Raw genomic sequence first — 57,671 nt, forward strand, 5'->3', positions numbered from 1 at the left:
GTGCTGCTGGCCGCCTCGTACGGCCTGATGCTCCATGGTTCGGGCAAAGCCCGGGTGTCATCGGGGCTGCATTACATCGCGATCAACCTGCTGGCCTCATCACTGTTTCTGATTGGCGCGGCGTTGATCTACGGCGTCACCGGCACGCTGAACATGGCCGACCTGGCGTTCAAGATCCCCATGGTTCCCGAAGCCGATCGCGGCCTGTTACACGCCGGTGCGGCCATTTTGGCCATCGCCTTCCTGGCCAAGGCCGGTATGTGGCCACTCAACTTCTGGCTGGTGCCCGCCTACTCCTCGGCCAGCGCCCCGGTGGCGGCGCTGTTCGCGATCATGACCAAGGTGGGGATCTACACCGTATTGCGCCTATGGACGCTACTGTTCTCGGGCCAGGCCGGAGCTTCGGCCTACTTCGGCAGTGACTGGCTCATCTACGGCGGCATGGCGACCATTGTCTGCGCGGCCATTGCCATACTCGCGGCCCAGCGTCTGGAGCGCATGGCCAGCCTGAGCATTCTGGTATCGGCCGGGATCCTGTTATCAGCCGTAGGCTTTGCCCAGCCAAATCTGATATCTGCCGCATTGTTTTATCTGGTCAGCTCCACCTTGGCGCTGAGTGCGTTGTTCTTGCTGGCCGAGTTGATTGAACGTTCGCGCTCCTCCAGTGAATCGCTGATCGAAGATGATGCCGACGCCCTGCCCGCCCTGGTTGAGCCACCGCCGCGCGGGACCAACCTGGACGACGAACAAAAAGTGGTGGTCGGGCAAATCATCCCGTGGGCGATGGCATTTTTGGGCTTGAGCTTTATCGGCTGTGCCCTGTTGATCATCGGCATGCCGCCGCTGTCGGGGTTTATTGGCAAATTGGGCCTGCTCAATGCCCTGCTCAATCCAGCCGGGCTGGGCAACGACATCCACACACCGGTTTCAACTGCAGCCTGGTGCCTCTTTGCCCTGCTGATCCTCTCGGGTCTGGCCTCCCTGATTGCCTTTTCGCGCATGGGCATCCAGCGTTTCTGGACACCACTGGAACGGCCATCACCGATCCTGCGGCGCCTCGAATGCGTGCCGATCGTGTTGCTGCTTGGCGTGTGTGTAGCGCTGACAGTCAAGGCCGAGCCGCTGTTGCGCTTCACCCAGGCAGCTGCCGATACCCTCAACAACCCTGAGCGCTATGTGCAGGCGGTGATGGAATCCCGTCCGGTGCCGGGCCCTGATGCCAAAGCCGCGTTGCAGGAGGTGCAGCCATGAAGCGTTTGTTTCCTGCCCCGTGGTTGTCCCTGGCGTTGTGGGTGCTGTGGTTGCTGCTCAATCTGTCACTGAGCGCGGGCAACCTGCTGCTCGGTGCGGCGCTGGGCTTTCTCGCCCCGATCATGTTCGCGCCACTGCGGCCACTGCCGATCAAGATTCATCGTCCGGGGGTGATCCTGAAGCTGTTCTTTCGGGTGGGGGGCGACGTCATCATGTCCAACATCGCCGTGGCGTGGGGCGTGCTCAACGCTGGCCGTCACCCGCCACGCTCCCGGTTCATCAAGGTGCCGCTGGACTTGCGCGATGCCAACGGCCTTGCGGCCTTGTCGATGATCACCACAGTGGTGCCGGGCACGGTCTGGTCCGAGCTGGCGCTGGACCGCAGCGTACTGTTGCTGCACGTCTTCGACCTGGATGACGAAGTGCAGTTTATCGAGCACTTCAAATCGGCTTACGAGCGCCCTTTGATGGAGATCTTCGAATGAGTGCCCTACTCTCCAATGCCATCCTGATCAGCCTGTTCTTCTTTAGCCTGGCGATGGTGCTGACCGTCGTCCGCCTGTTCAAAGGCCCTTCGGCCCAGGACCGGGTTCTGGCGCTGGACTACCTGTACATCGTGGCCATGCTGATGATGCTGGTACTGGGTATTCGCTATGCCAGTGACACCTACTTCGAAGCCGCCTTGCTGATAGCCCTGTTTGGTTTTGTCGGCTCGTTTGCGCTGGCCAAATTCCTGCTGCGTGGTGAGGTAATCGAATGAATTCCGTCAGCGAGCTGTCGCTCTGGATCGAAATACCGGTGGCCGTGCTACTGGTGCTCAGCAGCCTGTTTGCGTTCTGTGGTGCCCTGGGGATATTGCGCCTCAAAGACTTTTTCCAGCGCATGCACCCGCCAGCATTGGCCTCGACCATTGGCGCCTGGTGCGTGGCGCTGGCCTCGATTCTGTATTTCTCGGCGCTTAAATCGACGCCCATCATGCACGCCTGGCTGATCCCGATTCTGCTGGCGATCACCGTACCGGTAACCACCTTGCTGCTGGCCCGTACCTCGCTGTTCCGCAAGCGTATGGCAGGCGAAGACGTACCGGCTGAAGTCAGCAGCGGTGGCCGCAGCGAGGGTGGTAGCTGAAACCACTGCCTATGGGAGCGAGCTTGTCTCACGATCTTTGAACCGCCTAAAAGATCGCGAAGCAAGCTCGCTCCTACAGGTGCCAGTTACATCCAGCCCAGCCAGCTCCAGTACGTGGCGCCAAACAGCAGCATCAGCAAGTACCCGACCAGCGTGACGATCAACCCGACCTTGGCAAACTGTTTGGCCGTAAACGTTTGCGTGCCCAGGCACACCATGTTTTGCGGGGCGTTGATCGGCAGGATAAAACCGTAGCTCACCACAAAGCCCAGCAACATGGTCATGCCCAGGCGACTGAACTCACCCGGCAGGGTTTGCAGAACGGCAATCAGAATCGGCAACAGCGCCGAGGTCAACGCGGTGGCGCTGGCAAAGCCCAAGTGAATCAAAATCAAAAACGCCCCCAGAATCGCAAAGATCCCCAGCGGTCCGACCTGATCCAGCCCGGTGTTATGCACCACCTGACCGCCCAACCATTGACCGGCCTGGGTCGTCAGCAACGCCGTGCCGAGGCTGATTCCGACCCCGAACACAATCACCGTGCCCCACGGAATGCGCGACTGCACGTCTTTCCAGGTCATCACCCCAAACCGCGGGAGCAACAGCAGCACCAGCCCGGCGTAAGTGATCGAAGTGGTGTCAAAGCTGTGCAACTTGCCTTCTGTGGCCCAGCCCAACAACAGCGCGACGGAAACGCCCATCAAGCGCTTCTGCGGCCCGGTCATGGGGCCCAGTTCGGCCAGTGATTTTTCCACGGCTTCTTTACCGCCCGGGATACTGTCGCTTTCGGGTGGGAGCATTTTGAGCACCACAAACAGCAACACTGCCGACATGATGATCGCCCACGGTGCGCCGGCGACCAGCCAGTCGAGCCAGGTCACCCGTTCGCCGAGCATTTTGTCCATAAAGCCCACGGTCAGCAGGTTTTGCGCGGCGGCGGTTTGAATCCCGACGTTCCAGATACTGGTGCCTTGTGCCACCACAATCATGATCCCGGCCGCGATATTGGAGCGTTTGTCGACGCCGAACGCCAGAATCACCCCCATCATGATCGGTACCACACACGCACTGCGCGCGGTGGCGCTGGGCACCACCAGGCTGAGCAGAATCGTGACGGCAATCGCTCCGATGAGAATGCGCCGGGTGCTGGTGCCGATGCGTGATAGCGTGACCAGCGCGATACGTCGGTCCAGCCCGGTGTGGGTCATGGCGGCGGCGATAAACAGCGCCCCGGCCACCAGCGCCAGCGCGGCATTGGAGAACCCGGTCAGCGCCATGGTGATCCCGGCGTTGGTGCCGTAGATCTTCGACGGATCATCCAGAGTTGGCGCCATGCCAATCAAAAACGCCATCAACGAGGTAATCATGATGGCGCTGGCTTCGTATGAAACGGCTTCGGTGATCCACACCACTACTGCGAATACCAAAATTGCCAGCATCCGATGCCCGGCGACCGGCAAGTCGGCGGGCAACGGCATCAGCAAAACGCCCACCATCGCCAGCACGGCGATGATCAGACCTATGGGGATCTTAACTTTCGCCGTTGTCGGCGGGGTCGTAGCAGGCGCGTTCACGGCCATCTCCTTGTGCTTGAAAACGCATGCAGCATAGGTCAAGGACGGGATTTTCGCGTTGATGCTTGTCAGGGGTTATTGCATTGAAAGCCCCCTCACCTTCTCCCGGAGGTAGAGGGAACTATTTGGGGGATGCTCTGGATTTGGGCGGTCTCAAAAATCAACGTTGAATCTGAAAACACCACACTAAAGCCCCCTCTCCCTCCGGGAGAGGGCTGGGGTGAGAGTCGCTCTGTTTAATGGATTTTGTAGTGAAACGTATTGCGCACTGCCGGCACGGTCACCGCCTGACCATCGACGATCCGCGGCTGATAACGAAACGTTGCCGCCGCCACCAGCGACGGGCGGATAAACGCCGGATGACAATCACCCACCACTTTGGGGTTCTCGACCTTACCCTGCGGTGTCACCGAGTATTCAACCGTGCAATCGCCTTCAATGCCTTTGTCCAGCGCACGCTGAGGATAGTCCGGGGCCTGTTTGCTGATGGGTAAATATTGCCGCACATCCGCCGCCGCGGCTGCGGCCGCCTGTTGCGCACGCCGGGCATTGTCCGCAGCCACACGGGCTTGCTCCGCAAGCTCTTGCTGACGCTGCATCTCGGCCTGTTCAGCACGCTGCTGCAACCGTTGCTGCTCTTTAAGTTGCTTTTGCTCCTCGACACGCTTACGCGCCAACGCCGCCTGTTCCAGTTTGCGCGCCTGTATTTGCGGGTCGGGCTTGGTCACCTCGGGCTTGGGCTCCACTACCGGCGGCGGTGTCACCACTGGTTGGGGCGTGGGCTCAGGCGGCACCGCCACCGGCTCTGCCGGCATCATCACCAGCCGGGTTTTAAGCGTTGACGGTGCTGGCACGGCCATCTCGTGCTCCATGCTCCAGCCCAGCACCAAAAAAGCGATCACCGCACTGTGCAAGGCCACCGTGACCACCACCGCCTGGCTGTTATGCCACAACCGGGCCCAGGATAACGCTGGCGCCTGAGTGCGGGCATCACTCATCAGCGCGGTGCTCATTGCGGGGCCTCTGTGACCAGCCCCAGATTGCTCACGCCGCCTTGCTGCAAAGCGGCCATGGCCTTGACCACGCTGCCATAACCGGCGTCATTGTCAGCGCGGATATACACCTGGGTGTCGCCGTCCTGGGTCACTACGTGCCCGATTTTTGTCTGCAATTCCTCAAGGCTCACGGCGCTGTCGGTCTGGTTTTTGGTGTCCAGCTCAGTGCCCAGGTTCCAGTAGTAACCGCCATCCGCCTTGACCGACAGGGTGAGGATTTTCTGCTGGCTGTCATTGACCAACGCCTCGCTGGCAACCTTGGGCAGATCGATTTTCACGCCCTGGGTCAACATCGGCGCGGTCACCATAAAAATCACCAGCAGTACCAACATCACGTCGATGTAAGGCACTACGTTCATTTCGGCCTTGGGCCCGTGTTTGCGCTGTGGTCGAGCGAGCATCTTCAAACTCCCTGTTATGCGGCGGCAGCCATGTTCCGCGAACCCGGGTTAAAGCCACGGTACAAACGCATCTGCAGTTCGTTGCCGAGGCTGTAATAGCGGGTCAGCAAGGTTTGCCCACGGGCCGAAAAGCGGTTGTAGGCGATGACCGCCGGGATCGCGGCGAACAAACCAATGGCCGTTGCGATCAAGGCTTCAGCAATGCCCGGCGCCACGGTCGACAACGTGGCCTGTTGCACCTGAGACAAACCGATAAAGGAGTTCATGATCCCCCACACAGTGCCAAACAGGCCGATGTACGGGCTGACCGAGCCGACGGTGGCAAGAAACTGCAGGCCTTTTTCGAGGCGCATTTCCTGCTCGGTAATAGCCACGTACAGCGCGCGTTCGATACCTTGCATCAGCCCGTCGGCGTCCATGCCCGGCTGTTGCTTGAGTTGTGTGTACTCGCCGTAGGCGGCGGTAAATACCTGCTCGGCCCCGGCGTCCTCATTGCTCGCCTCACGGCTTTCGCGGTATAGCGCGTTCAGGTCACCCAGTGCCCGAAAACGCTGGATGAACGTCTCAATGTTGCGCTCGCTACGGCGCAGGATGGCGCTGCGACGCACAATCAGGAACCAGCTCAATACCGAAGCGGCGAGCAGCACCAGCATCACGCCTTTTACCAGCAGGCTGGCATCGTTGATCAGACCCCAGATGGTCATGTGTTCCATGGTTGCTTGCATGTTGTAACTCCTGATGACTGTTGATTTAAATACACTCCCCGTGTGAACAGGTCATGGCAGGCGCAAGGCCTTGGCCACTTCACTCCACGGGATGTATTTGAAGTTCTGTGCTTGCTCGGGCATGCGCTTGCGGCCGTCCTGCACCACCAGCATGCCTTGGCTCCAGGGCCCGCCAAGGTTGGCCGAGGTCACTTCCAGGCCATCGGTTTCAGAGGTGCCGTCAATCCCGGCCTCGGCATTCACGCCCACCCGGAACGCACCGCGCAGGGCATACGGCGGCTCGGCATCGACTACCACGTAGCTGTCATTGCCCTGGCTGGAAATCACCAGGTAGTTGTCTTTTTCAGTCTGATACAACGCCAGCCCTTCAATGTCGTCATGCACCGGGCCACCGACCTTGATCACGCTGGTCAACTCGGCCGGTTGGTCGGGGCGTGCATCCACGGCCCACACCGCAACATCTTCTTCACCCAAAAACAGGCGTTGGCGATGGTCGTCAGCAACACACCCTTCAGGCTGGGTCGCCACCTTGAACTGACGCACCAATTCGCCTTCCACCTTGTCGCCGTTGGCGAACAAGCGGTGCTGCAAAAAGGTCCCGTCCTTGTCATTGGCGAAGCTATAGATGTCGCCCGAGGGCGCCTTGAACAGGCACAGCCCGTAGATATCCTTGACCGGCGTGGCGATCTCGCCCACAGCTTTTAGCTCGCCCGAGTCGCGATCAATGCTGAACACGCTCAAGCTGTTGTGATCGCGATTAGTCGCAACCGCCAGGTCAACCGTACGCGAACCCAAGTTAAAGCCCTGACGCACATCGACGTTGTTCAAGCGCCCAACTGGCAAGTGCTGCACACGCTTGCCTTGCAAGTCGTACACCTCAAGCCCCTGCTGTTTGTTGGTGCCCAGCACGCGACTCAACGCCGGGGTGTTGGGGTGGACCCAAATGGCCGGGTCATCTGCCGCATCGCCCTGGCTCATGACCACTTCGGTCTGTACCACCGGCTTGACCACTGGCAACACCGGCGGCAACTTCACCGGTACGGCCTTCCAGTTCAGCGCACCTTGATACAACCGGTTAGTGGCGCCGTCCTGCACCAGCACGTCCAGGCCTTTGGGCGTTTCACGCAGCGCCAGATGCTCAGGCTCCGTCACGCCTTCAAGCGCCAGACTGGCTACCGGCGACCAGCGCTGGCCTTGCTGCTGATAAAGGTTCAACTGCGCGGCCTCAGGGTCCAGCCCGAGCACACCGCCAGGCACCACTGCCAGAGCCCCCGCGGCCTTTTTAACATGGCCGAATGGCTCGACGAGAGCCACCGGCAGGCGTTGCACATCAGACTCGGCATGCGCCGGGTACACCCACCACCCCACATGTTCTTCGTTGACGAACAGTTGCTGCGCCGCATCCTCCACCTGACAGAACTTGGCTTGCGGCGGCATTGGCAGGCTGCGTACCAACAGTGGCGTGGCCAGCTGTTGGCTGTCCGCCGCCACCAGCCATTGCTCGCCCTTGCCCTCTTCGCCCAGGGTAAACAGGTACAGATTGCTCGCCTGATCGCTATACAGGCACAGGCCATCCACCGCGTAATCGCGCTTGGGCAAGTACATCGGCGTCTGCCACGCGCGGGTTTTCGGGTCCAGGCTGAACAGCGCGACTTGCTGCTTACCCTTGTCTTGACTGGCCACCAGCACCTTATCGCCCAAGCGGCGGCTGTCCAGCCCGGCGAACGAGCCGGCGACCTGGCTGAGGGTTTTGCCTTGCGCATCGAGCAGCAACAAGCCATCGCGCTTGCTCACGGCCAGGCGATCGTCCCCCGTCGGCAAGTAACTCAGCACCTGGGCCTTGGTGGCGGTCCAGGGTTGCAGTATTGGCGCAGTGATGGGTGCAGCCTGCACACTGCCTGTGGCCAGACAGGCCAGCAAAGGTAAACGTTTAAACATAAAAGTCATGGTTATGCCGTCCGTTGAAGCAAGGTCTGTCGTCGCTGCCGCAGGCTGCGACTACAGAGCGTTCAATGCGTTAGAAATGGGTAAACGTCAGCCCTACTGAGTAGGTCGGACCGTACTCTTCGTACTGGTTGTTGTAGCGGCGGTTGCCGCTGTAGACGAAGTACGGCTGGTCCGTCAGGTTCTGCGCATCAAAGCTCACTTGCAGGTTATTGGTCAGCGAGTAACGCGCGCTGAAATCCACAAAGGTTTGTGCGTCGACGTGGGTGTCGTGGGCCTTGTCATTGATCCCGGCCAGCTCGTAGAGGTAGGCCGATTTGTAATTGGCCGAGAGGCGCACGCTGAGTTTGTCGTCTTCCCAACCCACCATCAGGTTGCCGACCGTGTTGGACTGGCTCGGCAAGTCGATATCGCGCTTGAGGGTGCGCCCCGACGCGGCGTCGTAGCCTTTAATGCTGGCGTTGGAGCGGCTGAAGGTGCTGTTCGCACCGACGATCACGCCATTCCATGGCGCAGGCAGCCAATCGAATTTCTGCGAGTACGCCAGTTCCAGGCCATACAACTTGGCACTGTCGCCGTTGGCGTAAGAATGCGCCTCGGTGAAGTCACGCCACATGCCAGTGCCGGCCAGGTCATTGTTGTAGACGAAGTTTTTGATGTCTTTGTAAAACAGGAACGCCGACACCGTACCGGCCTGCCCCATGAAGTGTTCAATGCCCAGGTCGAAGTTGCTCGACTCCAGCGGCTTGAGGTTCGGGTTGCCAAACTCGGCCTTGTCATCTTCGATCACAAAACCTGGGGCCAACTGGCCAAAGGTCGGTCGCACCACGGCGTTGGTCCAGGCCGCACGCACCTGGGTGTTTTTCGCCAACTGGTAGCGCGCATGCAAACCCGGCAACCAGTGGTGGTCATTGCGCCGGGTGTGTTGCGCTTCATACACACCATTGCGGATGCCCGTGCCCTTGGCGTCAAACTCGGTGCCCTCGTAGCGCAAGCCGGCAATGAAGCGCCAATCGTCAATGTCCACCGTGTTCATCACATAGGCTGCGTTAATGTCTTCATGCATCGTGAAGTCATTCACCCGCGAAGCCTGCTCGTTGTAAAACTTGTCGCGGTTCAAGCCGCCCAGCAGGTCTTTGATCGCCCCAGCGCTGATGCCTGGACCGTAACGGCCCAGCGAGTAATCCAGTTCGCCCTTGCTGAACTGGCCCAAATTCAACTGCTCATCGCTGAAGCCCAATTTAGAGAAGTTCTTGTAGGTCCAGGCTTCGGTGTCGTTGTCTTTGCTGCGGCGGCTGACCTTGCCGCCGAACTTGAACTGCGAGGCATAGCCATCAACGTCGTAATCGCGTGCCAGGTCCAGACGCAGGTTCTTTTCTTTGTCTTTGGTGAGTTCTTTTTTTACGTCGACTTTGTCGAGCGTGTAGTTGGCCGGGTCATAGAAACCGGCACCGATGATTGGCCGTGGTTTTTCCGAGTCGTACCAGCCGCTGCCGGGAAAGCTCGAATTGCTTTTGAACGTCGCCCCGGAAATGCCCGCCGGAGTATCTTCGCTGGACTCGCTGTAACCGGCCTGCCCGCTCAATGTCCAGAGGCCCAGCGTGCGTTCGCCACCCAACACGTAGGACTGGATTTCCTGGGTTTCATCACGCTGCTTGAGTTTGCGTTTGCCCTTGGCCTTGCCCAACTCGCCTTCGGCTTGCGGATTGGAGAACTCAATGGCATCCGAGTTGCGGATCTCGCTGTCTTTGAAGCGGCTGTACAGCGTGCGCAAGTAGAGCTTGGTGTCGTCGTCGGGCTTGTAGTCGAAATTCAGACCGCCACCGGCGCGCTCACGGGAGATGTCGTACACGCGCTGTTCGAAGCTGTTGAGCTTGGCACCGTCGTTAAAATCCCAGTCACCGGCCGTTTCAACGTTGTCGGAACCAAAATCACGTTTGTTCCAGCTCAGGGCAGCCGCGACACCGAAGTTGTCGATGCCGTCGCCTAGGCTAAAGCGATCACTGATGGCGCCCGACACTTTAGGGCTGGTCTGGTGAGTGTTCTTGTTGTAACCGGCCTGGGTGCTTGCGGTGTAGAACAGCCCGTCATGGTCGAAGGCCGAGAGGCTTTCTACGTCGACCGTGCCGCCCAGGGAATTGGCGTCCATATCCGGGGTCAGGGTTTTGATCACCGAGAGTGACTGCACCAGCTCGGAAGGCAACACGTCCAGCGCTACAGCGCGACGTTTGCTCTCGGGCGACGGCACCAGCGTGCCGTTGATGGTCACGCTATTCAGGTCCGGGCCCAGGCCACGCACACTGACGAAGCGGCCTTCGCCCTGATCGCGCTCGATGCTGATCCCCGGCAGGCGCTGTACGGCTTCGGCAACGTTGGCATCCGGCAACTGCGCGACGCCGTCGGCGTGCACCACGCTCTGGATCGTGTCCGAATTGCGTTGCTGCTTGAGCGCCTTGTCCAGGCTGACCGCCTGCCCAACCACCTCAACGTGCTCGGTGGCACCGGCGTCCGACGCCTCGGCGGCGCTCAGGCGTTCGCTGGAAATGGCCAAGGCCAATGCACTGAACGTAAAGCTCACCCACGGCGTCTTGCTCCGACCCTTGTACATGACTGCTCTCCCCGAATTCGCGTTTAAGGTCAGGCAAATGGCCCGACAACTTGGGAGCGAAAACTAGGGACGCTCAATGACAGTGCCGTGACAGTGTTCGGGCCAAACCCCGGAAATAGAGGCTTTTAAAGGGGTAATCAGCGCTGGATGAGCTGATTTGACCTTTTTCAGACCAAGATCCCGCACGAGCGCGCTTGCCTCGAGAGCTTTTAAAAGACCAAAAGATCGCGAGGCAGGCGCGATCCTGCACAATTCATATCAACGATTTTTGACAGGACACCTGAGCTGATTCGACCCTTGCCCCTCGTAACATCGCTGTCACAGAGCTCTGTTCTGCTGGCCAGCATTGCGTTTGGGAAGACCCGTCATGACTTGGCTCAACATCCTCAAGCACCATCGCTGGAAACTCGGATTGCTGGTACTGGCCGCCAATATCGGCGTGCTGCTGAACCTGGCGTTCGGCACGCCCAAGCACGTTCATGAGTGGCAGTGGCTGGACATTATCGGCGAAGGCGGCACCGCGCTGTTTGTCCTGCTGTGGCTGGTGCTGGTGCTTAAAAGCCGCCCGACTGGGCGGGTCACTGACTACCTGTCGATTGGCCTGTGCTGCATGTTCTTTTCCTGGTGGATGGACGTGCTCGACGAGTTTATCCGCTTGCCCAAACACCTGGGCTGGGACCATTGGCTGGAGTCGGGACCGATGCCGGTCGGGATGATTCTGCTGACCATCGGCCTGTACCACTGGCACCGCGAACAACAGGCCATCAACCAGCAGATGGAAAAGCGCGAGCGCATCTTTCGTGAACATCGCCTGTTCGACAAACTCACCCCGCTGGGCGGTGCCGATTACCTCAAGCGTCAAGTCAGGGATTGCATGGCGCAGAGCCTTGAGCAGCAACAACCGCTGTCATTGCTGGCGCTGGATATCGACAATTTTGCCGCACTGAATCAGCACTATGGTCACGCCGAAGGCGACGCGGTGCTGCAAGCCTTGAGTCAATTGTTACTGCTCAACCTGCGCCGTCACGACTTGCTCTGCCGACTGGCCGGTGACCGCTTTGTAGTGCTGCTGCCCAACACCGGCGAAAGCCAGGCCCGGCTGCTGGCACTGGAGCTGCAACAGGCGGTTCAGAGCCTTGCCCATAAAACACGCCAACATGGCGAACGGGTGTATTTGGCAGCCAGCACGGCGGTGGTCATGGCGCTCAACGAAGCCCCGGATGAATTGCTCAAACGCTTGAACCTCGCCCTGGCGCGGGCCAAGCCGGTCCGGAGTCTGCGGGCATGACGCTCGGCAGCCGTTGGTACGAAGTCGACACGCGCTTCATACCCGGGCATTACCAACCCGCGACCCTGATTGACCTGGCCTTGTCACGGGACATCGACAGCCATCGACTGCTACGCGGCACCGGCTTGTTCTACGACGATATTGTGGCTGGAACCACGCGCCTGAGCCCGCAGCAGTTTTTCGGTCTGATCGCTAATGCCCAGCGTTTGCTGGATGCCGACGACAGCAGCTTCCTGTTCGGCCAACGCTTGTTGCCCGGGCACTACGGCCCGGCCAGCCATGCGCTGCAACAGGCGCAGAACCTGCATCAGGCGCTGGAAACCGTGATCCACCATCGCGCCCTGCTCAGCCCTTTATTGACCCCACGGCTGTTGCTGGATGAGCGCTATGCGTATGTGTATTGGCTGGACAGTTGCGGAGCGCAGGAGCAGTTGCGTTTTGTGCAGGAGGCCAGCATGACCGCCTTCAAGGCCATGAGCCAGTGGCTAAGCGGCGAGCGGTTGCCGTGGGAATGCAGCTTCAGCTACCCGCAGCCGCGCTACGTGGAGCAATACTGGGTGCACTTGGGCGAAAACACCCAATTTGGTTGCCAGCTCGACATGATGCGCCTGCCCCGCGAATACCTGACCCGGGCCTGGCCGAATGCCTCAGCGATTGCCCGGCAGGTTGCCCATCAGCAAGCGCAAAATCAGCTCCACGAACTCGGCTTCGGCGCCAGCCTGCTTGATCGCTTGTACGTGCACTTGCGCGACCAGGCGCAACGCGCCCCCGGGCTGGAAGAAGTCGCCCAGCATTTTGCGATGAGCCAAGCCACCCTCAAGCGCAAGTTGAACAAACACGGCACGCATTTCCAGGCCCAGCAAGATCAGGCGCGCAAACACGTGGCGCTGTACCTGTACCAGATCAAAGGCTTTAGCAACGAAGCGGTGGCCGAGTACCTGAACTTCAACGACCGGGCCAACTTCCGCCGCGCCCTGAAACGCTGGACCGGTTGCACGCCGAATTTGATCCGAAAATTCATGCCCCTGTAGGATCGATCTTTTAAAGATCAAAAGATCGCGAGACAAGCTCGCTCCTACACGTGGGGTAATTTATTCAGCCAGTTCGCTCAACGGGATGACTGCTCATTCCGCCCGAACTTGATCCGAATTTCATGGCCCTGTAGGAGCGAGCTTGCCTCGCGATCTTTCAAGATCAAAAGATCGCGAGACAAGCTCGCTCCTACACGCGGGATATTTTATTCAGCCAGTTCGCTCAACGGGATGACTGCTCTTTGCACCCGAATTTGATACGAAATTCATGGCCCTGTAGGAGCGAGCTTGTCTCGCGATCTTTTAAAGATCAAAGGATCGCGAGGCAAGCTCGCTCCTACACGTGGGTGGTTTATTCAGCCAGTGCGCGCAGTTTGGCCAACTCTTCTGCGCTCAACGGGATGCCGGCCTCCAGGGATTTGGCGCGCTCGATAAAGCGGCGGTCACCCGGCATGCGCTCAAGGCCCACGGCGTGCATCTGGCGTACCAACTCGGCACTGCGCTGGGCAAAGCTGTTACCGCCCGATTTGCTTGGATCAATCACGATCAGCAACTGGCCGGTCCATGGCGTTTGCGCACCCGGGTGTTGTTTCCAGTCGAATTCAAACGAGAAATTGCCGCCCGTCAACGCCGCCGCCAGTAACTCGACCATCATCGACAACGCCGAGCCTTTGTGACCACCGAACGGCAACAAGGCGCCACCGTCTAAGATGGCTTTAGGGTCTTGGGTCGGCTCGCCCTGTTTGTCGACGCCCATGCCCGCCGGCAAAAGGTGGCCTTTGCGTGCCGCAATCTGTACGTCGCCGTGGGCAATGGCGCTGGTGGCCAAGTCAAAGACGATAGGGCTCGCCCCTTCACGGGGTGCAGCGAACGCAATCGGGTTGGTGCCAAACAACGGTTTTTGCGCACCGTGCGGGACCACGCAGGTCATGCTGTTGACCACGCTCAAGGCCACCAGGCCTTCTTCAGCAAACGGCTCGACATCCGGCCACAACGCCGCGAAGTGGTGCGAGTTGCGAATCGCCAACACGGCAATCCCGGCACTGCGGGCTTTTTCTACCAACAACTCACGGGCTGCCGCCAACGCCGGTTGAGCAAAGCCATTGCCGGCATCCACACGGATAAAACCGGACGCCACGTCTTCAACCTTGGGGATGGCCTGGCCATCCACCCAGTTGCTCGCCAGCGACGCCAGATACCCCGGAATGCGGAACACTCCGTGGCTATAGGAGCCATCGCGCTGAGCCCGTGCACAGTTATCGGCCAGTACCTGCGCCACGGCGGGAGAGGTGCCATGACGCACAAAAATCTGTTGCAGCAAAGCGGTCAGTTCGCTGAGAGAAAGCGACTCTATGGCCGATGAGGAGGTAGCGGGCTGAGACATTCTGGCGCTCCGATCTAGTTGTTATTGTCGAGATGCAACTGTAGAGCCACTATCCTGCGATGACAGTTCTCTGTCAATTCTTGACTTAATGTCAGAAAACATTCACTTTCTGCAACGCGCTGAAACAAGAACAGGAAGCAGCCGTGAGTCAGTCGATTAAGCAACGCCTTGAAAGCAGTCTGTCAACCGCCGCGCCTTCGGGTCGGACGATTGCCAGTTACATGCTGGCGAATCTCTACGAGTTGCCGTTTCAGACCGCCGCCGACATCGCCAGCAAGCTGGGTGTCAGCGAGTCCAGTGTGGGGCGCTTCTGTCGCTCGCTGGGCTACAGCCATTTCAAAGAACTCAAAAACGATCTCAAGGACGACCTGGGCGATGGCCCGTGGCTGGTCGGTGATCGTCTGCAAGAATTCCGTCAGCAATCGAGCCAGAGCCCGCAGGCCTTGCCACGCAGTTTTGAGCTGGAAGTAGCCGCGCTGGTCAAGGTTTACGAATACAGCCTGACGCCTGCGTGGCAAACCGTCAGCCAGCGCCTGGCGACACGGCGCAAAGTGTTTGTCGCGGGCTTTCAGACCGAGCGCGGCATCGCTGCCTCCATGGTGCATTTGCTGCAGTACCTGCGCGATGGCGTGCAATTGGTGGATGGCGCTGCCGGGCATTACGCCGACGTGCTGCTGTGCCCCGCCGAGGATTGCGCGCTGGTGGTGTTTGAAGCCCGCCGCTATTCGCGCCACGCCCAGCAACTGTGCCGCAAGGCCCGTGAAGCGGGAATTGCGGTAACGCTGGTGACCGACACCTTTTGCGACTGGGCCGACTCGTGCGCCGATGAAGTGTTCCGCGTACCGACCGAATTCAATCTGTTCTGGGAATCCACCGCAGCCATGCTGTCGCTGGTGCACCTGTTGATCAATGAAGTGTGCAAACAACTGGGGCCTGACGTTGAGAAGCGTCTTGAGGCAACCGCGGCCTTACACAATGAGTTCGTGGGTTACACATCCTCACCCGGATCAAAACAATAAAACGAGGTGCTAGATGAACAACGTCCTTCGCTTTGCCAGTGCGTGTGCAATGGTTTTCGCCGTCGCGGCCAACGCCCAGGCCGACAAGCTGATTATCGCCACGGAAGGTGCGTACCCTCCGTTCAACTACGTTGACTCGGACAACAAGCTGCACGGCTTCGACGTCGATATCACCGAAGAACTGTGCAAGCGCATGGACGCCCAATGCACCATCGTGGCCCAGGACTGGGACGGCATCATTGCCGGTCTGATGGCTAAAAAGTACGACGCTATTGTCGCCTCGATGATCGTCAACGAGGAACGCAAAAAGAAAATTGCGTTCACCAATCACTACTACCGCACGCCGCTGTCCATCGCCGTAGCCAAAGACTCGGACATCACCGATGCCCAGTCCGACTTCGCCGGCAAGACCGTGGGCGCTCAAAGCGCCGCCACGCAAAGCCTGTACGCCGAATCCCACTACAAAAAAGCCGACATCAAGCTGTACCCGACCCTGGACGAAGCCAACAGCGAGCTGGCCAACGAGCGGGTCGATGTGGTGATCGCCGACAAGTTTCCGCTGCTGGAGTGGGTCAATAAAACCGGCAAGGACTGCTGCAAAATCATTGGCGACGTTGACGGCACCATGGATGACGCGTCGATTGCCGTGCGCAAAAACGATGACGCCCTGCGCGAGCGCTTCAACAAGGCGCTGGATGAAATCGTGGCCGACGGCACCTATAAAAAGATCTCGAGCAAGTACTTCGACTTCGACATCTACTAAGTCTTTCGCCCTCTGTTGAGGGCTTCCCTGCCAATCACCCTGCCCTGCGTGCATTTCGCGCGCAGTGGCTGACTATTGTCTTTTTTTGACCGGGGACTCGAGCATGCTCGAACAACTCTCACTTCTCTCATTCGCCAGTGGTGGCTGGGGTTCAGCGCTGCTGGCCGGCTCGCTGGTAACCATTGCACTGGCCTTGAGCTGCCTGCCGATCGGCCTGCCGCTGGGGCTGTTGGTGGCCGTAGCCGCGCGCTCCAAAAGTCGCTGGATGCGCGCCTGGGCCACAACCTTTTCCACGGTATTCCGGGGTTTGCCCGAACTGCTGACGCTGCTGATCATTTACTACGGTTGCCAGATCGCAGCGCAAAAAATCCTCGAGGCCATGGGTTATGACGTGCAGTTCACGATCAACACCTTCGTGGCCGCCATGATCGCTTTCAGCCTGGTGTTTGCGGCGTTTTCCAGTGAGATCTGGCTGGGCGCCTTCAAGACCATTCCCAAAGGACAATACGAAGCCGCCTCGGCGCTGGGCCTGTCTAAATTCACCACCTTTCGCAAAGTAGTGTTGCCGCAACTGGCACGCATCGCCCTGCCCGGCCTGTCAAACAACTGGCTGTCGCTGCTCAAGGACACCTCGCTGGTGTCAACCATCGCGCTGGTCGACCTGATGCGCCAGACCAACCTGGCGGTGAGCGTGACCAAGGACCCGATGCTGTTCTACACCGTGGCCTGCTTTATCTATCTGTTTTTCTCGGCCATTTCCGGGCGCCTGTTCGCGTTTATGGAACGCTACTTCAACCGCCACATACGGAGCGTGCAGCCATGAGCCTGGCGGATCTGCAAAACATGATTCTCGACCCCGAATTGCTTGAGCGCTACGCCCCGCGCTTTATTGACGGGCTGCTGGTGACCGCCAAGCTGGTGGCGATTTCATTCACCCTTGGCGCGTTGCTGGGGTTGGTGATCGCCTTGGGGCGCTTGTCCAATAATCGGGCCGTGCGCAATGTCACCGGCGCCTATGTGTACTTTTTCCGCGGCTCGCCGCTGTTGGCGCAGTTGTTCCTGTTGTATTACGGCCTCGGCTCGTTCAAGAGCTTTTGGCAAGACATCGGCCTGTGGTGGTTCTTCCGCGATGCCTGGCTGTGCACCCTGCTGGCCTTCACCCTGAACACGGCGGCGTATCAGGCCGAGATTCTGCGCGGCAGCATCATGTCGGTTGCACAAGGCCAGCGCGAAGCGTGCAAGGCTTTGAACCTGTCGCGCTGGACGACGTTTCGCAAGGTCGTGCTGCCGCAGTCGCTGCTGGTGGCCATCGGCCCGCTGGGCAACGAGTTGATCCTGATGATCAAGGCCAGCGCCATCGCCTCGCTGGTGACCATCTATGACCTGATGGGCGTGACCAAGATGGTCTTTGCCCGCACGTTCGATTTCCAGGTGTACCTGTGGGCTGCAGTGCTTTATCTGCTGATCGTCGAAATCGTGCGTCGCACCCTCAAATTTATCGAAGGCCGCCTCAGCCGCCATTTGCAGTAAGCCCACTTTCGTTCAAAGGACTTGTTTATGCATTGCGACATTCTCGTTCTGGGAGCCGGCATTGTCGGCGTCAGTACCGCGTTGCAACTCCAGGCGCACGGACGCAACGTTGTGTTGCTCGACCGCGACCAACCGGGCAGCGGCACCAGCCACGGCAACGCCGGGTTGATCGAGCGCGCCAGCGTTATTCCGTATTCGTTCCCGCGGGAAATCTCGCGCTTGCTGCGTTATGGCCTGAACCAGCAATCCGACGTGCGCTACAGCCTCAAGCACCTGCCCAAGGCCGGTTCCTGGCTGATGCAGTACTGGCAGCAATCCGGCAGCAAAGGCCTGGCCAAAGCCACCGAGTCGATGCTGCCGTTGATAGAAAAGTGCGTCAGTGAGCACGACTTGCTGGCAGAACCGGCAGGCATGACCGGGCTCATTCAAGACAGTGGCTGGGTCGAGGTGTACCGCACCCCGGCGGACTTCGAAAAAGCGCAACGCGATGCAGCCGCTCTTGCCCGGTTCAAGCTCAATTACCGGGTGCTCGACAAACAGCAAGTGCACGCCCTGGAACCCGGCCTGCATGACGACGTGCTGGGCGGCATTCACTGGCTCGACCCCAAGACCGTCACCGACCCCGGTGGCTTGACCCGGGGTTACGCCGAGCTGTTTATCCAGCGTGGCGGCACCTTTGTGCTCGGCGATGCCACCCGCCTGCGGGCCACGGCCGGGCAATGGCAGGTCGAGAGCCAAAAAGGGCTGATCGTCGCCAATGAAGTGGTGGTCGCACTGGGGCCACAGGCCCGGGCCATTTTCGAGCCGCTGGGGTACCAGATTCCGCTGGCGATCAAGCGGGGCTACCACATGCATTACGCCGCCAAAGACGGGCATACCATGCAGCACCCGATTCTCGATTCAATCGGCGGGTATGTACTGGCGCCGATGGTCGGCGGCATTCGCCTGACCACCGGCATTGAGTTTGCCGACAGCGATGACCCGATCAATGAAATCCAGCTGCGCCGCTGCGAAGAGCGCGCCCAGCGCCTGTACCCGCTAGGCCCACGGGTGGATGCCGAGCCGTGGTTGGGGCGTCGCCCTTGCCTGCCGGACATGTGCCCGGTGATCGGCCCGGCCAGTCGTCACAAAGGCTTGTGGTTCAACTTTGGTCACGCCCACCACGGCCTGACCCTGGGCCCGGTCAGCGGCCGCCTGCTGGCCGAAATGATGACCGGCCAGACCCCGTTCACCGACCCGACACCCTACAGCGCCGAGCGCTTCAACTGATCTCTGGAGACACGCTATGCAAGTACATTCTGCTTACGTTCACAACCCTGTGTCGCCAGGCACTGATAGCCGCAAGGTGGTGGTGGATATCGCTGGCCTGAACAAGTACTACAGCGCTTTTCACGTGCTCAAAGGCATCGACCTGAAAGTGCGCGAAGGCGAGCGAATTGTGCTGTGCGGCCCGTCCGGCTCAGGCAAATCGACCTTGATCCGCTGCATCAACCGCCTCGAAATAGCTGAGAAAGGCAGCATCCTGGTCAACGGCACCGACCTGTCGCACACCAGCCGTGAAGCGGCCAAGGTGCGCAGCGAAATCGGCATGGTGTTCCAACACTTCAACCTGTTCCCGCACATGAGCGTGCTGGACAACTGCATTCTTGCGCCGATGTCGGTGCGCGGGCTGCCACGTAAAAAAGCCGTGGAACTGGCCCAGCACTTTCTGGAGAAAGTCGGCATTGCCAGCCAGGCTGATAAATACCCGAGCCAGCTTTCCGGTGGCCAGCAACAGCGCGTGGCGATTGCCCGGGCGCTGTGCATGGAGCCGAAAATCATGCTGTTTGATGAGCCGACCTCAGCCCTCGACCCAGAGATGGTCAGCGAAGTGCTGGACGTGATGGTCAAACTGGCAGGCAGCGGCATGACCATGCTCTGCGTCACCCATGAAATGGGCTTTGCCCGGCAAGTGGCGGAGCGGGTGTTGTTTCTCGATGGCGGCATGATCATCGAAGACTCGCCGCCCGAAGACTTTTTCAACGCCCCGAAAAGCCCTCGGGCCCAAGCCTTTCTTGCGCAGATCGTGCACTGACCCAGCGTTGCCGCTGCCGCTGGCCCTTTGCTTTTTATTCAGAAGCGGGGCTGCTGCGCACCTCATCGCAGCCTGCGGCAGCGGCTACAGGGTTTTCATGCAAAAACCACAAGATCAGTAGTGCAACTGCTACGGTCAGGGCGGCCAGGCCGTAGAGCAGCACCTGAAACGCTTGCAGGTAGGTTGCGCCTAACAGGGCCGGTCCCACGCCTTGCAGCAAACGCGAAGCCTGAGCCAGGTCTCCCGTGGCCAGGTATTGCGCCACATCGGCACGCTGTGAGGCCAAGTGGTCCTGGATCAAAAGCGCCAGCACGGCACTGACGATGGCCAGTGAAATGCCCTCGCCCGCGACACGTGTGGTGCCGAAAATACCCGTCGCCATGCCTGCGCGCTCCTTGGGCACCACGCTGATCGACAGCCCGTCCATCAAGCCCCACGGCAACCCCGTGCCCATACCGATCACCAACAAGGGCGCGAGCATGGCTGAAGTGGGTTGATTAATACCCACGCGACTCAGCATCAGCAGCCCGCCCGCCGCGATCAGCAAGCCAATGGCCGATAACACCCGTGGCGAAAACCAATGCGTCAGCACACCGGCCAGGTAAGGCACGATCAACATCGGTAGCGACAAGGCGATCATGATCAGCCCGGTATCGGTTTCACTGCGTCCTTCAATGCCGATCAAACGCACCGGCAACAACACCAGCAAGACGACAAAGCAAAAGCAGGTGGCAATCGGCAACAATTGCACGCCCACAAAACGCGGGTAGCGAAACAGTGACAGGTCGAGCATGGGCCGCGATACACGGCTTTCAATCCGCACAAACAACCACGCACAAAGCAGCGCCCCCAGCAGCATGCCCAGTACCCAAGGGCTGTACCATCCATTGCCCGGCACCAGCAGAATCCCCCAGGTCAGGAGCACCAGCGCGGCCGTGAAGCTCAGGGTGCCTTTGCCGTCCAGTTGACTGGCATGCGGGTCTCTGGATTCCGCCATCATGGGGAGTGCAATCAACAGCGCCAGCGCACCAATCATTGCCCCCAGGACAAACACCGCGCGCCAGCCCAGATGCTCGATCAGCAGCCCGGACAGGATCGGCCCCAGCGCCAGACCCACGCCAAAACTGGTGCCCAACAGACTAAACGCCTGGGTCTGGCTGCGCCCCTCAAAACTGTTTGCAATGGCCGCGCTCCCGCCTGCCAGGGCCGCCGCGGCTCCCACGCCTTGCAGCGCCCGCAAGCCATCCAGCCAGAAGATGTCCGGGGCCAGGCCTACAGCCAGCGATGCGAGGACAAACACGCCAACACCCGAGGCAAAAATGCGTTTGCGCCCGTAGCGATCGGACAAGGTGCCGGCTGCCATCAGCAAACTGCCAAAACTCAACATAAAGGCATTGGTGATCCAGGTCAGCGCCAGGGGGCTGCCGCCCAGGTCGAGGGCGATGGCGGGCGTAGCCAGCGCTCCTCCCGAAAAACTCAGCGGCATGATCAGCGCCGCCGTGCAAACAGCGAGCAACGTCCAGCCTGCAGACGTACGCGGTGTGCGGTGAGAAGACATAGGTAAAACTCCAGCCATTGAGCAAGGTGACGTAAAGGTCTGGAGAAGATAAAAGCGATCCAATTGAAGAAAAACAGGCTATAACTCCGCTCTAACACGACAAAAACTCCTTAATTAAGGCACGTCATGGAAAGTCTGAGTGGTCTGAATGCCTTCGTTATCGCCGCCAAGCTGGGCAGTTATGTGGCGGCCGCCGAGCGCCTGGGCATCTCGCCTTCAGCGGTGGGCAAGAGCGTGGCGCGTCTGGAAGACGGGCTCGGCGTGCGCCTGTTCAACCGAAGCACACGGCGCTTGAGCCTGACTGAAGAAGGCGCGCTGTTCTTCGAGCGCTGCAGCAAAATCATGGAGGAACTCGAAGAAGCCGAGGCCGAGCTGGTTTCATCGCGGGAAGTGCCACGGGGGCGCTTGCGCGTCAGCCTGCCAGCGATCGGTTATCGCATGTTGCTGCCGATCCTGGGCGAGTTCATCCAGCGCTATCCGGAAATCGAACTGGACATGGACTTCAACGACCGCATTGTCGATGTCATTGGTGAAGGGATGGATGCGGTGATCCGCAGTGGCGATTTTGCCGACTCACGGCTCAAGAGCAGGCCGTTGGGGGCCTTTTACTTTGCCCTGGTGGGAGCGCCGGACTACCTCGCGCGTCATGGTCGGCCGCACGAGCCAGAGGATTTGAAAGAGCACGTGTGCCTGCGGTATCGATTCCCCAGCAATGGCCCTTTGCAGGAGTGGGCGTTCACAGGCCGTAGTGACGACATCCTGTGGAAGCGCTCGAACCCGCTGGTGTTCAACAATCTGGAAGCCTTGATTGGCGCCGCCGTGGCCGGTTTTGGCCTCGCCTACGTGCCGAGCTTCACGGTTCAGCAGGCCTTGCAGAACCAACAACTGGAAGCCGTGATGGCTGATCATATCAGCGCACACGGGCGCTTCTCGGTGCTGTGGCCCAGCAGCCGACATCTGCTGCCGAAGTTACGGGTATTTGTCGACTTTTTGGCCGAGCACATGACCCTGGGTTCGCCCAAGGCCTAGTACGCACGCTGTGGGAGCCAGATTGCTCGCGATGCAGGCAACTCGGTCTAGGTACTGCACCTTGTCGCTTCAATCGCGAGCAAGCCCACTTGCACAGAGTGGGCGGCCCCTACTAGATGGATTCACGCACGGTTTACAACTCGGCTGCCAGCCGTGAGCCCTGGTTGATGGCCCGCTTGGCATCCAGTTCGGCAGCCACGTCAGCACCACCGATCAGATGCACGCTCTGCCCTGCCGCCACCAGACCGTCCTGCAGGTCTCGCAATGGGTCCTGACCGGCGCAGATCACGATGTTGTCCACCGGCAATACCTGCGGCTCACCTTCGCCGATGCGGATGTGCAGGCCGTCATTATCGATGCTCAGGTATTCAACGCTGTTGAGCATTTGCACGTGTTTGTTTTTGAGACCGGTGCGGTGGATCCAGCCGGTGGTTTTGCCCAGACCGTCCCCCACCTTGGTCTTTTTACGCTGCAAGAGGAACACCTGGCGCGCCGGTGCATGTACTTCAGGCTTGATCCCGACCACGCCACCGCGGGCTTCCAGCTGTGTATCAATGCCCCACTCACGCCAGAATGCTTCGCGATTCAGGCTGGTGGCCTCGCCCTTTTGCACCAGGAACTCGGACACGTCAAAACCAATACCGCCCGCACCAATCACTGCGACGGTTGCGCCGACCGGCTTGCGTCCGAGGATCACGTCCAGGTAGCTGAGTACTTTGGGATGGTCGATACCCGGAATCGCCGGGGTCCGTGGCGCAATCCCCGTGGCCAGGATGATGTCGTCAAACCCGCCCGCCACCAATTGCTGCACATCCACGCGGGTGTTGAGCTGCAGATCAACCCCGGTGCTCTGCAGCTTGTGCTTGAAGTAACGCAAGGTCTCAAAAAACTCTTCCTTGCCCGGCACGCGCTTGGCCACGTTGAACTGGCCACCAATCTCGCTGGCCGAGTCGAACAGCGTGACCTGATGCCCGCGCTCGGCCGCTACGGTGGCCGCCGACAATCCGGCAGGCCCGGCGCCCACCACGGCGATTTTCTTCACGGCGATGGTCGGCAGGTAGTTGAGTTCGGTTTCATGGCAGGCACGCGGGTTAACCAGGCAACTGGTCAGCTTGCCGCCGAAGGTATGGTCCAGGCAGGCCTGGTTGCAGCCGATGCAGGTGTTGATCTCGTCGCTGCGCCCGGCTGCTGCTTTATTGACGAACGCCGGATCGGCCAGGAATGGACGCGCCATGGACACCATGTCGGCATCGCCTTCGGCCAGGATCTGCTCGGCAACTTCAGGGGTGTTGATGCGGTTGGTGGTGATCAACGGCACGCTGACCGAGCCCCGCAGTTTGGCCGTGACCTTGCTGAATGCACCGCGCGGTACTTTGGTGGCGATGGTCGGGATACGCGCTTCATGCCAGCCAATACCGGTGTTAATGATCGTCACACCGGCCTGTTCCACGGCCTTGGCCAGTTGCACGATTTCTTCCCAGACGCTGCCACCGGCCACCAGATCGAGCATCGACAGACGATAAATAATGATGAAGTTCGGGCCTACGGCCTCCCGTGTACGGCGCACGATTTCAATCGGCAGGCGCATGCGGTTTTCGTAACTACCGCCCCAACGGTCGGTGCGATGGTTGGTCTGGGCGGCGAGGAACTGGTTAATGAAATACCCTTCGGAGCCCATGATCTCGACTCCATCGTAACCGGCACTTTGCGCCAGCATGGCGCAGGTGACGAAGTCGCTGATCTGCTTCTCAATGCCCGCTTCGTCCAGTTCTTTAGGGGTAAACGGGTTGATCGGCGCCTGCAGAGCGCTGGGCGCTACTTGTCGCGGGCTGTAGGCATAGCGCCCGGCGTGAAGGATCTGCAGGCAGATCTTGCCACCGGCGTCGTGTACGGCCTGGGTCACGACCAGGTGTTTTTCAGCTTCCTCAGCGGTACTCAGTTTGGCCGCACCGCTGTACACACCACCTTCGTCGTTGGGAGCGATCCCGCCGGTCACCATCAGCCCGACGCCGCCCTTGGCCCGTTCGGCAAAATAGGCCGCCATGCGTTCGAAGCCACCGGGCTGTTCCTCCAGACCGGTGTGCATCGAGCCCATGAGGGTGCGGTTGCGCAGGGTGGTAAAGCCCAGATCCAGCGGGGCCAGCAAATGCGGATAGTGAGAGGCGGTCATCAGGGGGGATGCTCCGTTACAGGCTAAATCACGGAAAGCGAGGTGCTCATTGGCCCTCGTCGGTTATGACTGGCACAGTAAAGAGACTCCCCGACGCGCTCAATGACCCAAAATGACAAACTCCTAACCTTAATGCGCAGCCCCCCTTGGCAAGCCTGGCCGGGCAACCTACCCTAGTCGACGAATTCTGCACACGGTTACCGCTTTAACACCCATGCGAAAATTATTTGCTTGCACCTTATTGACCGCCCTTGTCGCTGCTGGCGCAGGTTACGCCTACTGGACCGAACAGCGCCCGGCCGGTCATTACCTGTCTGATCTGCGCGTTCAATTGGCGATCAACGAGGGCGCTGATCAAGGGCGCGGTAATTTATTGGGCATCGAGCCCGATCTGTCGCCGCGCGACTTTCAAAGCCTGGACCTGGTGCACTTGAAGCTGGCCGCGTATCTGGACAGCGCCCGCAAAGACGGCCTGCTCAACGATAAAACCGTGGTGGTATTGCCCGAACACATCGGCACCTGGTTGGTGTTTGAAGGTGAGAAAAACGAGCTGTACCAGGCCGCCAACCTGAACGAAGCCATGCACATGCTGGTGCTCAGTCACCCGCTGGCCTTTGCCAATGCCTGGCTGCGCGCAGACGGCGACAGTCGGACCAACGATGCCCACCTGCGCATGAAAGCCCGTCCGATGGCGCGCAACTATCAGAATCTGTTTGGAGGGCTGGCCAAGGAATTTGGCATCACCCTGGTGGCAGGCAGTATTGCCCTGCCCGACCCGCGTATTGAAGACGGCAAGTTGGTCCCCGGCAGCGGCCCGCTGTACAACAGCAGTGTGGTATTTGGCCGTGACGGCACCCCGCAAGGGACTCTACAGCGCCAGTTGTTGCCGACCTACGAAGAGCAAAGCTATATCCAGCCAAGCCCTGATCATCATTTGAATGTGGTTGATACCCCCGCCGGTCGGCTGGGCATCTTGATCGGCAGCGACAGCTGGTATCCCGAACATTATCGGAGCCTGAATGAACAAGGCGCGCAATTGATCGCGGTGCCTGCATTCATCATGGGTAAAAACACCTGGGATCAACCTTGGGGCGGCTACAAGAGCGTTTCGACCCCCAGCGAAATCAGCCTCAAGCCCGGCGAAGTCTCCGAAGGGCAAGCCTGGCATCGCCTGACGCTTACCAGCAGTTTGCCCAGCAGCACTGCCGAAGCAGGCGTCACCGTATTTTTGCGGGGCAAGTTCTGGGACAAACGCAGCTCAGGGCATGGTTTTATCAGCCGCAATGGCCAGACCAACGTGGATAACACAGGTGATGGCGCACGACTGCTGAACGTGTGGCTGTAAGACCATGAAACCCATGCCTATGCGTTTGGGAGACCTTTCGGTCGGATTTGTTGAATCCCTGGCTGAGGCTGTACGCAGTCATGGCCATGATCCGCTACCGCTGCTGGAGCAATATGGACTCGACGCGGCTCGACTGGCGCAGCCTTCGGCCCGTTTGTCGATCCCGCGCTATATGCGCCTGGGGCATGCCGCCATCGCATTGACCGGTGACCCGGGGCTGGGCTTGCGCATGGGCCAATTGAGTCGCTTACCCCAGGCTGGCCTGGCTGGCGTCACCGCGGCCCAGGCTCCGACTGTACGCGAAGCAGCGCGCGCGTTGACCCGTTTTGAGCCGCTCTATGGGTCAAACTATCGCGGCCAGTCGAGCCTGCATGAAGATGCTCAGGGCGCCTGGCTGCGCTTTTACTCCATCAGCCCGTACAACGCCTATAACCGCTTTGTGGTGGACTCGATCATCGCCGGCTGGCTGCAGCAGTTGTCGTCGGTTGCCAATCAGCCACTGCCCTGTGAGCAGATAGATATTGAATTCAGCGAGCCCGATTATGGCGAGCGCTACGCACCGCTGAGCCACGCGGCGGTGAATTTTCGCGCAGAAACCAATCAACTGCGCCTGAGCCACGCGACGCTCGATCTGCGCAACCCTGTGCACTGCCCCAGCACCTGGGCAAGCCTGTTGCAGGTGTGTGAACGCGAACTGGAACAACTGACCCGTACCCGCAGCCTGCGCGAACGTATTACGCAGCTGTTGGGGCCTTTGCTCAATGGCGGCCGGGAACCCGACCTGGAAGAAGTGGCGACACGCTTGAAGCTGCCGACCTGGACCCTACGCCGCAAACTGGCAGAAGAAGGCACGCAATTTCGCGCGATTCTCAATGACACGCGGCGAGATCTTGCCATGACCTATATCCGTGACACGGAATTGGCGTTTGGCGAGATTGCGTATTTATTGGGATTTGCCTCAGCGGAGGCGTTTCAGAGGGCCTTCAAGCGCTGGAACGCGGAAACTCCAGGAGAGTTCCGTCGTCGCCAGCGTCAATTGGCCTGATTCAAAGCTCGGTCGCATCGTCAGCAGACTCAGGGGAGTCCAGTTCCGAGGCTTGGTACTCGAGCAGTTCTTCTTGATAGTCGTCCATGGTTACATCCTCTATAAGCCTATTGATTCAAGTCATGCCAGAGTGGCGCTGGTTTGAGCTTAAGGCGCACGCATGAAGGTTAAATGACACCTTCACGGCCCTTTCCAGCACTGACTTTAAACGTAGCAGACCTCAGAAAATGAGTGCAACTCTTTATTGCCCCGGCGCAGGCTCTGGAACGGCGGGTACAGAGGGTTTTGCCGGCTCGGTTGGCAGTGTGCTGGAGGCCGGGACGACGGGCGCAGGCTCAGCCGCTTTTTCGACCGGCTTCTCGACCGGCTTCTCGACAGCCTTTTCCACCGGTTTTTCAGTGGCTGGCGGCGTCTCAACAGCCGCAGGGGGCACCGGGGTTTGGGTCGGCACGATCGGTTGCAACTCGGCAGGCGGCACCACGGGCTTTGAGCTTGCCGCGTCGACAGTAGGCTCTGCCGCGGGAGTGGCGGCAGGTGCAGACGCAGGTGTTGGCGCTGGTGGCGTGGCAGGGGCTGTCGGTGCCACCACCGGTGCTACAGGCGCGACTGCAGCCGCCGGTGGTTTAGGCGCGGCAGTGTCTGGCATGCCCAGTTCAGCCTTGGGCTTGGGGTCGCCTTGAGTCGGTTTCTTTGCATCCTTGGGCAAGAACACTTCAACCAGTGAGAAATAGCGGTCATAGAAATCGGGGGATGACACGGTTTCGCTGGCGACTTTGACCATGGAATCGTCAGACGAACCGATCGGCATCGACACAGACCCCAACACCCCTACCCCCAGGCTTGCCGAATTATTGACCTTCTTCAGCGCGTAGCGATCGAGCAAGGCGTTGGCAAACATGGTTGCATTGTGCGCCGAACCACCGTCGTCGGCGCAGACCACGTTGAAACTGATCTCCAGGTGGCTATCGCCATTTTGCTGGAAGCTCTTGTGGCCGCTGATCATTTTCGGATCATTGCTGGTGATGATATACCCCTGGCTCAGCAGTGCCCGGCGCGCGGCTTCGCAGGACACCTTGTCGCTTACCGGATAGTTGCGCGAGAACGTGCCTGAATCATCGAAGCTTTCATGATCGTAGATCGTTGGCTTATTCGATGAACAACCTGCGAGGCCGGCCAGACACAAGGCAACTACCGCGGTACGCAAGGAGAAGGACATGGGCATTGACGATCCTGAGGAAAACGGTACGGGGCGTATTGTGCATCAGTTCTGGACTGATGCATGCAGTTAGATTGAGTCCCGAGCCTAAAATTTGTGGCCCCTGCCACCTCAATTTCTCAGCATAAACGTCTCGTATTCCAGGTCATCCAATGCTCTGGACAGTTGCTGCAAGGCCACCAGCACACAGATCAGCAACGACAAGGTGAACCCGTAACCAAAGAAACTCGGGCCCATGTACAGGCTAAGTAATGTCAGGGCAGCGTTGAGCAGCACAAACATGACGCACAACTTGAGTACGATGGCGCGTTTGTCCAGATAGAAAAATACGTTCAGCAGCGCCATAAACACGACTTGGATGCTAACCCCGACCAAGTCGATATAGAACAGCGGCAAGTAGTAACTTGATATGCCCAGCCATTCCAGCAATTGCGGGGCAAACAGGAATAACAAGACCACTGTCAGCCCTTGAACCTTGCAGATTTCCAGCAATCCTTGGCGAATCGACAGAGTCATTTCGACCTTTAGCTGGCCGATGTGTTGCAAGGTCTCACCCTCACGGATCGCCCGAAACAAGCGGTCGTACCATTGGGCGAAGTCGGTTTCGATGCGCACCAAGAACACCGCCATGCCCGGAATAATCGCCAGATAGGCCAAGAAGATCGGCAAATCGTACAACACCGACGAGCGCATCGGGCCAATCACGGCGCTGGAGGTGCCGGGATTGAACCAAAAAATAAATTTATCGATCCAGATCCCCAGGTTGTAGCAAAGCCCGGTCAGCAGCAGGCTGGTGAACACTTGGCGTTTGTCGAGAAAGTCGAACGCCACCAGTGTGTCCGAACGGTATTCGCGCAGGATGTCGTAGAGGTAGATGAACAGCAGCGAACCGTGCCCCATCAGCAGCGCCAGCAGTAAACCGTTGAGCCCCATAAAGCTCAGCAAAAATGCACTCACCACCATCAACGAGTAGCCCACCAGCATCACCAGCAAAATGCGGTTATAGGCTTTCATCCCGGACAAAAAGATGATCACCAGCCACAGGTTGCACAGGGTGACGAAGTTGGCCAGCACCAGCAGTCGATAGGTCAACGGCTCATCAAACAGCGCCCATAACAACAGCGTGCCGAGAATACCCGCCGTCAGGGTGACGAGCAGCAGCACCCCGACCAGGTTGGGCAGGATGCGTGTAAATTTGCGCTCAAACAGACGATCCGACACGAAACGGGTGAAAAACAGTTGCAAGCCGCCAGTCAGGATCAGCGAGGTGGCCATCAGGTAAGTCACGCTGATCAAAAACTGCCTGACCAGCATCTCAGGCATCAACAGACTCAAGCTCAAGATGCCCACCAGCATCACACTGACAATCGATAGCACCCACGGCCCGGAGCTGATCAGCCCCGCATAGACATAGGCATGCAAGGTGGCGGTGTAGGAGTCTCGCGAGAGGATTTTGCGCAGTTCAAAACCAATGCCGGCCATTTATACCGCCTCCATCGCTGAGTGATAGAGGGCGCGATACCGCTCGAACATCAGGTGTTCTGCGTAATAGCGATGCACCCGCAGCAAGCCGCTGTGTTGTGCCGCCTGCCAGCGCTGTGGACTGCGCAACAGCCCGAGAATCGCTTGTGAGGTGGATTGCGGGTCGGCGATGGCGACCACTTCACCCGCGTGGCCCAGGTCACGGTCCTCGCTGATCCCGCCTTCGATCAACTCTCGGCATGAGCCGACGTCGCTGGTGACCACTGGAATGCCAGCCGCCCATGCCTCCAGAATCACCAGCGGCTGTGCTTCACTGATGGATGTCAGCACCATCAACCCCAACTGCGGCAAGATGTGCTGGATGTTCTGAAAACCCAGAAACAACACATTGTTTTCCAGCCCCAAGCTGGCCACCAAGCTGCGGCACTCTGCGACGTAAGCCGGGTCTTCTTCTTCCGGGCCGACGATCCAGCCTTGCACTTCGGGCATCGCGCTGACGACACCGCGCATGGCGCGGATAAAGGTTTTGACGTCTTTGATCGGCACTACTCGCCCGATCAACCCCACCACCGGCAAAATGCCCTCGGGACGCGCCTCAAGGGCAGCAGTCCATTTGGGCAGGTCAATGCCGTTGGGGATCACCTGCGTGCGTGCGGGGTTGGCGCCGTCTTTGATCTGCCGCTGACGGTTGTTGTCATACAGCGAGATGATGTTGTCGGCGTGGTCATAGACCAATCGACCTATGCGCTCGAAAAACCTGACCCACAGGACTCGCATGTACCCTGCCCCGGCTTCCAGGCTGCTGTTAAGGGCCTGCTCGCTGCTTTCGGCAATCCAACTGGCTTGCGCCAAGTCGATTTTGCGTTCCTTGGTGTAGATGCCGTGTTCGCTGAGCAAGTAACGGCAGCCCCAGCGCTGCTTGAGAATGCTGCCCAACAACCCCGCGTAGCCAGTCGAGATCGAGTGCAATACTCTCGCACGCGGCATATCACGGGCCTCTTCAGCCAGCATCAGTAGCGGTGACTGCATCGCGCGCAAGGTCCAGAAATAATTCACGAACGAAGGGTCGGCACAATGCTTGAGATAGCCTTCGGTCAAGGCCTCCCAACTGGCGCGACAGCCCAGCACGTCGGCCAGATTCAGCCGACCCTGCGCCAGGGCATCCAGCAGTTGCTCGCCCTGTGCCACGGTCGGCGGGTCGGGATGGTGCAAGAACCGGTACAGGTTGGCCAACTCCGGGGCGATATGGCTCTGTTCCCCTTTACTGCGCGGACTCGCCTGCCAGGCTTCCTCAATAAAGACTTCTTTGATGTGCACCACATTGGGCGGTATTTCGTAGTTTTTACGGGTATAGGCACTGCGTTGGCCGCCAATAAACATCACCGAAAACGTGACTTCGGGCAGCCCCAGCAACATCTGGTGAATCCAGCTCGATACGCCGCCACGCACATAGGGCCAGGTGCCTTCAAGTAACAGGCAAACATCCGCCACGGGGCTTTCGTAGTGAGCTTTTTTCATAACCAGCACCTTGCCAATTCTGCGAACGGTGGACGGCGCAACATCGGCGGCGGCAAGGCCGCCAGTCGCTGCGGTATTTCCTGGTAGCGCCCGGCGCGAAACGCAATTTCGGCATGAAACGGAATCAGCAAGGTGGCGTCGATACCAATTATTTCGGCGGTTTGAAGGTGTGTCTGCGCGCGGTTCAGATCACCCAGTTCCAAGGCAATACGCCCAGCCAGTAAATGCAGCTCACCGCCCTCGCCTTCACGTAATCCTTGTTCTGCATGATCACGGGCCTGACCCAATACGTGCTCCAGCACACTGCCTTGCGCCAGACCCAGATAGGCCAGTTCCCAATACCAGCGCGCCAGCGTGGCGTGCAGTGCCGCGCAGCCAGCAGGGCTCGCTTTGGCTAATTGCTCAAGATCGGCCTGAATCCGCTGATTGATGGTGTTCTCTTGTTTGTCGAGCATCGAGTAAGCCAGCAAGCGCACGTCATCACTTGGGTCAGCCAGTGCCAACTTAAGAATCGGGATCGCTTCTTTACCCGGCATGCGGCGAGTGCTGAGCAAGGCCGACAAACGCAGATCCGGGTCGGCGGAGTGGCGCAATACGTCCTGCAACCCGCCATCGCGGAATATCGGCGAATGTAGCGGCTGCGAACGAAAAGGCAGTTTAGGAATGCCCAGCGCTTGCCAGGCTTGTTGATCACGCGCACGTGGCAAGTACAACGCCGGGAATATCGCGCAGGCCAGACCCAGCGCGCCCACCAGTGGAATAAAGTACGCCAGCGAGAAGAGAAATAACGGACTCCAGGGCAAGGGCGTCCTGTATCGCGAAGGCAAGAGCCCCCACACTGCTGCACTGAGCATGGCACTGGCACAAGTGTGTACCAGCAGATAAAGCGCCAGGCTCTGCCCTGGTGAAAGTTGCGCCCAGAGGAGGTAACCACTGCCCGCCTCCAGCAGTAAGGCGAGGCTAAACAACCATTTGCTGATCATTGAGACCACACTCGTTGAACAGAAAGTTACGCAAGCCTTCGAGCTGACCGGCTGACTCCAGGGTGTAAGGCAGCACACGAACGCCCATTTTCTGCAGACTGTTTTCCGGCCCGAAGTGCTCATGCACCAGCGTCTGCAGCCGGGCCATGTAGCCTTGCGCACCCTCGGCACTGGTCAGAGGCAGCAGCACCAGCAGGCCATCGTTACCGCGCTGGTTACGCACGCTGTATTGCAGATCCAGCCCGCGCTGGCTGCGAGTGAAAAGGCTCAGCAGTTCCGGCTTGGGTTCGGTCAATTCAAAGAAATAGAGGCTGGCCGACAGCCCATGCTGCTGCACATCGATCCGCGAGCGTTTAAGTTGCTGAGCGAAGTGCTGAGCGTCGAAATCGGCCAGTTGCAGGCTCGATTCGTCGCTGCTCAACAGATCGGCAATGTGCCCTGCCAACAACGCCAGCAAGCTCAGAGTTCGCTCCTGAAAGGCGAAAAACGGCATTTGCCGAACTGCCATAATCGCCAATACCTTGCCTTCGGTGTCCATCAGCGGCGCGCAGACTTGCAACGAAGAGAATTCGCTTTGCTCACCGCTGTCAGTCAAGTTACTGCGCACGCTGACCAATTCTCGTCGCTCAAGGCACAGACTGATCAACGGGTCCTGGATATGCAGAGCGCCCATGACTCCGATCGTGGCCAATGCCTGGGGCAGCACGTGGCCTTGCTCCTCAACCCGGTACAGACCGGCCACCCGCAGAGAACCGTACTGGCCCAAAATAGCGAGAATGGGGTCGGCCATCGCCGCCAGCGGGTCCGCCGTGCCCTTGAGCGAGCGCAGACTCTCACGCAGGCCCAGCAAGGAGCTGCGCAGGCTTTGATCGCTGCCCGCGACCCGTTGCTCTAACCGATCATGGGACACTCGCAGCACTTGGTGGTGACGGGTGAACTCGTCGAGCCGGTACTGGCGGTAGTTGTTGGCCATTTGCAGGCGTTGCAAGCGGCGGTCCCACAGGTCACGGACTTCACCGACCACCATCGTGCAGACCAATACCCCGACAATGAACGAGGGCGCATTGTCGGCGTAGATCGCCAAACCTTGCTGGCGCAGCACGAAAAAAGCCAGGATCACCAGGCAGGCACTGGCCAGCCCGCGAATGAAGCCGTAGCGCACGCTGATCAGCAGCGGTGCAAGCACCGGCCATGGAAAGTCACCGCGTACTTGCAGTGGATCGTCCGGCGTCAGCCAAACACCCGAGCCAATCGCCAGTACGCTGACCAACAGGGTTTCAAGCCATGAAGCCGGGCCACTGGCACGCGGAGCCAGGCTGTAATCCATATGTGGCGAATTCATCACAGTTGCTCGAGCCGAAGGCCACCGACCAATTTGTTCAGCACTTTTTGCGCAGAACCTGCCAGGCTTTCGCGGGACCACCCAGCACGGGCGCCACTCTTGCTCCATAGCACTCGACCCGTCGCCGGCTCTATCACGCGCAAGCTGATGCCGACTGCGGGTTCGCCGTCCAGCCCATTTTTGTACTGCCACTCTTCAACGCTGCCGGCCACCACATAGTCGAGTTTTTGCTGACGTGCCCATTCCAGCGCTGCGCTCAGGCGTTCGCTGTCATCGAGCAGCGCTTGTTCGCCCTGTGTACTGACCGGGTACACCTGCGGCTGCAAGCCGTTGCTGCTCAAGACGCTGAGCAGGATCTGTTCACTGCGCTCCCCGGCTTGCGGGGTTTGCGAATAATTGACCATCGGCACCAGCCCCCACTGCGCGGTACGTGGCAAGGCCGGGCTGTTTTTCCCAGTGAAACTGCTGCACCCGGCCACGAGCAATACGCTCAATAACAGGGTCAGACTACGGATTGTTTGCATAGTATTTCTCCATGTTGTGATTGGTTGGTCAGCGTCCAAAACGCAAGCCATAGCTCACGCCTAAAGTGCCACCTGAACCGGCGCCGCCTTGCGGTGCCGATTGATACCCGACCTTCACAGCCAACTCATCACCGCCGAGTACTTGCATCCCAATGCCGGTGTCGACACTGTAATTGAAGGTTTTATCTACCCACTGCCAGCCAGTAGTGATGTCCACCAGCCAGGTGTATTGAGGGCGTGTGCGGTTCAAGGCGCCGGGAAAGCCGCGTCGCCATGTATTACCGATGTAGACCTGGCCATAGCGCTCTTGCAGCACGTCGCGGGCGGTCAGCGATGTGCTCAACTCTTCATCGTTATCGCCCAGCACCTGTCCAACTTTGACCGGCCCGCCATTAATCGTTGAGAGGTCATCCAGAGTGCGGTTGCCAAGCGAATTGCGCTGGTAATCCACCCCGCCACGCACCACCCAGTTAGGCCCTTCGAATTCAAGGGTGTGGGCAACCTCCACTTTGAATTCCTGGCCACTGCCCATTGAGTCACCCAAACGGGTCGAGAAGCGGTTTTGCGCCAGACTCCACGACAATTGATCACGGGCAGAGAACCCGTGCTGCCCTTTGAGCCACACGCCGTCGTGCTGGCCCAAGGCTCGCATCAAGCCGGTGTCGTCGCTCTGGCGATGCCAATCCAACCCGGTCTGAATTTCATCGGTGGCGCTCAGTTGCCAGGCGCGGCTCAAGCCAAATCCGTTGCGGTCATGGTCTTTGCGGTTGCTGATATCGGCAATCAAGCGGTAGCTGCCATCAACCAATTGACGTTGCAACGTCAGCAGTGCATTGCGCTCCTGGCCCAGTACCGAGGAGTCAAGCTCACGGCTGTCGTAGCGGCCCTGCCCCAGCACCAGGCTGGCGTACCACTCATCGTTGAGGTTGCGCGCCACGGTCAGTTGCGGTGACGAGAAATCCAGCCCGCCATAGTTTTTCCGCTCCCATCCCAATTGGATGCCCTGAGGCTTGCGCTCCAGCATTTCGACGGCTTGACGGCGTAGTTGCTCGCGAATGCCCACTGGCTGTTCGTCGCCCAACGCCGTCAGGCTAACGCCCAGGGCGCGACCGTCTTGCCCAAGCTGATTAAGCGCTTCAACCTGCTGCGCCGGGTCGAGTTCAGCATTGGCCAGCATTTGCTGCAGCATGGCGCTATTGCGATTGCGCAAGGCTTCTTGAATCAGCTCGAAGCGATCCACTTTCAAGCCCTTATAGCGCGCCCAATTCAGCCAATCATTTTTCTGAACGGCCTGATTGGTGTCATCCAGTTGCGCCAGCAAACGCTCAAACCACAGTTGCAACATTGCCATCGAACCGTCTTGCCACTTCAGGGCCTGGTGTTTTGCCTTGCGCGGTGAATAGCTGCTGGCCAGCAGCCGCAGCCAGGTCGTGAAACGTGCAGAAGATTCAACGCCGAGTTGCAGATCAGCCGTCCCCATCAGTTTCAAGCGCAGGCGTTGCGCAGAATCCCGGTAATCCGCAGCCTCCAATGCATCGGCGTAGCTGGCTTGCACCAGCCAGTCATTTGGATTGGCTTTGAGGTACATCCGATACCAGGCCAACGCTTCAGCGCTTAGGCCGACCATTTGGCTGGCAGCGGCAAATGGCAACCAGAGTTGACTGTCGCTACGGGCCGCGGCTTTCCATTGCTGCAACAACGGTGTCAGCTGGGCCGTATCCCCCTGATCGACGTACAGCCATAGCAAACGCTCGCGGAACATGGAGTTGCCGTGAAAATTTGCCAGACCCTGTTTGTACAGACGTTCAGCTTCAGCAAACTGGCCTTGCTGCGCCGCCAGTGCGCCCCGCGCTGCCAGCACTTCTCGCTGGGCGTAGACCGGTGACCAGGCTTGGGCGCTGTTAAGCAAACGCGCGACCAGCCCCCAGTCTTGAAGTTCTTGCGCCAGTTGCAAAGCCACGACCAGATGTTGTGGGTTGTGAGTGCGCTCCCAGCTCGTGACCATCATGGCCAGCGCTTTTTCGGGCTCCCGCTTGCTATACAAAGTGAACAGTTGCTCTTCATCGGAGCGACTTAGTTTGCCGTTGATCGCCAACAGTCGCTCCAGCGCAGGCTGCAACTCATCATCGCGCTCAAGCTCCCAAGCCAGCGCTGCACGCATTTCCCAATAACTCGGGTCGTCTATCGTCTTGTTGGGAATGTCCAGCGCCTGCCACGCACCCTGGGTGTCGAAGAACTTCAAGTGGACGCTGGCTTGATCGACACGCTCGCTGACGGTCAGTGGAAAATGCCGAGACATGGCTTGCAGCACCTTGGCTTTAGCCGGGAACTGCTCGGTGTTTTCAAGGTTTTGGCTCAGCCGCATCCAGGCCAGGCGTTGTTTGGGGTACTTTTTCAAACTGGCGCGCAACCATGCCTCGGCTTGCTGCGGCGTGCCGCGCTGTTCATGGGCGAAGACCAGCGCGTCTAGCTCGGCATCGGTCAGCGCGCGCTGATCCAGAATGCTGGCCAGCAACGGTATGCCGTGATCAAAGTCAAATAGCTGAATCGACAGACGCCAGGCATGCTCATGAGCTGCAGGGTCGTCACGCAGCTTGAGGTACGCCATCCAGTAATCCAGCGCCTGATAGGTTTCGCCTTGCCACTCGCCCAGACGCGCCATCTGCTGCAAGTAATCGGCATTGTCAGGTTGGGCGTGCAGGATTTCTTGACCGACTGACCAGGCACCATCCTGATCACCCAAGAACAAACGAAACGTGAACTCCTTGTGCAGCGCTTGCAGATTACCCGGCTCCAACGTGCGCCATTGCTGGATCAAGGTCTCTGCCTCTGCCACCTGCTTGTGGGCAACGGCGGTTTCTACGCCTTTTTCCAACCAGGCAGGATCGGTGGCCGGGTCATTTAATTGCGCCACTTTTTGGGCCAATAACGCAGAAGCTTCGGCGCCGCGATCAGCCGCCAGCAAGGTGTCGAATGCCATACGCAGATGGTGTTTGTGTTCTTCAGGAGTTTGACTGGCGGCTTCCAGTTGCAAATAGATATCGGCGGCATGCCCCGGCCGCTCGCCGGCCAGCGCCCATTTGCCCGCCTCACTCAGCCAAGTCAAGCGCTGTGCAGGGTCACGGACCGCCAACTCTTCGTAGCTGTGTGCGGCCAATATCGGGGCTTGCAGCAGCAACGCCAACAGGGCCATTCGCTGCAGCGCAGGCACCGGCAGTTGAGTGCGGTCCAGCGCAGCCAAACGCTCGACCAACGGCGCGCGATCGGTGTCGGTGGCCGTTTCCGGCAGCTCCAGTGCATCCAGTTGCAACGCGTATAACGCGGCCACCGTGGCCTGGGGTTTGGGCCACTCGTTCAAGTGCTGACGCGCACGCGGGTATTCACCCAGGGTGATCAACAAGTCCAGCAGCTTGATCCGTAGCACGTCATCTTGCGGGTGGGCGGTAAGCAATAACTCGGCGTAGTTGGCAGACACCGCATCGGGCTGGCCGCCATCAGGCTCAAAAACGTTCTCTTTGTTGAACGTCATCCATAACAAACCGCCCACCGCAGCCACCACCACGACCAGCGTCCAGGGGTTGAGCAGCCGGGCTTTATCAGTTGCAGAGGAGTTGCGCATCACTCACCTGCTTCATAGGTAGTTTGAATGACCACAGCCCCTTGTTCGGGGTGCCTACAAAACGCTGCCCCTTGACTTCAAGGCGGCACGGCCCGGTGGCACGCACCGAAAACCGGATATCAAATTCACCGGCAAAGGCAAACGCCACGCGCCGATCGTCGAGGTATCGCCATTGCTGCAACGGCACATTGGCCTGCTCCAGCGCCGGGCGCGGGTCACGATCCGGACGCAAAGCGAGCAACGCGTGATCACTGCTCAAATGCACATAACGGCCTTGGGGTAGATCGCGCACACCGGCCACTCCTTGGGAGCGACTGAGGTCGGGCCAGCCCATTTGCGGATCAATGCGCAAAGTGCGCAACGCGTTCAAGCCGCGGACCTGCCAGTTACCATCGACGGTGCGGGCCAGGCTGGACTCATACAAACCGCGTACACGGGGCAGGTAATCGCTCATCCACAGCGAGATCGACTGCTGCTTGATCATGTAGGCGTAAATGTCATTCATCACCTTGATCGAAGCCTGCTTGGTGCCGGAATAGAAGTGGTAATACAGATGCAAGCCACGCAGGCGTCGCGGGTTGTCGGTCAGTTCAAAGGTGTCGATCACATCGCGAAAACCGTAGTACGGCCCCCTCCAGAGGTTGGTGTACATGTTCTCGTTGATGATTGGCGCATAAATTTGCAAGCCGCCTTCGGTGGGGCGCAGCAAGGGTGAAAGCCCGGTCAGCGACGGGTTGGCGTGGGTAATGATGGTGGTGCCACCGTTGACATTCTGAAGGCCCGCTTCATAAGCGATTTTGATCGTGGCGGCATCTGGCAAGGCGTCACCGGGCCAGAAAATCATCTTCACCGGCTTTTGCGGGGTAGTCAGTTTGTTGTTGATGTAATCCCGCGAACCGACTACCTCGCGGTAAAAGTCGATCTTGTTGTAACCCGGGATCCTGATATTCAACCCGTACTCGGCGCTAAAACCTTCTTGGTGGCTGGATTTCTCTGGCTGCAAAAAAAACGGATGGCTGTATGTGTGGGTGGCAACCTCTACTTTGGAGTCGGCAAAAATGCTGCGGGCAATTGGCTCCAGCTCTTTGGCCAAGAAGGGAAACATGCCACGCGCCGAGATTTCGCCTTCAATGATCGAGACCGAGGTCAAAAATGGATAGGGCTTGATAAACAGATCATGTACCGCTTGACCGGCATAAGGCGTGCCGCGCACCTCGGCGCGTGACGGGAAGCCATCGCCATCCAGGTGCACGGTAGCGATGCGGCGGCCGTTTTCGGTGGTGACGTCAGGATGAGGCTGCAGCGGCAGGCGCAATGCACGCTGCACAAAGGCGAACGGGTCAATGATCCAGCGGTTTTTTTCGCCATTGGACTCGACCAGATAAGGATTGAGCGCAATCCCTCCCCACTGGCCAATTGCAACCTGTACGTATTGATCGCCTTTGGCATTGGCAACGACCAACGCCGGTTTCGGGCCTTCGGGCAACACCATCAGCGGCGTCAGCCCGCGTGAACGCAGGGCCAATGGCGCTTCGAAACTGCCGACTAAAGATTTGTCCTGAGACACCAGAGTCAAGGGTGTCGGCCCACTGAAGGGGCTGGTACGCAAGCCCAGACGCTTCAACAACACTGGGTTTTCAATGGGCATGCCGTCGAAGAATGCCAGCGGCACGTTTTCATCCAGTCGCTGGCTGACCCAGCGATTGAAGCGCTGATCATCTTGCGGCGCACCAGAACTCATCCAACTGACCACACCCGCATACAAACCGCTGAAGTGGTAAGACGGCAGCGGCTGGTCAACCGCAAAGTAATCAATCCGGTAGCCCAGGTATTCAATCAAGCCGCCAAGCATGACGTGACCGGAGTTGGCCGTCAGATCGCCCTCACGCGGGTCATAGAGCATGGCGATACGCCGAGGCTGCACTTCAACAGTGCTGATGCCCAGATAATCAAGATCCGGGGTAGTTACAAAAGGGATATAGCCTTCGGCGCGCAATTGCAGCGCCAGTTTTTTAGCCTGTTCGCGTTGACTCGGCGGCAGGTAATCAATCGCCACTATTGGTACGCCTTTTTCACGCAAAGGCTGTACGTGAATCTTAAGCCAGTCACGATCGGCTTGCGGCACCGGACGGTAGCGTTTGGCGCCCGCATCCCAACCGGCATGAATCGACTCAACGGCCACAGCGGCGGGAACGCCATCAACTTCAGTTAACACTTCAAAGCCGCGATTGAAGAACAACTTTAATGCTGGCTCGCGCTGGTGAAGTTCGCGCAGAAAGCTGGCCAATGCAGTACGCTGACCTGGCCTCTCAGACTCTTTCAACAAATTAAAACTATCTAATGTATCGAGAAAAAGCCCCGCATAGCCCTGCACTTTCAACTCATGGGCGCGCGTGAACAAATAATCGCGCCATTGTGGTGAAGACAAGTCCATGACCTGGCTGCCCCATGACTTGTTCCTCTTTGCACTGGAAGCTTTATCTAAAGAAAGTTCGGTTAGCGCGTCTTGGTCGCCATCGAACTCGCCCACCGAAAGATAAGCAAAAGGCAGACTACCTAGTTTGCGAATCTGCTGTACATCGGCGGTCGACATATGACCGGGCTCGACCACGACCCAATCAAACTGCGCCAGTTCCTGCAGAGGTGGATCGTCGGCATACCAGAACCCGACACTATTGGGCGCAGGCACTGCGGCGTGGCTTGCAGTGCCGGTGAAGAAAAACGAAATCGCGGCAAACAGACGCAAGGCGACGTTACAGACTCGCTTACTTAGAAGTGGATGCTCCATAAAATATGCTTGACCTTAATGACCTGAGATGAGGCAGCTATCGCAGTAGAATCCACGCGTAGAGACTCACTCATTTTTTATGGCTTAAGCCGATTAACTAAGAGTGGTGCAGAGGCGATCATGTAACTCATGGGCGCATACTTCTTTAAGAAAATCAGTACGCTTATGCCGAAATTGCCTGAACTACATACTCCCTACCTATTCGACCCTCTGATTGATTAATTGAGATTAGTTGCGTATCAGTACAGTTCGTAAGCACATGAATTTTTAAGAGTTCGAACTAGATACGTCCAATTTGTTTTTTCAAGTGGCGCTCTAAATAATGACGTTTTATTGGCGCCCAAATATCAATCGATGATGGCGCACATCTGCTGCGCAGCCTGTTAGGTCAGGCACAGCGCTATCGGCATGCCGGCGTCACACGTGATGACATGGCGGCGAACAACGCTCATGCCATTGCGGCCATCGAGAAAATGGGTTTGCCCCCGATGGACATCCTGGAGGGGCATCGCCGCTCCCAGTTCGCGCCGCCAATCACTCGCCGGGGTGCGGTGGCAGTGGATGACGCCGACGCGTTGGCAGAGGACATGGGCACGCCGTCTGCGACAGTGAATGAGCCGGAGGACGAAGCATGAATCCGATGATCCCTGCTCAACCAATGCCCTTCGCGTTGACACCGGATGCCTATCGACAGCTCGAACACGCAGCCTCCCTAAAAGGCCTTTTAAAACCTTTTAAGGGTAAGGGGGAGTTGGAGCAACCTGGCGCAGGTGGCGAGGACAATCGAGGCGCAGTTATGTCGCCTGATGGAGGCTGTGGTGCAGCAGGCCGGACAATGACGAGCCACGGCGTTTGCTGCGGCTGAATGTGTACTTCGACAATCCCGTGCCACGCGAGGGCAGCTATGAAGATCGACGTGGCTATTGGGCACCGGTGGAGCTTTGGCACCGCGAGGCTGAACACTGGAGCACGCTGTATCAGAAAGGCATGCGTGTGTTGGTCGAAGATCGTACCGTGCACGATGAGTGGGAGGACAGCGAAGACAATGCGCGGGTGACGTTCAAGATCGAGGCCCGTCGGGTCGGTATCCTGCCTCACCGCGTGCACAGCGTGATCATGCGGGAACGATCCGGTGAACCGGCGGTCTCTCAAAATACAGAGCAGGCCGGTTTACCTGCATCGAAACCCAAGAAACGCAGAGGGCAATCACCTGCGGATTGACAGACTTCAGGCATAAAAAATGCGCCTTTGCGCGAAGTTGCTGGCCTGTTATTACTCGCTGCTCGTGAAGATCCACACTGTCGTCTATGTTTAAGCGTGGTAGCAGCCTCGGACCATTTAAACCTGCCCTCACCGACTATTGTGAGGAACCTGAAATTCAGGTTTCTCATATCTCGTCACTGCTGTTTCCAACAACGCTGTTCCGAGCCCAGTCCGGAGCAGTTTCATGCGCCTCTTCCACTGCGAGAAACCTTCCCAAGGTCGAGACATTACCAAGGTGCTGGGAGCCACCCGGCGCGGTGATAGTTGCCTGATCGGCACCGACTCAACCGTCACTTGATGTATTGGCCATCTGCTGCAGACGGCCCCACCTGAAGCCTATGGCATTCGGTACAAGAACTGGTCGTTGGATTATCTACCGATCATTCCCGAGCAGTGGAAGGTCGAGGTCAAACCCAAGACTGCAACACAGTTCAACGTCATCACGTGCCTGCTCAAAGAAGCCTCCAGTGTTGTCATCGCAACCGACGCCGACCGCGAAGGTGAAATGATTGCCCACGAGCTGTTGGAGCTCTGCCACTATCGGGGCCCGTTCAGCGCCTCTGGTTGTCCGCCCTCAACGAGGCGTCGATTCGCAAAGCACTGTCCTCGCTGAAATCTGGCCAGGAGACTTTCCCGCTCTATCACTCAGCCTTCGCCCGCAACCGTGCCGACTGGCTGATCGGTATGAACCTGAGTCGTTTGTTTACCCTCCTTGGCCGGCAGGCGGGCTACGACGGCGTATTGCCAGTTGGACGCGTCCAGACACCCACTTTACGTCTGATGGTCGATCGGGATCGTGCGATTGCCCGCTTTGTTCCGGTATCCGTCAGATCAGCAGTGCATCTGCCTATGTGTCAAACGAAGTCAGAACTCTCAGACACAACTCTTTTTAGGAGGCGCTAGCACCGAATGATTTGCTCCTCCCTCCATTCTTGAGAATCGACGGATTGATCCCGAACTGCTTGCGAAACGCCGTCGCAAAATGGCTGGCATTGGCATACCCCAGATCCGAGGCGATACGCATCACCGATTCATCACCGGTCAACAATCGGCAGCGGGCCTGGGTCATGCGCGCATGCTGGAATACCCCGTAGACGCTGTTCAAGAACAACTGGCGGAAACCCCGGGTCAGCTTGGGTTGACTCATCCCAGCCTCCCGGGCCAGTTCCGACAGGCTCGGAGCCTTGCCCAAGTCTTCCAGCAGCCGCTCCCGGGCACGCACCAGACGCTGACGGTCGGCGCGACTAACGCTACACGTACACTCCACCTCCCGGCGCGCTTCGAGAAACAAGCTAACCAGGGTCACACTCTGCCCATACAGCCACAAGCTGCTACGGGGCTGCACCACAGACGTACTGGGGACTCTGTCCATTGCATTGCCTAGCATATGAGCCGTCGCGGTCATTTCAACGCTGCGGTGGCCATCGAGGAAACAATGATCGCAGGCCAGCGCCTTGCGCAGGGTCGGATCAATCTCCAACTCCCACTGCACCAACACCTCGGGACGGATCATGACGGTGATGTTATCGATCTCACCGTGCTGGTGATAAAGGCCGTGGCGGCAACGACCAAAACTGATGTTGCCGGAGCCCTCGTCAATGGTGTAGCACCGTTGGCGGCGCCCGTCATTGAAACTGCAGGTCGCCTTGCCCTTGAGCAGATTGGTAAAGCTGAAATGAATGCGCTCGCTATCGTCGTGCAGCGGCATATCCATCGGCTGCTCGAACGTGCTTTGCCAGCGCACGATGTCCAGCCCGTCCTGCAGTGTCACTCGGGTCACCCGACACTGAGTGCCCGGCCCTAACTCGCTCCCGTAACCATCCGCAATAATGCGCGAGACCGGCATTGATTCCCTTGCCCTCTCATGAACGGCTGACATCTTGAATCTCCTTGCTGACCGGATACGGCTCGAATCAGATCACATTGGGGCGGATTTACGCAATTGATAATTATTAGCATTTGTAGCGCCATATTTGCTCCGCCAAATCGCCGCTGCCTCCCCGCAACGCGCGCCTATCAGAATCCTCAGTCAAGGTCCCATCATGTCTGCACGACGCAACACGACGGCTACCCGCCAATCTTGCTATAAACGTAATATTATAACAATTTCTTTGAGTTGGGCATTGGCCAATTCGACGCTCGCCGCCACCAGCGACCCCATGCAACTGCCGACTTCGACGGTGACCGCACGCATGGAGCAGGAAGACCCCAAGGAGTTGCCCATCAGCCTCAGCGTGATCAGTGGCGAGCAACTGCGTACTCAGCGCCTCGACACACTGGAAAGTGCCCTACGCAATACGCCCGGGGTCAACGTAAACTCATCCGGAGGGCCGAATGACTTCAATGTGCTGATCCGTGGCGTCGGTTCGCTGTACCAGATGTCGATGGATGACAGCTCGGTGGCGTTCAATATCGATGGCGTGCCGGTGTCGTCACGCAGCCTCGGTTTCGGCACTCTCGACGTCGACCGCATCGAAGTGCTCAAGGGTCCCCAGGGCACATTATCCGGGGCGATTGGCCAAGCGGGGGCGGTGAACATCACCACCCGCCAACCGACCCGCGAGCTGGAAGGTTATGTGCGCGGCGAAATAGGCCAGGAAGGCCAGTTCCTCACCGAAGGCGCCATCGGCGGGCCACTCAGTGACAGCCTCAGCGGACGCCTGGCGGTACGCCGTGCCGGTTACGACAGCTGGATCGACAACGACCAGACTAACCACCCCATCAACAAGCCGCGCAATGAAGCCTACCGTGGCAGCCTGCTCTGGGACCTCAACGATGACACCCACGTGCTGGTCAGCGCCGAACGACAGAAAACCAAACGCGCCACCAACTCCCTGGTACTGCGCCCCTACGGCAGCGACCCTAGCCTGGACTTGACCCCCGGCCTGTTCGACGACAACTACAAGACCACCGAGCGCTACACCCTCAAGGTCGATCACGATTTCGCCAACAGTCGCCTGACGTCCACCACCGCCACCTCCACTGCCGACTTCGAAGGCCTGATCGCCTACGACAGCAAACTGATGGGCGCCCTGTACGGCACTCCCAGCGAATTCTGGGTAGTGGACAAATCTTTCGAGCGCAGTTGGAGCCAGGACCTGCACCTGAGTTCGCTGCCCGACTCCGAGGTGTTCTGGGTCGCGGGCGTGGCCGCCAGCCGCAACGAGCGCAGCTACGACACCCCGCGCAACACCTACGGTACCTCCGGCGCCAAATTCCGCGACTTCACCACCACCACCTACGCAGGATACGGCGAAATCACCTTCCCCCTCACCGAGCGCCTGAAACTCACCACTGGCTACCGCCATTCCTGGGATCGCAAAACCTACGACGGCCAATACTTCTCAGGCGCCAGCGCGGTGCAAGACTCGCGCAAGCTGACCGACCACTACAGCACCGGCCGCGCCGCGCTGAGCTATGCCCTCACTGCGCAAACCAACGTCTACGTGCAACTGGCACGGGGGTATAAATCCGGTGGGTTCAATGATTATGCATCGCAGGTCAGCGACAGCGAACCCTACAAGGCAGCCGTCAGCAAAGCGGCCGAACTGGGCTTCAAAAGTGAAACCGAGGATCGTCGCGGCAGCTTGAACGGTGCGTTATTCTTCACCCGCGTGCACGACGATCACCTGTTGGGCTACGACGCCGCGACCTTCGCCACCAATGCCTTCAACGCCGACACCCGCACCCGTGGCGCCGAACTGGAAGGCACCTGGCGCTTCGACTACGGCCTGACCCTGGCCGCCAGCGCCACTTACCTTGACGCGAAGATCACCAGTGGCGTGCAGGGCATCCAGGCCGGTGATGTCGTCGCTGGTAACACCACCCCGGACGTTCCGCGCTGGAGCGGCAACTTCAACGCAACCTGGAAACACCCGCTGGGCACGGTCGCCAGCCTGGGCGAAACCACCCTCAACACCAGCCTCAACTACCACCTAGTGGGCGAGCGTGCAGCCGACCCGCAGAACCACTTCAACCTGGACAACTACGAGAAACTCGACCTGCGCGCAGGCCTGGAAAGCAAATTCGGCGAAGTGTATGTCTTCGCCGACAACCTACTGAACCAGACCTACGACACCTATGGTTTCTACAGCGACCCGGTGGCCTACGGTGCTCCCGCACGCCGGCGCACCTTGGGGGTAGGCTACACCTATCAATTCTGAATGCATGTGATCGGGCCTGGGGAATACTCAAAACGAGTAGCTGTACCCCACGCCCGCCGAGCGCCCGCGAGCCGGCATGCCGGTCAGCACCTGATCAGTAGAGTACGAGCCGTACAGGTCATAGCGCGCATCCAGCAGGTTATCGCCCCACAGGTAGACTTCCGAACCACCGCTTTCCAGGCCCAGGTGCAGATCCAGCTTGGCGTAGCCCTTGAGGTCATAGTGATTCTGCGGATCGGCCGGACGGTTTTTCTGCAGTCGGTAATTGAGCAAGGTATTCAGGCGTGGCGCTGGCAGCCCCAGCAACGAACCCAGGTTTTTCTGCCAGGCTACGCTGAAATTGCCACTCCACAACGGCACGTCCGGCACCCGGCTGCCTGCTGCCACATCACCGCCGGACACGCCTGGCGCATCCGAGGTAACTACCGCATTGGTGTAGCTCACGGCACTGCCCAGGGTCAGTTCTTCGGTGACGTGCCAGGTGCTCGACAGCTCGGCGCCCTTGCTGCGGGTATCGGCATTCACCGCGCTGACCGCCAGGGTGTTGAAGTCATAACCGAGCAAGTGGTCATCCTGTACACGGGTCATGAACAGCGCCCCTTCCAGGCTCAGCGCACCGTCGGCGCTTTCATGCTTGAAGCCGAGTTCGGCGGAATTCACCTTGGCCGCCTTGTAGGGCTCGCTGTCCTTGATCGATGTGGCGTAATCGTTGAACCCTGACGACTTGTAGCCCCGCGACAACACCGCATACACATTGGTCTGTGGCGTCAACGCGTAGTTCAACGCCACGCGCCCGGTGCTGTAGTTGTCCTGCAATCGCCGACTGTCACTGACCACATTGCCGCCACTTGAATAGTCGGCGCCATAGGTCTTGCGGTCCCAGGTGTGGCGCAGGCCGGTGGTGAGTTTCCAATCTTCGGCAATCGGGTACGTTACCTCACCATAGGCGGCATAACTGTTGGTGCTGAAATCACGCATCTGTTGCGCGCCGCTGGTGAAGTTGTCGGAGTCGAAACTGCGCTCGGAGCGCGACAGGTTCACCCCAGTCACCCAGAACACATCGGCATCCGCCAGGGAACCCAGGCGCAGGTCCTGGCTCCATACCCGCTCGTGGGCCGAGTCTTCGATCAGGTACTCGAACGGTGAGCCGTACAACGCGCGGGTGATGTTGCGATCGTAACCCTTGACCGCATTGAAATCTGTGCTGGTGTAGGCGCTGATCGAGGTAATCCGCGATTGCGCCAAGTCATGGTTGAGCTCGAAGGAATAGCGTTCGTTGGTCTTCTGGTTGCCATCGAACGTGCCAGGCGCGTAGTCCAGGCTGGGGCGGTTGCCAAACGGACGCAGAATCTCCAGGCCGGCGTAGTGTTCGGCACGTTGGCGCTCGGCAGTCAGCAGGCCCGTGGTGCCCTGGTCGTTGTCCCACAGCAGGCTGCCACGCAGAGCCAGGTCGCGAGGTTTGGTCAGCGGATCGCCGTCCTGCTGGTCATCGACCCAGTTATCAAAGCCGCTGCGGCGCACGGCGATACGCCCCGCCAGGGAATCCGTCAACGGCCCGCCCAGGGCACCTTCGGTCATGAACTGGCCCTGGTTGCCGACCTCGCCACGCACATAGCCTTCCAGCTCGCGGGTCGGCTTGCGCGTGGTGACGTTGATCGCCCCCGCCTCGCTGTTGCGCCCCAGCAGCGTGCCTTGGGGGCCCTTGAGCACCTCCACCTGCTGCACGTCGAGGGTGGCCATCGCCGCGTTGCGCACCGACATCGGCACCCCGTCCACATTCAACACCACCGAGCCGTCATCCATGCTCATCTGGTTCAGCGAACCGACGCCACGGATACGCACGTTGGCGTCATTGGCGCCGCCCCAGGAGTTCACGTCCACCCCAGGCGTGGTGCGTAATGCATCCTCCAGAGTGCGCAAACGCCGGGTCTCTAGGGCTTTCCCGTCGATCACCGACAGGCCGAAGGGGATGTCCTTGGCGCTTTCCTGGTTCAACCGGGCGCTGACTGTCAGCGGTGCCAATTCGATGGTGTTCGGATTGGCCGCCGGTTGATAGTCAGCAGCATAGGCCGTACACATCTGGCTGGACAAGGTCAGCGCCATCGCTTGGGTCAATATATTGGCCCGCCAGCCAAGGGGGCGGCGCAGCGGCTGGATAAACAGTACAGATGACATGGCAAGCTCCAAAAAACAGGGATGGTTCGAATTCATTGCGCAGGCCCCCAGCGCTTGAGCGCTGCCGCGATCGCGTGATCGGAAGGTGCACCCAGCAGATCCTGGATCGCGGCAGGCCATCCCTGGCCGTTTCGGATGGCAGCGGTCATCGCCGACAGTTGCTCAGGGGTTTGTCCGGCCACCCAATCCAGGCTGACCAGCGGTGCATAGTGCTCGGCCCAACCCTGCTCTCGAGCATCGGACAGGGTGCCGACGGGCTCGCCGTCATTGCCCAGGGCGCGAGTCAAATCATCGGCCTGGAGTTTCACCAACGCCGAGCGGGCGTCAGGGCCATCGGCATCGTCGACACACAACAAGCCGATCGCACCCGCCACGCCCTGGCTCAACCCCAGGTAACCAGGGGTCCGGTGCAGGTCGCTGGCATCGATCAACACCCGGCGAGCGAGCAGTTCGGCGATATGCGCGCGGCGTGCCCAGCGCCCGACACCCGCCTGCGCCACGTCCCAATCCGGCGCCTGGCTAAGCAACAGATGACCGTGACTCAGGCGACTGCCCCCCATGCCGGTCGGCCACTGGCTCAGTTGCTCGACCGTGGGGCTGCTGCCCAGGCGCCGCGCCACGCAGGCAGCCATGACGTCCAGGTCTTCGCGCACTTCACGGGCGGTTGGCTGGCGACTGGCATCCGCAAGTACCTGCACGCCGTCGAAGTTTTGCGTTGAGGCGCCGTGATAGGCGAAGTCCAGTGGACCCGCAGTCTGGCCGCTGGACGCCTGCCCATCGACCTCTATCTGCCACTGCCAGGCCCCCGCCGGAGCCACCGCATCCACGGCGACTGCCGCGCCCGCCGGCAATCCCGGCACCTCAGGCGTCAAACCGGCTTCGCTGCGTTGCACCGGCGCGCGCAACAACCGCTCGCTGTCCAGGCCCAGGCGCGGCACCACCCGGCGGGCTTCCAGCCAGACGCCTTGCGGGCCCAGCCAGAACGCCTCGCCTTCAGAGGGCCAGCCGCTGGCGCTCACGGTCCAGTTCAGTTGCACGCTGCAACCGCTCGCCACGCATTCAGCCAAGGGCACACGCAAATGCTCGGTCGCCTGTTCAAACGTGACCGGCTGCCCCAGTACGCTCACCTCCGTTATTTGCAAACCTGGCGGTAACTCGGCATCCAGATGGGTAGCGACCACGGCCTCCAGCGTCCACTGCCCCTCGACATGTCGCGCCGTGGAATCGACCCGCAACTGCAAACGCCCACCCGCCACCTGCCAGGCACTCGCCCCCGCCAGCCAGCGCTGTTCCCAGTCGGCGCTTTCGGCACGTTCCTCGGCCACGGACTGGTAACTCCCCTGCTCCACCAGATGCCGATGCAACAGGTTGCCACTGCCCAGCAGGCCCAAGGCTCCCAGGGCCAACAGTACACCGGGAAGCCCCAGCAAGCCTCGACGCAGATCCGCGAAACGGCGGCGCTCCGGACCACGAGGCAAGACGAGTGCCGCCACCGCGAGCAGCACCAGGCATCCCGCGAGCTTCCAGCCCGCCAAGGTCGCGAGATAAGGCAACCAGGGCGCCCAACCGACGAGCTGCGACAACGATACATGGGCCGGAATGGCCATTTCATAGGCGGGGTAACTGACCAGTCCCAACTCATGGTTGAGCACCAGGAAAAACGTCAGCAGCATCGACGTGGCATAGGCCAGCCCCGAACGACGAATCAACGCGTGCACCAGCACCGTGAGCATCGCCAGTTCCAGCAGTGGCGGCGCGAACACCAGCGCCTGGTAGATCAGCACAAAGCCCGGCGCCAGGCTGTCGGGCGCGGCAATCGCGCTGATCAGCAGGCTGGCAACACCCGGCACCAGCGCCAGGGCCAATGTCGCCATCAACACACAGGCCACCCGCCCCAACAAACGCAGCCACGCCGGTGCTGGGGTTGCCTGCAACATGGCGCCCAGGCCTTCGACGTCATCCCGTCGGCACACCAATCCCACCAGCGCCGCGACGATAAAGGCGATCACCAGGAACAACGCGCTCGACAACAACGGCAGGGTCAAGTCCGCCCGTGGCACCATCGGCCCACGCGCATGCCATACGCCGTGGACAAACCCGCTGAGCACCCCCATCACCAGCAGCAACCCCAGGGCTATCCACCAGATCCGTCGCGCGAACAGCTGCCGCACTTGCCAGCAGGCCTCACGCCACAACGCCTGCGGCCAGTGGTTGGCGGATAAAGGGCCCGGCAAGCGCACGCTGCTCGCCAACAGCATCGGCGGTTCAGCCAGCACCGCGCCGCTGCGCCGGCCCATCAAGCCCTGACGGCTGGTGCGGGCCAATACGACGGCCAACAACAGCAAGGGCAACACGCACCAGAGCACGCGGTTGAGCCAGAAACCCGGCGTTAATGCCAGCAGCGACTGGGACTTTTGGGCGGCAGTCCAGATCTCGACCTGAGTATGGGCAAAGGTAAACAGGGAGGGATCGAGGCTGGCCGCCAGCAGCGGGTTGATATCCCCGCCCTTGAGTACCACTACCGCGAACATCCACAGCAACATCAACACCGTCGCCAAGCCAAACGGCGCGGCCAGGCCACGGCTGCGCAAGGCCAGCAGGTAATACAACGCGCCGATACCGGTGCTCACCGGCAACAGCAAGGCCACCCAGGCAAACCCCAGCGCCGACCACATTGGCGCACCGATACTGGCTGCCGGCACCCAGCCGAGCCAGCCCAGCACCGGGCTCACCAGGAACCCGACAATCAACGAACTTGCGAGCAATCCACCCACCAGCGACGCGCCGATAAAGCGCCCCCACAACAGGGTCGGCAGCGACAGCGGCAAGGCCAGCAACACCTCTTCCAACTGTGCCTTGCGGTCGCGCAAGGCCGGTTGAGCAAAGACCCAGGCCCAGGCGAAAAACAGAAAGAACATACAGCCGCACGACATCAGGTAAATCAGGCTCGGTGCATTGCGGGCGATATCGCTGGCGCCCATTTTCTGCACGTAGTCGGCGTTGGTCAGGGACATCAACAGGTAGCCCGTCAGGCCGAGAAACACCAGCAAGGGAATGCCGCTGCGCAGCCCGGCGCGTACTTCCACCCAGGCCTCGCGCATCAGGAGAGCGAAGGTATTCATGCGTCGACCGCCTCACCGGCCTGGGCCAGCGCCAGGTAATAAATATCTTCCAGGCGCGGGGCATGGGGTGTGAAACGTGGGTCGGCGGGACGCTCGCCGTGCACGATGACGCGGCTGCCTTCGGGGCTTGCCGCCACATGCAAGGCCTCGGGCAGCGATTCGCCACGGGCAAACGACGCCTCCCACAGCCGACCCTGCTCGGCACCCAGCAACTCCGTGGGGCGACCTTCGACAATAATCTGCCCACCGGCCAACACCGCCAGGCGGCTGCATAGGTTCTCGACGTCTTCCACGATATGAGTCGAGAGCAACACGATGGACTCGGCAGCCACATCGGCCAGCACCCGATGAAAACGGTTGCGCTCGGCCGGGTCCAGGCCTGCCGTGGGTTCGTCGACGATCAACAGACGTGGCGAACCCACCAGCGCCATGGCAATGCCGAAGCGGCGCAGCATACCGCCCGAATAAGTGGCGAGCGCGCGGTGGGCGGCCGGCTGCAGATTGACCTTGTCCAGCAGGCCCTCAATCTCCTCGCGCCGCTGGCGGCTGTCGGTACGCCCCTTGAGCCAGGCGAAACGGTCAAGCAAGTCCCGTGCACTCACCCCCGGATAGGCCCCCAATTGCTGCGGCAGGTAACCCAGGCGGCGACGCAAATGATCGGAATCGGCCAGTACATCCACCCCGTCCAGGTGAACGCTGCCGGTATCCGGCTGCTGCAGGGTCGCCAGGGTGCGCATCAGGCTGCTTTTGCCCGCACCATTGGGGCCGAGCAGGCCATACATTCCGGGACCGACGCTCAGGTCCACACCGCGCAGCGCTTCGACGCCGTTGTTGTAGCGCTTGCACAGGCCGCGCACTTGTAAACCTGAATCGACTGACATCCGCAACTCCATGAGAGGAACACAGGCCCTGCAAGAGGGCGGCGAACGACGATAGTCAAGGGCGCGGGCGGGGCTCTACCCGATTCAAGTCATTTTCCAACCGCATCCTGCGGCCGATCAGTGTTACGCCCAACCGCTGCACCGCTGTAACCCGCGAGCGGCAAGCGGATGTGGGGCAAAAACGATTCGATCCGGGTAGTCACTGAAATGAGAATGACTACTATCTTTCCCCATGCATTTGCCTGCCCCCAGCGCCTGGGCCAACCCCGGCCCGGGCCCTAGCGATGAGAAGACGTTGAGCCATGGCCACTCCCAGCACCTCAACCGCAACACTGCTGCGCCAATCCTTGTCCGACGCCCTTGAACTGCCCGCCGACCAGATGCCCCTGGAGGCCAACCTGATCGAATGGGGGCTGGATTCCGTAACCCTGATCCGCCTCGCCGGCCAATGGCGGCGTCAGGGCCTGGCCGCGCGTTTCGCCGACCTGGTGGCGGACCCACGCCTGTGTGCCTGGCTGGTCCTGCTTGATACAGCACCCACAGCCCCTGCGCCTGTCAGCACCTATACCGACGACGGCTTGCCGTTCGAACTGGCGCCGATGCAGCACGCCTACTGGATCGGTCGCGCGCCCGGCCAACAGTTGGGTGGCGTAGCCGCGCACTTCTATAACGAGTTCGATGGCCACGACGTTGACCCGAGACAGTTGGAGGCTGCCGTGCGTGCCCTGCTGGCGCGGCACCCGATGTTGCGTGTGCAGTTTCTCGATGACGGTCGCCAGCAGATCCTCGCGCACAGCCCCTGGCCCGGGCTGACGGTTCATGATCTGCGCCAGGCCAGTGCTGAACAGGTGCAGCAACGGTTGGCGGCCTTGCGCACCGAGCTGTCCCACCGTCAGTTGGCCGTGGAACAAGGCCAGGTGCTGGATATCCAACTATCGCTGTTGCCTGCTGGCACGCGCCTGCACCTGAACCTCGACATGCTCGCCGCCGATGCCCTGAGCCTGCGCACCCTGCTCGGCGATCTGGTGCAGTTGTACCACCAACAACCCCTGCCCGCGCTGGACTACAGCTTTGCCCACTACCTGGCCGACCTGCGCCAGGAACAGGCCAGCACCGAGCAGCGTGATCGCCACCAACAGGCGCGCGACTACTGGTTAAACCGCCTCGACCAATTGCCCGGTGCACCGAGCCTGCCGATCAAGCCCCAGGGCGACGACCGCCAGGTCCGCCGTCGTCACCATTGGTTTCCGCCGTCCGAGCGCCAGGCGTTCGAACGCCATGCGCGGGAGCACGGGCTCACACCGGCCATGGCGTTGGCGTCGGTGTTCAGTGAAGCCCTCGGCACCTGGTGCGACACACCCGAGTTGTTGCTCAACCTGCCGCTGTTCAACCGCACACCGCTGCATGCCGACGTCGATCGCCTGGTCGGGGATTTCACCTCATCGATCCTGCTAGCCTGGGACGGACGGGTCCCCGGCACGTTTGCCGCGCGCGCCACGGCCCTGCAACGCCGCTTCCACAGCGATGTAGCGCACAGTGCGTTTTCCGGCCTGGAGGTATTGCGCGAACTGTCCCGGCAACGCGGTGAGCAAATGCTGGCACCCGTGGTGTACACCAGCGCGCTGGGCCTGGGAGAGCTGTTCGCCGAGGGCGTGCAGGCCAGTTTCGGCCAGCCGGCGTGGATCATTTCCCAAGGCCCGCAGGTGTGGCTCGATGCGCAAGTCACCGAGCTGGACGGCGGCATCCTCGTCAACCTTGATGCGCGTGAAGGGCTGTTCGCCGACGGTGTGCTGGATGGCTTGTTCGAGGCCTATACCGGCCTGTTGCAACGCCTGTGTTTTGAGCCAGCCGCCTGGCACCAGGTACCGCCTGCGCTGATCCCCGCCGAGCAACTAGCGGCACGCCAAACCGCGCAGGGCCAGCGTGCCCCCCTGCCCGTCAAGCGCATGCACGAAGCGTTTTTTGCCCAGGCGCGCCTGACGCCCACCTTGCCCGCGCTGCTGCATGGCAACCATCAGGTCGTCTGCTATGGCGAGCTGGCCGAGCGTGCCCTGCAAACGGCCGCGTATCTGGAAGACCAAGGCATCCACCGCGGCGATGTGGTGGCGCTGCAACTGCCCAAAGGCCCCGAGCAGGTCATCGCGGCGCTGGGCATCCTCGCCTGCAGCGCCACTTACCTGCCGATCGGCATCGACCAGCCCGAAGCACGCTGCCAGAAAATCTGTGAGGCGTCAGGCGCACGCTTGCTGCTCAGGACTCTGCCCGCCTCGGGCGCCACACTGGAAGCACCCCGGCCCGGCGACATCAGCGACCTGGCCTATATCCTCTATACCTCAGGCTCCACTGGCGAACCCAAGGGCGTGGAAATCAGCCACCTGGCGGCCGCCAACACCCTGGAAGACCTGCAACGGCGCCTGCACCTGGACAGCGATGACCGCATCCTCGCGCTCTCCGCGCTGGAGTTCGACTTGTCGGTATTCGATCTGTTTGCCGCGCTGTCCACTGGCGCGGCAGTGATCGGCATCGAGCAAGAGGCGCAGCGGGATGCCGCACGCTGGCGTGAACTGGCCTTGCAGTACCGCGCCAGCGTGCTCAATTGCGTGCCAGCGCTGCTCGACATGCTGCTCGGTTGCGCGCCCGACGACGCCCGCCTGCCCCTGCGCGCTGTGTTGCTGGGCGGTGACAAAGTCGCCCCGGAACTGGCACCACGCCTTTGGGCCCAAGCACCCGGTTGCCGCTTCATGGCCCTGGGCGGCGCCACCGAAACCGCGATTCATTCGACGTTGTTCGAAGTGCTTCCCGGCCAGCCGCTGCACTGGCACTGCATGCCCTATGGCAAGCCGCTGGACAATGTCAGCCTGCGCATCGTCGATCACCACGGCCATGACTGCCCGGACTGGGTCGCCGGTGAACTGTGGATTGGCGGCGCCGGCGTTGCCGAGGGCTATCGCGGCGACCGAGCGCACAGCACCGAGCGCTTTGTCGAATACCAGGGCCTGCGGTGGTATCGCACCGGCGACAGTGCGCGCTATCACCCCGACGGCAACGTCGAATTCCTCGGGCGTACCGACTTCCAACTCAAACTGCACGGCTACCGCATCGAAGCCGGGGAAATCGAAAATGCCCTGGTCGCCTGGCCCGGCATCGAACACGCCGTGGCGCTGCTCGCCGGCCCAAAATTGGCTGCGGTGGTGCGCCTGGTGGACGGCCTCGCAACCCCTACGCCTGTCAACCTGCCGGAGCTGACCCGACACCTGGCCGAACGCCTGCCGGCCTATATGATTCCGGCCCTTATCCTGGGCTGCGCACAGCTGCCCTTGACCGGCAATGGCAAGGTCGATCGCAAGGCGTTGACCGGCTGGCTGGCCGCCAACAGCATCACCCGGCCAAAAGACCTGTCGCCACCCTGCGACGCCATCGAACAACAAGTGGCGAGCGCCTGGCAGCAGTTGCTGGGCTGCGGCGAGGTTTGCCGTGAACATAACTTCTTTGCCCTGGGCGGCGACTCCCTGAGCGCCACGCGCTTGGTGCGCCTGCTCGCCGAACACGGGCTGAGCGGCGCACGCATCGCCCAGGTGTTTGCCAAACCGGTGCTGGCGCAGTTCTGTGCCGACCTGCATCAACAGGCCCAGGCCGAACCCCGGCGCACTGTCGTACCCGACCTGCCGCGGCGCCATGCGCCCTTTCCCATGACCGAGGTGCAACAGGCCTACTGGCTGGGCCGCGACCCGAGCCTGGTGCTGGGTGGCGTGAGCTGCCACTTCTATCGCGAATACGATGTCGAAGACCTTGACCTGCCGCGCTTGCAAAGCGCATTGCATCGCTTGATCGAGCGCCACGAAATGCTTCGCGCGGTGTTCGATCAACAGGGTCAGGCGCGCATCCTGCAACAGGTACCGGCCTTTGTGATCGGCCAGGATCACGCCAGCCTCGACGATTTGCGAGAACACTGCGCCCATCGCGTGTTCGATCCGGGCCGGTGGCCGCTGTTCGATGTGCAGGCCGTGTCCCATGGCCGGCACACGCGGCTGGCGATCAGCCTGGACAACCTGATTCTGGATGCCCTGAGCATCCTGCGCTTCTACGCCGAACTCGACGCCCTGTACCGCGACCCTGCACTGACGCAGGCGCCGCTGGAGTTGTCGTTTCGCGACTACCAATTGCAGTCCGCCGCAGATCCGGCCGAACGGGAAGCCGCGCAACGCTTCTGGCAGGAACGCCTGCCCGAATTGCCGCCCCACCCGCAACTGCCCCTCGCGGCCGACCCGGCCAGCCTGGGCCAGCCACGCTTCGAACGCCTGCAAGGACAAATCGGTGCCGACGCCTGGCAGGCGATCCTGGCCAAGGCCCAGCAGCATGGCCTGACCGCATCGGCGGTGCTGCTCTGCGCATTTGCCGAAACCCTCGGCCGTTGGAGCACACGCCCGGACCTGAGCCTTAACCTCACGCTGTTCGACCGTCGCCCCTTGCACCCGCAGATCGATCAAGTGATGGGCGACTTCACCTCCCTGACCCTGTTTGGCTATGCGCCTCAACCCGGCGAACGCTGGATCGACCGCGCACGGCGCACCCAGCAGACCCTGGGCGAAGCGCTGGAGCATCGTTGCCTCGGCTCGGTCAGCCTGCTGCGCCAACTGGCACGGGGCAATGGCGAGCAACAGGTGAGCATGCCGGTGGTGTTCACCAGTGCGCTGGGGGTGCCGGATGGCACGGCCGCGCCGGAGAATGGGCCGTTCGCCCACCAGGTCTTCGGCCTGACCCAGACCCCGCAAGTGTGGCTCGACCACCAGGTGGTGGAAGCCGACGGCGGTATCGCCTTGAACTGGGACCGCGTGATCGGGCTGTTTCCCGAAGGCCTGGTCGAAGCCATGTTCGACGCCTACCTGCACAGCCTGAACGGGTTGGCCGAACAAGCCTGGGACAGCGCCCCGCCCGACCTGCTACCGCAGACCCAGGCGCAGTTGCGCGCCCAGCTCAATGCTCCTGGCCCGAGCGTGCCGGGGGACCCGACGCTGCACCAGGGGTTCTTCGAACAGGCGCGCCAGGCCCCACAACGCCCGGCGCTGTTGTGGGGTGAACACGGTACGCTGCGCTATGGCGAACTGGCCGACCGGGCGCTGCGTATCGCGCGCAGCCTGATGGACGCCGGCGTCGCGCCGGGCGACCTCGTGGCTGTTTCCCTGGCCAAGGGACCGCAACAGATCGCCAGTGTACTGGGCATTCTGGCGGCGGGGGCTGCGTACCTGCCGGTGGGTGTGGACCAACCGTTGCAGCGCTGCCAGCGCATCCTGCAACAGGCCGGTGTGCCCCTGATACTCGCCGAGCACGACCCGCAACTGCCCGGTGTCAAACACCTCAAGCCGTCTCACGCGCAGAAGGCCGAACCGTTGTCGGCGCCTCAGACCGTTGTGGCAAGTGGGCTGGCTTATGTGATCTATACCTCGGGCTCCACCGGCCAGCCCAAGGGCGTGGAAGTCACCCACCGCGCGGCGATGAACACCGTGGCCGAAATCAACCGCGCCTACGGCATCGACGCCACCGACCGTGGCCTGGCCTTGTCTGCGCTGGACTTCGACCTGTCAGTGTACGACCTGTTCGGCCTGCTGTCGGTGGGCGGTGCCCTGGTGTTGATCGACGAAGACCAGCGCCGCGATGCACGGGCCTGGCTCCAGG

38 protein-coding genes and 4 pseudogenes (2 of these 42 running past the window's edge) are annotated in these 57,671 nt (G+C 60.2%); 21 read left to right on the forward strand and 21 right to left on the reverse strand.

Annotation, left to right across the window (positions count from 1 at the left end; genetic code table 11):
- The 4 genes in view from NTD86_RS21870 to NTD86_RS21885 are tightly spaced (each overlapping or abutting the next) and all read left to right on the forward strand, a layout consistent with a single transcriptional unit that may run on beyond the window.
- Window positions 1-1,251, forward strand: the 3' portion of a protein-coding gene (locus NTD86_RS21870) for a monovalent cation/H+ antiporter subunit D (protein WP_262205393.1). It extends 429 nt beyond the left edge of the window; the window shows 1,251 of its 1,680 coding nt (coding positions 430-1,680); the start codon falls outside the window, past its left edge; it ends in the stop codon at window positions 1,249-1,251.
- Complete coding sequence (locus NTD86_RS21875; protein ID WP_262205394.1) at window positions 1,248-1,736, forward strand: Na+/H+ antiporter subunit E; 489 nt, start codon at window positions 1,248-1,250, stop codon at window positions 1,734-1,736. Before NTD86_RS21870 ends, NTD86_RS21875 begins: the two co-directional genes overlap by 4 nt.
- Entirely contained in the window at window positions 1,733-2,011 is a 279-nt protein-coding gene (locus tag NTD86_RS21880) for a K+/H+ antiporter subunit F (protein ID WP_048369046.1), read from the forward strand. The genes NTD86_RS21875 and NTD86_RS21880 overlap by 4 nt, the downstream gene beginning before the upstream one ends.
- A complete protein-coding gene (locus tag NTD86_RS21885) occupies window positions 2,008-2,379 on the forward strand; it encodes a Na+/H+ antiporter subunit G (protein ID WP_262205395.1) in 372 nt (123 codons plus the stop codon). The genes NTD86_RS21880 and NTD86_RS21885 overlap by 4 nt, the downstream gene beginning before the upstream one ends.
- An 86-nt stretch (window positions 2,380-2,465) precedes the next feature.
- On the opposite strand, the gene NTD86_RS21890 is transcribed toward NTD86_RS21885, so the two are convergent.
- The 6 genes from NTD86_RS21890 to NTD86_RS21915 form a co-directional block, all read right to left on the reverse strand.
- Window positions 2,466-3,953, reverse strand: a complete 1,488-nt coding sequence (locus NTD86_RS21890; protein WP_262205397.1) for an anion permease — start codon at window positions 3,951-3,953, stop codon at window positions 2,466-2,468.
- 236 nt (window positions 3,954-4,189) lie between these two features.
- On the reverse strand, window positions 4,190-4,966 hold the full coding sequence (locus tag NTD86_RS21895; RefSeq protein WP_262205399.1) for an energy transducer TonB: 777 nt from the start codon (window positions 4,964-4,966) through the stop codon (window positions 4,190-4,192).
- Window positions 4,963-5,409 (reverse strand): protein TolR, encoded by a 447-nt coding sequence (gene tolR, locus NTD86_RS21900; protein ID WP_262205401.1) that lies wholly within the window; start codon window positions 5,407-5,409, stop codon window positions 4,963-4,965. Before tolR ends, NTD86_RS21895 begins: the two co-directional genes overlap by 4 nt.
- A gap of 14 nt (window positions 5,410-5,423) precedes the next feature.
- Window positions 5,424-6,134, reverse strand: a complete 711-nt coding sequence (gene tolQ / locus NTD86_RS21905) for a protein TolQ (protein WP_262205402.1) — start codon at window positions 6,132-6,134, stop codon at window positions 5,424-5,426.
- 51 nt (window positions 6,135-6,185) lie between these two features.
- Window positions 6,186-8,081: a phytase gene (locus NTD86_RS21910; RefSeq protein ID WP_262205404.1), complete on the reverse strand. Its 1,896-nt coding sequence runs from the start codon at window positions 8,079-8,081 to the stop codon at window positions 6,186-6,188.
- A 70-nt stretch (window positions 8,082-8,151) separates the two neighbouring features.
- Window positions 8,152-10,686 carry a TonB-dependent receptor gene (locus NTD86_RS21915; RefSeq protein ID WP_262205406.1) on the reverse strand — a complete coding sequence of 845 codons (2,535 nt, stop codon included), beginning with the start codon at window positions 10,684-10,686 and terminating at the stop codon, window positions 8,152-8,154.
- A 367-nt stretch (window positions 10,687-11,053) separates the two neighbouring features.
- Between NTD86_RS21915 and NTD86_RS21920 the strand changes: the two genes are divergently transcribed.
- Both NTD86_RS21920 and NTD86_RS21925 read left to right on the forward strand, forming a co-directional pair.
- A complete protein-coding gene (locus NTD86_RS21920) occupies window positions 11,054-11,974 on the forward strand; it encodes a GGDEF domain-containing protein (RefSeq protein ID WP_262205408.1) in 921 nt (306 codons plus the stop codon).
- The gene (locus NTD86_RS21925; RefSeq protein WP_262205409.1) at window positions 11,971-13,005 is read left to right on the forward strand and encodes an AraC family transcriptional regulator; all 1,035 of its coding nucleotides are present in this window, start codon (window positions 11,971-11,973) and stop codon (window positions 13,003-13,005) included. Before NTD86_RS21920 ends, NTD86_RS21925 begins: the two co-directional genes overlap by 4 nt.
- A 352-nt stretch (window positions 13,006-13,357) precedes the next feature.
- Here the strand turns inward: NTD86_RS21925 and NTD86_RS21930 are convergent, their stop codons facing one another.
- Window positions 13,358-14,389: an Ldh family oxidoreductase gene (locus NTD86_RS21930; RefSeq protein WP_262205410.1), complete on the reverse strand. Its 1,032-nt coding sequence runs from the start codon at window positions 14,387-14,389 to the stop codon at window positions 13,358-13,360.
- Window positions 14,390-14,532: 143 nt separating this feature from the next.
- Between NTD86_RS21930 and NTD86_RS21935 the strand changes: the two genes are divergently transcribed.
- The 6 genes from NTD86_RS21935 to NTD86_RS21960 all read left to right on the forward strand — a co-directional run bounded on the left by NTD86_RS21935 (window position 14,533) and on the right by NTD86_RS21960 (window position 19,775).
- The gene (locus NTD86_RS21935; protein ID WP_262205411.1) at window positions 14,533-15,408 is read left to right on the forward strand and encodes a MurR/RpiR family transcriptional regulator; all 876 of its coding nucleotides are present in this window, start codon (window positions 14,533-14,535) and stop codon (window positions 15,406-15,408) included.
- Window positions 15,409-15,421: 13 nt separating this feature from the next.
- Complete coding sequence (locus NTD86_RS21940; protein WP_262205413.1) at window positions 15,422-16,171, forward strand: transporter substrate-binding domain-containing protein; 750 nt, start codon at window positions 15,422-15,424, stop codon at window positions 16,169-16,171.
- A 103-nt stretch (window positions 16,172-16,274) separates the two neighbouring features.
- Window positions 16,275-16,994, forward strand: coding sequence for an ABC transporter permease (locus tag NTD86_RS21945; RefSeq protein ID WP_262205414.1), 720 nt, complete (start codon window positions 16,275-16,277; stop codon window positions 16,992-16,994).
- Window positions 16,991-17,701: an ABC transporter permease gene (locus NTD86_RS21950; RefSeq protein ID WP_262205415.1), complete on the forward strand. Its 711-nt coding sequence runs from the start codon at window positions 16,991-16,993 to the stop codon at window positions 17,699-17,701. Before NTD86_RS21945 ends, NTD86_RS21950 begins: the two co-directional genes overlap by 4 nt.
- A 27-nt stretch (window positions 17,702-17,728) precedes the next feature.
- Window positions 17,729-18,970: an NAD(P)/FAD-dependent oxidoreductase gene (locus tag NTD86_RS21955; protein ID WP_262205417.1), complete on the forward strand. Its 1,242-nt coding sequence runs from the start codon at window positions 17,729-17,731 to the stop codon at window positions 18,968-18,970.
- A 79-nt stretch (window positions 18,971-19,049) separates the two neighbouring features.
- Window positions 19,050-19,775, forward strand: coding sequence for an amino acid ABC transporter ATP-binding protein (locus NTD86_RS21960; protein ID WP_262205574.1), 726 nt, complete (start codon window positions 19,050-19,052; stop codon window positions 19,773-19,775).
- A gap of 34 nt (window positions 19,776-19,809) precedes the next feature.
- On the opposite strand, the gene NTD86_RS21965 is transcribed toward NTD86_RS21960, so the two are convergent.
- Window positions 19,810-21,333 (reverse strand): MFS transporter, encoded by a 1,524-nt coding sequence (locus NTD86_RS21965; protein WP_262205418.1) that lies wholly within the window; start codon window positions 21,331-21,333, stop codon window positions 19,810-19,812.
- Between the two features lie 126 nt (window positions 21,334-21,459).
- Here NTD86_RS21965 and NTD86_RS21970 point away from each other — a divergent pair, with 126 nt between their 5' ends.
- Window positions 21,460-22,362 (forward strand): LysR family transcriptional regulator, encoded by a 903-nt coding sequence (locus NTD86_RS21970; protein ID WP_262205419.1) that lies wholly within the window; start codon window positions 21,460-21,462, stop codon window positions 22,360-22,362.
- Window positions 22,363-22,495: 133 nt separating this feature from the next.
- Here the strand turns inward: NTD86_RS21970 and NTD86_RS21975 are convergent, their stop codons facing one another.
- Window positions 22,496-24,532: an NADPH-dependent 2,4-dienoyl-CoA reductase gene (locus NTD86_RS21975; RefSeq protein WP_262205420.1), complete on the reverse strand. Its 2,037-nt coding sequence runs from the start codon at window positions 24,530-24,532 to the stop codon at window positions 22,496-22,498.
- A gap of 214 nt (window positions 24,533-24,746) precedes the next feature.
- On the opposite strand from NTD86_RS21975, the gene NTD86_RS21980 reads away from it, so the two are divergent.
- Complete coding sequence (locus NTD86_RS21980) at window positions 24,747-25,877, forward strand: carbon-nitrogen hydrolase family protein (RefSeq protein ID WP_262205421.1); 1,131 nt, start codon at window positions 24,747-24,749, stop codon at window positions 25,875-25,877.
- A 4-nt stretch (window positions 25,878-25,881) separates the two neighbouring features.
- Window positions 25,882-26,922, forward strand: a complete 1,041-nt coding sequence (locus NTD86_RS21985; RefSeq protein ID WP_262205422.1) for an AraC family transcriptional regulator — start codon at window positions 25,882-25,884, stop codon at window positions 26,920-26,922.
- Window positions 26,923-27,163: 241 nt separating this feature from the next.
- Here NTD86_RS21985 and NTD86_RS21990 read toward each other — a convergent pair whose 3' ends face one another.
- The 8 genes from NTD86_RS21990 to NTD86_RS22025 all read right to left on the reverse strand — a co-directional run bounded on the left by NTD86_RS21990 (window position 27,164) and on the right by NTD86_RS22025 (window position 40,394).
- The gene (locus NTD86_RS21990; RefSeq protein WP_262205424.1) at window positions 27,164-28,144 is read right to left on the reverse strand and encodes a DUF2242 domain-containing protein; all 981 of its coding nucleotides are present in this window, start codon (window positions 28,142-28,144) and stop codon (window positions 27,164-27,166) included.
- Window positions 28,145-28,249: 105 nt separating this feature from the next.
- A complete protein-coding gene (pelG, locus tag NTD86_RS21995; protein ID WP_262205426.1) occupies window positions 28,250-29,620 on the reverse strand; it encodes an exopolysaccharide Pel transporter PelG in 1,371 nt (456 codons plus the stop codon).
- Window positions 29,621-31,138 (reverse strand): GT4 family glycosyltransferase PelF, encoded by a 1,518-nt coding sequence (pelF, locus tag NTD86_RS22000; protein ID WP_262205428.1) that lies wholly within the window; start codon window positions 31,136-31,138, stop codon window positions 29,621-29,623.
- Window positions 31,135-32,121: a HEAT repeat domain-containing protein gene (locus NTD86_RS22005; RefSeq protein ID WP_262205430.1), complete on the reverse strand. Its 987-nt coding sequence runs from the start codon at window positions 32,119-32,121 to the stop codon at window positions 31,135-31,137. Before NTD86_RS22005 ends, pelF begins: the two co-directional genes overlap by 4 nt.
- A complete protein-coding gene (locus NTD86_RS22010; RefSeq protein WP_262205432.1) occupies window positions 32,099-33,463 on the reverse strand; it encodes a PelD GGDEF domain-containing protein in 1,365 nt (454 codons plus the stop codon). Before NTD86_RS22010 ends, NTD86_RS22005 begins: the two co-directional genes overlap by 23 nt.
- The gene (locus NTD86_RS22015; protein ID WP_262205434.1) at window positions 33,463-33,987 is read right to left on the reverse strand and encodes a penicillin-binding protein activator LpoB; all 525 of its coding nucleotides are present in this window, start codon (window positions 33,985-33,987) and stop codon (window positions 33,463-33,465) included. Before NTD86_RS22015 ends, NTD86_RS22010 begins: the two co-directional genes overlap by 1 nt.
- A 28-nt stretch (window positions 33,988-34,015) precedes the next feature.
- Complete coding sequence (locus NTD86_RS22020; protein ID WP_262205436.1) at window positions 34,016-37,606, reverse strand: tetratricopeptide repeat protein; 3,591 nt, start codon at window positions 37,604-37,606, stop codon at window positions 34,016-34,018.
- Window positions 37,584-40,394: a bifunctional glycoside hydrolase 114/ polysaccharide deacetylase family protein gene (locus NTD86_RS22025; protein ID WP_262205438.1), complete on the reverse strand. Its 2,811-nt coding sequence runs from the start codon at window positions 40,392-40,394 to the stop codon at window positions 37,584-37,586. The genes NTD86_RS22020 and NTD86_RS22025 overlap by 23 nt, the downstream gene beginning before the upstream one ends.
- A 350-nt stretch (window positions 40,395-40,744) precedes the next feature.
- Here NTD86_RS22025 and NTD86_RS22030 point away from each other — a divergent pair.
- The 4 pseudogenes from NTD86_RS22030 to NTD86_RS22045 form a co-directional block, all read left to right on the forward strand.
- Window positions 40,745-41,029: pseudogene (locus NTD86_RS22030) on the forward strand (AcaB family transcriptional regulator); the annotation flags it as partial.
- Window positions 41,026-41,230: pseudogene (locus tag NTD86_RS22035) on the forward strand (DUF3158 family protein); the annotation flags it as partial. The pseudogenes NTD86_RS22030 and NTD86_RS22035, both read left to right, overlap by 4 nt.
- A pseudogene (locus tag NTD86_RS22040) lies at window positions 41,229-41,615 on the forward strand (single-stranded DNA-binding protein); the annotation flags it as partial. The pseudogenes NTD86_RS22035 and NTD86_RS22040, both read left to right, overlap by 2 nt.
- A gap of 226 nt (window positions 41,616-41,841) precedes the next feature.
- Window positions 41,842-42,479 (forward strand): annotated as a pseudogene (locus NTD86_RS22045) (DNA topoisomerase); the annotation flags it as partial.
- Window positions 42,480-42,546: 67 nt separating this feature from the next.
- Here the strand turns inward: NTD86_RS22045 and NTD86_RS22050 are convergent.
- Window positions 42,547-43,536, reverse strand: a complete 990-nt coding sequence (locus NTD86_RS22050; RefSeq protein WP_262205440.1) for a helix-turn-helix domain-containing protein — start codon at window positions 43,534-43,536, stop codon at window positions 42,547-42,549.
- A 244-nt stretch (window positions 43,537-43,780) separates the two neighbouring features.
- Here NTD86_RS22050 and NTD86_RS22055 point away from each other — a divergent pair, with 244 nt between their 5' ends.
- Entirely contained in the window at window positions 43,781-45,820 is a 2,040-nt protein-coding gene (locus NTD86_RS22055) for a TonB-dependent receptor (RefSeq protein WP_262205441.1), read from the forward strand.
- A 27-nt stretch (window positions 45,821-45,847) separates the two neighbouring features.
- On the opposite strand, the gene NTD86_RS22060 is transcribed toward NTD86_RS22055, so the two are convergent.
- From NTD86_RS22060 to NTD86_RS22070, 3 genes are read right to left on the reverse strand one after another with little or no spacing between them, the layout of a single operon-like run.
- Window positions 45,848-47,995 (reverse strand): TonB-dependent receptor, encoded by a 2,148-nt coding sequence (locus tag NTD86_RS22060; RefSeq protein ID WP_262205443.1) that lies wholly within the window; start codon window positions 47,993-47,995, stop codon window positions 45,848-45,850.
- A gap of 32 nt (window positions 47,996-48,027) precedes the next feature.
- A complete protein-coding gene (locus NTD86_RS22065) occupies window positions 48,028-51,117 on the reverse strand; it encodes an ABC transporter permease (protein WP_262205445.1) in 3,090 nt (1,029 codons plus the stop codon).
- Window positions 51,114-51,998 carry an ABC transporter ATP-binding protein gene (locus NTD86_RS22070; protein WP_262205446.1) on the reverse strand — a complete coding sequence of 295 codons (885 nt, stop codon included), beginning with the start codon at window positions 51,996-51,998 and terminating at the stop codon, window positions 51,114-51,116. The genes NTD86_RS22065 and NTD86_RS22070 overlap by 4 nt, the downstream gene beginning before the upstream one ends.
- A 302-nt stretch (window positions 51,999-52,300) precedes the next feature.
- Here NTD86_RS22070 and NTD86_RS22075 point away from each other — a divergent pair, with 302 nt between their 5' ends.
- Window positions 52,301-57,671: the 5' portion of a non-ribosomal peptide synthetase gene (locus NTD86_RS22075; protein WP_262205447.1), read on the forward strand. The gene runs 1,061 nt beyond the window's last position; 5,371 of the gene's 6,432 nt are visible here — the first part of the coding sequence; it begins with the start codon at window positions 52,301-52,303; its stop codon lies off the right edge, out of view.

The sequence above is a fragment of the Pseudomonas sp. 7P_10.2_Bac1 genome (assembly GCF_025465935.1).
In the GTDB taxonomy this organism is placed as follows: domain Bacteria; phylum Pseudomonadota; class Gammaproteobacteria; order Pseudomonadales; family Pseudomonadaceae; genus Aquipseudomonas.

What these genes read in the sequence shown, in the direction of transcription:
- NTD86_RS21875 (WP_262205394.1), top strand. Translation starts at nt 1,248, where the DNA reads ATGAAGCGTTTGTTTCCTGCCCCGTGGTTGTCCCTGGCGTTGTGGGTG.
- NTD86_RS21880 (WP_048369046.1), top strand. Translation starts at nt 1,733, where the DNA reads ATGAGTGCCCTACTCTCCAATGCCATCCTGATCAGCCTGTTCTTCTTT.
- NTD86_RS21885 (WP_262205395.1), top strand. Translation starts at nt 2,008, where the DNA reads ATGAATTCCGTCAGCGAGCTGTCGCTCTGGATCGAAATACCGGTGGCC.
- NTD86_RS21895 (WP_262205399.1), bottom strand. Translation starts at nt 4,966, where the DNA reads ATGAGCACCGCGCTGATGAGTGATGCCCGCACTCAGGCGCCAGCGTTA.
- tolR (WP_262205401.1), bottom strand. Translation starts at nt 5,409, where the DNA reads ATGCTCGCTCGACCACAGCGCAAACACGGGCCCAAGGCCGAAATGAAC.
- tolQ (WP_262205402.1), bottom strand. Translation starts at nt 6,134, where the DNA reads ATGCAAGCAACCATGGAACACATGACCATCTGGGGTCTGATCAACGAT.
- NTD86_RS21910 (WP_262205404.1), bottom strand. Translation starts at nt 8,081, where the DNA reads ATGACTTTTATGTTTAAACGTTTACCTTTGCTGGCCTGTCTGGCCACA.
- NTD86_RS21915 (WP_262205406.1), bottom strand. Translation starts at nt 10,686, where the DNA reads ATGTACAAGGGTCGGAGCAAGACGCCGTGGGTGAGCTTTACGTTCAGT.
- NTD86_RS21920 (WP_262205408.1), top strand. Translation starts at nt 11,054, where the DNA reads ATGACTTGGCTCAACATCCTCAAGCACCATCGCTGGAAACTCGGATTG.
- NTD86_RS21925 (WP_262205409.1), top strand. Translation starts at nt 11,971, where the DNA reads ATGACGCTCGGCAGCCGTTGGTACGAAGTCGACACGCGCTTCATACCC.
- NTD86_RS21930 (WP_262205410.1), bottom strand. Translation starts at nt 14,389, where the DNA reads ATGTCTCAGCCCGCTACCTCCTCATCGGCCATAGAGTCGCTTTCTCTC.
- NTD86_RS21940 (WP_262205413.1), top strand. Translation starts at nt 15,422, where the DNA reads ATGAACAACGTCCTTCGCTTTGCCAGTGCGTGTGCAATGGTTTTCGCC.
- NTD86_RS21945 (WP_262205414.1), top strand. Translation starts at nt 16,275, where the DNA reads ATGCTCGAACAACTCTCACTTCTCTCATTCGCCAGTGGTGGCTGGGGT.
- NTD86_RS21950 (WP_262205415.1), top strand. Translation starts at nt 16,991, where the DNA reads ATGAGCCTGGCGGATCTGCAAAACATGATTCTCGACCCCGAATTGCTT.
- NTD86_RS21955 (WP_262205417.1), top strand. Translation starts at nt 17,729, where the DNA reads ATGCATTGCGACATTCTCGTTCTGGGAGCCGGCATTGTCGGCGTCAGT.
- NTD86_RS21965 (WP_262205418.1), bottom strand. Translation starts at nt 21,333, where the DNA reads ATGTCTTCTCACCGCACACCGCGTACGTCTGCAGGCTGGACGTTGCTC.
- NTD86_RS21970 (WP_262205419.1), top strand. Translation starts at nt 21,460, where the DNA reads ATGGAAAGTCTGAGTGGTCTGAATGCCTTCGTTATCGCCGCCAAGCTG.
- NTD86_RS21975 (WP_262205420.1), bottom strand. Translation starts at nt 24,532, where the DNA reads ATGACCGCCTCTCACTATCCGCATTTGCTGGCCCCGCTGGATCTGGGC.
- NTD86_RS21980 (WP_262205421.1), top strand. Translation starts at nt 24,747, where the DNA reads ATGCGAAAATTATTTGCTTGCACCTTATTGACCGCCCTTGTCGCTGCT.
- NTD86_RS21985 (WP_262205422.1), top strand. Translation starts at nt 25,882, where the DNA reads ATGAAACCCATGCCTATGCGTTTGGGAGACCTTTCGGTCGGATTTGTT.
- NTD86_RS21990 (WP_262205424.1), bottom strand. Translation starts at nt 28,144, where the DNA reads ATGCCCATGTCCTTCTCCTTGCGTACCGCGGTAGTTGCCTTGTGTCTG.
- pelG (WP_262205426.1), bottom strand. Translation starts at nt 29,620, where the DNA reads ATGGCCGGCATTGGTTTTGAACTGCGCAAAATCCTCTCGCGAGACTCC.
- pelF (WP_262205428.1), bottom strand. Translation starts at nt 31,138, where the DNA reads ATGAAAAAAGCTCACTACGAAAGCCCCGTGGCGGATGTTTGCCTGTTA.
- NTD86_RS22005 (WP_262205430.1), bottom strand. Translation starts at nt 32,121, where the DNA reads ATGATCAGCAAATGGTTGTTTAGCCTCGCCTTACTGCTGGAGGCGGGC.
- NTD86_RS22010 (WP_262205432.1), bottom strand. Translation starts at nt 33,463, where the DNA reads ATGAATTCGCCACATATGGATTACAGCCTGGCTCCGCGTGCCAGTGGC.
- NTD86_RS22015 (WP_262205434.1), bottom strand. Translation starts at nt 33,987, where the DNA reads ATGCAAACAATCCGTAGTCTGACCCTGTTATTGAGCGTATTGCTCGTG.
- NTD86_RS22020 (WP_262205436.1), bottom strand. Translation starts at nt 37,606, where the DNA reads ATGCGCAACTCCTCTGCAACTGATAAAGCCCGGCTGCTCAACCCCTGG.
- NTD86_RS22025 (WP_262205438.1), bottom strand. Translation starts at nt 40,394, where the DNA reads ATGGAGCATCCACTTCTAAGTAAGCGAGTCTGTAACGTCGCCTTGCGT.
- NTD86_RS22050 (WP_262205440.1), bottom strand. Translation starts at nt 43,536, where the DNA reads ATGTCAGCCGTTCATGAGAGGGCAAGGGAATCAATGCCGGTCTCGCGC.
- NTD86_RS22060 (WP_262205443.1), bottom strand. Translation starts at nt 47,995, where the DNA reads ATGTCATCTGTACTGTTTATCCAGCCGCTGCGCCGCCCCCTTGGCTGG.
- NTD86_RS22065 (WP_262205445.1), bottom strand. Translation starts at nt 51,117, where the DNA reads ATGAATACCTTCGCTCTCCTGATGCGCGAGGCCTGGGTGGAAGTACGC.
- NTD86_RS22070 (WP_262205446.1), bottom strand. Translation starts at nt 51,998, where the DNA reads ATGTCAGTCGATTCAGGTTTACAAGTGCGCGGCCTGTGCAAGCGCTAC.